Origin of the sequence: Thalassospira lucentensis, assembly GCF_050516545.1 — a bacterium.
GTDB lineage: Bacteria > Pseudomonadota > Alphaproteobacteria > Rhodospirillales > Thalassospiraceae > Thalassospira > Thalassospira lucentensis_C.
In genome coordinates this window covers 3,487,501-3,544,351 of sequence record NZ_CP191544.1, presented here as the reverse complement: position 1 = coordinate 3,544,351, position 56,851 = coordinate 3,487,501, and the positions used below count along the sequence as shown (strand labels likewise).

The window sequence follows — 56,851 nt, the reverse complement described above, 5'->3', positions numbered from 1 at the left end:
AGATATTTTGGGTTGGTTGGTTCGCCGACAAGGCAACAGTCAAATTTCTCACCTTCTTGATCGCACCATTCAACCAGTTTGACCGTACCATTGATTGCATCGGCTTCTTCATCGCCGGTAATCAGGAACGAAATGCTTTCATCAAAATCCGGATGTGCTGCCAAAAACGCATCAACCCCACCCACAAAGCAGGCAATACCGGTTTTCATATCAACCGCACCACGGCCAAACAGACGACCATCAATGATTTCGCCACCAAATGGATCGACGGTCCATGCCGCACTGTCACCGGCCGGGACAACATCGGTATGTCCGGCAAAACAGAAATTGCGGCCTTTGGTTCCAAGGCGGGCATAAAGGTTGTCGATGGCGTCGCTGTCATCGCTCTCAAAGACCTTGCGCTTACATTCAAATCCACGGGCTTCCAGTGCCTTTTGCAAGACATCAAGCGCACCTGCATCTGCTGGTGTGACAGACGGGCAACGGATCAGGGATTGGGCAAGTTCAAGGGCGGCAGACATCGGCAATCTCTTGTTTGGTTGGCGGATGGGCACGGTGCCCTTCCGCACAAAGAATGTATGGAAAAGGGCAAAACAGCCATGCCGTTTTGCCCTTTATAAATCAGGATCAACTTTGGTGACAGAAATCAGTCACGCAGCAATTCGTTGATCGAAGTTTTCGAACGGGTGCGTTCATCAACACGTTTGATGATGACAGCGCAATACAGGCTTGGTCCCGGCGTCCCATTCGGAAGCGGTTTGCCCGGAATGCTGCCCGGAACGACAACCGAATATGCCGGAACGCGACCCATAAAGGTCTCGCCGGTGGTGCGGTCAATGATCTTGGTCGATGCGCCAATGAAGACACCCATCGAAATGACGGCACCTTCTTCGACGATGACACCTTCGACGATTTCCGAACGTGCGCCGATGAACGCATTGTCTTCAATGATGACCGGACCGGCCTGAAGCGGTTCAAGAACACCACCGATGCCCGCACCACCTGAAAGGTGAACGTTCTTGCCGATCTGTGCGCAGGAGCCAACAGTTGCCCAAGTATCAACCATCACGCCGGTGTCAACATAAGCGCCAAGGTTCACAAAGCTTGGCATCAAAACGGTGCCCGGTGCGACATATGCCGAACGGCGCACGATGCTGCCCGGAACGGCACGGAAACCGGCAGTTTTAAACTCGGCTTCACCCCAACCTTCGAATTTTGACGGGACTTTATCCCACCAGTTGGTGTTTTCGCCCGGACCGCCTGCAATGGTGGTCATGTCATTGAGGCGGAAAGACAGCAGAACCGCCTTTTTGGCCCACTGATTGACAACCCATTTGCCATCAGTCTTTTCGGCAACACGCAACTCGCCGCGATCCATGGCGTTCAGCGTCTGGTCAACGGCCTTGCGGATTTCGCCCTGTGTGGTGGCGGCGCTGATTTCGTCGCGGTTTTCCCAAGCGACGTTAATCACGCCTTCAAGTTCAGTTTTGTTCATTTCGCAGGTCCTTGCGGTCAGCCTTAAATCTGTCGGGCGGAGAATGGTCAATGCAGCCCATGAAGTCAACTCCGCCAGTTTGCGTAGAAATGCCCATTTCAGGCAGTTCCCGTTCCTGATCCCTTAGCGGGCTAGACATAGCGGATCGGGCGGCAAAGCTCAATCGTGGAACCATGACAAATCAATCATGTGGGGGCATTACCCAATCGGCGGGGGCCAGCATTTTGCGGGCAGGGAAGTTCACGATGTCAGGATGCGGCAGCAAGACTGCGTAAAAAGGCAATGATATCATTGGTTTCATGATCGATGCGCGGGTCATCCCGGCCGTTCTGCGCCCATTCAAGATCGGTATTAATCCACACCGTGGTCATGCCCATATCCTTGGCCGGAAGCAGATTCTTGGCCATGTCTTCAAAATAAACCGCACGGGTTGGATCAATTCCATCACGGCGCAGCAGCAGGTCATAGGGTTGTTGCTGTGGCTTGGGAATATAATCGGCATCGACGATGTCAAAGATGGTTTCAAATCGATCGGCAATGCCAAGCTGATCCATAACCCGTTCTGCATGGCCACGCGACGCATTAGTGAAAATCAGTTTCCGTCCGGGCAGGTCATCAAGGGCCTGTGCCAAGTCAGGTGCCGGTGCGACCACCGAAACATCGATATCATGCACCTTGGCAAGATAATCGGCCGGGTCGATGTCATGTTCGGTCATCAAGCCGCGCAAGGTCGTGCCATAACGATGGAAGTAGTCTTTTTGGACCCGGTGGGCGGCATCGGCTTCAAGTTTCAGCATGTCGCGGACATATTGCCCGATCAGATCGGAAACCTGTGAAAACAGATCGCAGGTCGATGGATAAAGCGTGTTGTCGAGATCAAAGATCAGGACAGAATTCGGATCAATCAGGGGCAGCGCAGAACGCTTTATCGAAGACGTGGTCATGGTGATGGCCTTATCGCGTGAAACTTTGAGTAAATGGCTGCATTCAGTTGTAAGCGATCAGCACGTGCTTGCAAACATCTGAGCGTGGGTGAGGCGCGAATAGAGAAACAATCGCGCTCAGGGGTTTGAAAAACTTATCCACAACAAAGATATTATCCTAGGACCTGTACGAAAAACGCCGATTTTGATGAGGATAACCGGACAATTTCCTGTGAAATTTCCTGTCAGGGTACGCGTCATGCCGTGAAATGTTGGCGTTGTAAAAGTCTTGTTAAGCAAACAGAGCAGATTATGAAGAAAAGCAGAAACGACTAAGACGACAATTTTCTTGTTCGGGGGAAGTGAGAATTGTCGGGGATCATGGGCAGCTTGAGAGGGCGCTTTGAATAAACTTATAAAAGCTCGAACAACTGAATTGCGAAACGAACGTAACCGTTTTGCAGCACTGGCCTTCGTATGGGGGGACCTTCTTCTGGAGCTGGACGGCGATTTTCGGATCGTCTTTGCATCAGGTGCGTCAGATGGGGTCATTGGACGACGGCAACAGGATCTTACGGGTAAACCGTTTACAAGCTTTTTGGCCAAGCAATTCAGGCCATTAGTAACTGAAATGCTGCATGTCGCGCGCCGGCGCGGCCGAATGGACAATATTCAGGTCCGGTTTTCCCAGCAAGATGACCAGCTTAGTCCACCTGTTTCCATGAGTGGTTATTTCCTACCTGACCTTGGGGATCACTTTTTTGTCGCCCTTCGCGTTGCGATCAATGCCTTGCCGCCGGAAATTGTGGCATCCATCAGACGTGACAATGCCAGTGGGCTTCTTGATGAAGAAAGCCTGTCAAAGGTGGTGACCGAACGGCTGGTTGCACAACGTGAAACCGGGGTTGCGCACAAATTTACCCTGATGACGCTCAATGCCTTTGATCCATTGTGCAAGCGTATGGAACAGATCGAACGGGCTGAGTTGATGGCAAGTGTGGGGGCGTTCTTGCGCGCTCATTCGGTTGCTGGTGATACGGCAGGGCGTCTTGGTTCAGAACAATTTGGTATGCTGCACAAACCTGACATTCCGATTGGGGCGCTGGAAAAGCGGATCGAAGAATGTATTCGCGATGCCGACCCTAAGGGCATAGGGGTTGAAGTAAGCTCGACCGCGACCGATTTCACCGCCGAGGTTATTCCGCCAGGTGATTTGGCCCGTGGCGTACTGTATTCCATCCGTCGGTTTTGTGACCGGCAGGAGCACGGGTTTACGTTCTCGCGTTTGATGGGGCAGGCCAATAATCTGGTAAACAGCACCTTCTCGGCGATGCAGGATTTTGGAACACGGGTCGATGAATTGAAATTTGATGTGGTGTATCAGCCCATTGTCCGCCTGCCGACGGCGGAAATCCATCATTTTGAAGTTTTGGTGCGATTTAATGACGATGATGGAAAGCTGATCCCGACCCAGGAGCTGATTGCCTTTGCCGAGCAGGTCAATATGGTCCATCGGCTTGATTTGGCGATGTTGCGACGGACCCTTAAATGGATCAAATCGCAACTTGAAACCGGGATTACGGTGCGGGTGGCTGTGAATGTTTCCGGACATTCGCTTGAAAATCCGGATTTCTGCCGTTCAGCCATTGCATTGTTTGAACGCAATCGCGAAACCCTTGGTCAATTGATGCTTGAGGTCACCGAGACGTCCGAGATCAAGGATGTCGATACGGCGGCCAAATGGATCAGCCGGTTCCGGGAATTCGGGATCGAGATTTGTCTGGATGATTTTGGGACGGGGGCGTCGAACTTCCGATATCTGAGTGCGATGGAAGTCGATTATGTCAAGATCGACGGGATTTCCATTCGGCAATCCATGAAGACCGGCAAAGGCAAGGCCTTCATGCGATCTCTTGTTGATCTGTGCCATGAAATTGGTGTCGAGGTTGTTGGCGAAATGGTTGAGAACGATGCCATGCGCGATCTGATAACCAAGGCAGGGTTTGATTACGCACAAGGCTATCTGTTTGGTAAACCCGAAGCTGATATTACACTTTACTGGCGGGATGCCCCAACGCATCATTAGAGAAACAAACAGGGTGTTGAAGCGAATAGCCCTTTTTGAGATTACGGATATTTAGGTACGCAAAAGGCCGCCATTGAGCGGTCTTTTGTTATGAATCCCTGACACAAATTTGGGATGGGATTCAAAAAAACAAAAAAATCAGCGCCAGTTTTCTCTGCAGTAGCGCGTGTGCATCTGTAACGGCCCATCTTGGGGCGTTTTGGCAGGTAGGCCAAACAGGCATATCCATATAGGAGAGTTTAAAATGGCGAGTATTAACACAAACATGTCGGCCACCCTTGCGGTGTCGAACCTGAATAAGACCACCGATGAGATGACGTCGGTTCTGACCGCTATGTCGAGCGGCAAGTCGATCAATTCGGCATCGGATGATGCAGCGGGTCTTGCGGTTTATACGGCAATGTCGGTTGACTATGCCGCTTGGGAACAGGCTGGTGATAATGCCGAGGTTGCGACCGCAATCCTTGAGACTGCTGATGGTGGTCTATCGGAAATCGGTGACATTCTTGAACGTATGTATGAACTGGCGTCTCAGGCGGCATCCGGTTCGGTGACCGATACCGAGCGTGCATATCTTGATGACGAATACCAAGAATTGATTTTGCAGATCGATTCCATCGTTGATTCAACGACTTACTTTGATACGTCGTTGCTTGATGGCACGTATGACGAGTCCTTTACCGTTTCGGCAGATTCCAGTGTTGCTGCGATTGATGTCACGCTGGCGACAGCTTTTGATGCAGCAAGTCTTGGTCTTGCTGGTGATCTTACGAGCTCTACCAATTCCACCACAGAACTTACTGCGATTGAAGCCGCGGTTACGGATGTTTCATCGGGCCGGGCAACTGTGGGTGCGTTGATGTCACGTTTCGATTATGCCGCAGGCAACATCGAAACCGCGCAAACCAATCTTGAATCAGCAATGAGCGTCTATATGGATGCCGATATCGCGCAGCTTAGTGCGGATCAAACTGAACTGGGCGTGAAAATGGATTCAGCCATTCAGGCCTTGTCCGTTTCGAATGAGAATCTCGAGAAGCTTTCGCGTTTGCTGAGCTAACTCGTGACAGGGCCATCCGGTGTTTGAGAGCCCCCGGATGGCCCTGAATTTTTAACGGATGAGAAAAGGAGAAGAAGATGACGACGATTAATTCATCGACGACGTCAAGCTATGCTTCTTCATCCTATGTTTCGGGCCTGACAGACCTTGATACTGCTGAGCTGGTGCAGGATGCGTATGACGCAAAAATTGCGGTCGCCGACACTGTCGAAGCAGAAGTCGATGAAGTCGAACTCGAAATAGCCGCCTTTGAAGACCTTCAGACCTTGCTTGAGACATTAGAAGATGCGGCAGAGGCCCTTACCGCACAAACCGAACTTGAAAGTTCGCGTGATGATGTCTGGGTCAGCAAGTCTGCCTATTTGTCATCATCAGATGCCAATACGGATGCCTCCGATGTGGTTGGTGTCCTGATCGAGGATACCGCCGCAACAGGCAGTTACACCCTTGAAATTACGCAATTGGCAACCGCGCATAAACTGGGTGGTGATGTTTATGAGGATAGCACCGCAGAATTGGGGCTGACTGGTACTCTCAATTTACTCGCAGGTGACGATTACACGGCAGTTGATGTCGAAGTCACAGCCGATATGTCGCTTGATGATGTTGCCGATGCCATTAATGATCAGTCCGAAACATCCGGCGTTAAGGCAAGTGTCCTACAGATTTCTGATGACGAATATATGCTGGTCCTGTCTGCGGTCGATACCGGTCAGGAAATTACATTCGACACGGATGGCGCGGATACAACTCTGGCCCAGTCACTGGGGTTTGTTGATGGTACGGGTGCCTATAGCAACGAACTGGTTACTGCCGATCAGGCGATCTTTTCGATTGACGGTGTTGAAGTCACACGCAGCAGCAATACGGTTGATGACGTGATTGATGGGGTGACCCTGTATCTTTATGCAGAAGAAGCTGGCACAGAGATCACACTTGAAGTCGAAGAAGATGCCAGTACGGCCTATAGCGCGATTGAGGCATTTGTTGATGCCTATAACGAATTGCGCAGTTTCATCATTACCAATCAGGCCTATGAAGCCGGTGAAGGTGCGGATGAAGACGCCGTTTTGTTTGGCGACAGCCTTTTAAGTTCGGTGTCCTCGACGGTCTACAGTGCTCTATCATTTTCGACAGATGGCGACACGTATTCGTCACTGGCATCTATCGGCATTACCCTTGATGACAGCAACTATCTTGTCATTGACGAAGAGGTGCTTGAAGAAGCGTTGGTGTCAAATTTCGACAATGTTGCAAACCTGTTTTCCTATTCCGGTGACACGGATTCGGATGATCTTTTGGTGTCCAAAGCAGACGGATCTTATACCGGGACTTTCACTGTTGATATTGTGACGGATGCAGATGGCAATATCACATTGGCGAGTGTGGGTGGGGATAGCAGCGTCTTTACCATCACTGACAACAAGTTGGTCGGTGCGGTGGGTAGTGATTACGAAGGTGTCACGCTTTTCTTTGGTGGCGAGACGTCCCAAAGCGTTGAAGTCACGATTTCCAGTGGTCTTGCATATGATCTTAATAACGCACTTGATCGTTATACCGACAGTTCTGATGGATTGATTGCCACCCGTCTTGAGCGCCTTGAAGAGCAGGTCGGTGATCTTGAAGACGAAGTCGATGACATTACGACGGGTGCTGAAGAATACGCTGCCAAATTGACCGAGCGATATTCCGCGATTGAAACCAAGCTTTATCAGTTACAGCTGTTGCGTGAACAACTTGAAGCCTTGTGGGGTGATGATGACTAATTACACAGCGACTGCCGTGCAGGCCCATCGTTACGCGGGGGCCAGTGGGCACTATAACAACGCGCTGCGCACGACTTCACCAGTGGCAATGATGGTAATTGCGATTACGAAAACCCGTCATCATTTGCGCAATGCCTTACAGCACCGTGAGAATAAAAAGTTTGATCTTGAAAGCCAGGAAAAGGCGTTGGTGGTCAAACGGTTAAAGGCGTTGCAGGCCTGCGTCGCCCCCGAAAATGCGCCAGAATTATCACGAGATCTCTTTGCCTTTTATGCCAGAATGATTAAATTGCTTGCACGTAATCGCAGGGACGCTTCCATGGAGGAACGTTACGCAGTCATTGACCGCAACCTGCAAGAGCTTGCGCGCGAATGGGAAAAATTCTCGAAAGTCGATCCAGGTAGGACTGTTCACGCCCAATCAGGGCATTCGGTGATCGGAACAGTGTTGTGAGGGACATTTGAGTGTAGGTCTTCGCCAAGCAGTGTCGGCAAGCTCTGATACGTCGGACATGACATCAGCTAAAGAAGTTCTCAGTGAACTCGATGATAACGCTCTTGTTGCACACATGGTGGACGGCAATAAGGGTGCCTATCGTGTGATTGTTGAACGTTATTATCGCGGGATTGTCGGGATCGCCCGAAGAATGGGACTGGTTAGCGGTGATGCCGAAGATGTCGCACAGGATGTATTCGTGCGTGTTTGGCTACATCGCGAGAAATGGCGTGCAGATGGGGGAGCGACTTTCAAGACCTGGCTTTATCGTGTGGCGGTGAACCGAGTTATTGACCTTAAGCGCAAACCGCAATTTGTCGGCGGCACGGAACTTGACGAGGTTCCTGATGAAGCTATGTCAGCTGTCGACAGGCTTGCCCAACATCAGGAATTCAAGCGATTGCGTATCGCGATTAAAAAATTGTCAGACCAACAACAAATTGCCATCAATCTGTTTTATGATCGCGAGTTGTCTAATCAAGAAGCTTCTACGATTATGGGTGTATCGGTCAATGCAATGGAATCACTGTTGAAACGTGCCCGTAAGCGTTTACGTGAAGAGTTGAAAACAATCTGATATACGACTAGTTTTAAGTCCTGTTCGAACAGGTAAGTTCGTCCTATGAAAAAGCGGTGTGCTGTGAGAATCGAACAATTCGAAGAATTACTGGATCAGTATGGCTGGGACTTGATGTCCTGGCCTGAAGTGTTACGTCGAGAAGCAAACGTTTTGATCGCGCAGGATGCAAATGCTGCAGAGTTGCTGCGTTCATTGCGCTCGGTCGAAGACATTCTTGCAGACGATCCGTTGCCGATGAGCAAGCATAAAGCAATCGACGATATCTTTGCTGCGATTGAGGTCGAAGAAACCCAAATTGCCAAAATGGATCAAACGGTTGCTCATGATCCGAATGACCATTTCAAACCGATTGATGGCCGACCGAAATCGCGTGCTCATTTGACTGTGACAAATGCGACCCCGGTTGGGGGGGCGCCTACGCGGAAAACCTATCCGACGAAATCATCTGTTTCCCCGGTCAATTCGGCAATTTCCAATGATGCTGCGCATTTTGGTGGTCGCACCAAGGGCATGTTGGGCCTGTTGGGCAAGAGCATGTTTTCGGGTGTGGGTATGGTGGTTTGCATTTTGGCGGGATTTGCATTTGGCGTTACCATGACAGTGCAACAAGGTCGTCAAGTCACGGCACAGGCAGATGAAGTTGAGATGGTTGATCTTTTTTATGCCCTTGAGCCGGCCCCGACGGATCAAGGTGCACAACAACCCGAAAAAAGTGGCGACTTGTCTGAGCAGGGAGGGAAGGCAGAATGAGCTTTGCATTCCGTCGTGTGTCATCAATGCGCAAATTGATGTGGGCATCGCTGGCCGTGAACCTGTTCTTGATTGGTGCGCTTGCCGGTAGTGTGGCTACGGGGCTTCCGCTGTTTCACAGTTTCAAGCGCCCGCCCTCACCACCCGGTTTTGACGGCGGTGGAGGTGATCCACCCGGTGTACGGATGTTAAATAATGTGCGCAGCCGCCTGAGCGATGAAGGCAAAATGATCTTCGATGCCGAGTTCCGCGACTTAATCGAAGATATGCGAAACCACCCTGACCCGCGTATGCTGATCGATCAACTGCGCGAAACGCTTGAACAATCAAATGTATCGGATGCAGAAATTCGTGCGGCGTATGAAGTTCTGAAAAGGGCGATTGGCGATGATGTGGGCAACATGCTTGATAGTATGGCCAATGTTGCTGTCAAACTTTCGTCGGAAGACCGGTTGCAAATGACTTTGATTGGTCCGGGCGGAATGCCACCACCAAGACGGGATTAGGGGCAGAACCCAAATCATGTTGTTGAATATCAAGGGATGCGAAAGCATCCCTTTTTTTATTTCAGAAAGTTGAGAACTTTTTGCGCCAGTTTTCGCTGAACCCACCGTGCAATGAACATAGACGCCTTAAATCGTTTTTGTCCGGAGTTGGTGATGAGTTTTCTCAGCAGTCTTACATTAGATAGTCTGACGTCCTCGACCACAACGTCGAGCAGTGCCACAACGTCTTCGACGACGAGCGATGACTCGACGTACGAAACATATATGACGTTGTTGCTGACCACGTTGGAAAATCAAGATCCGACTGATCCGGAAGATGTTTCGGAAATTACCACCCAGTTGGCGACGTTCGAGCAGCTTGAACTGGCCGAACAAAATAACACCCTGTTGTCCAATCTGTCTGAGTCGCTTTCAGCCCTTCAGGGGGTTGTCGATGACAGTGCAGCACAGGCTTATCTCGGGACCGATATCGTTGCTGTCGGCGATACGGCCCCACTCGAAGATGGTGAAGCCGAATGGTATTACGTCCTGGATGATGACGCCTCAAGTGTCACGGTGACGGTGACCGATGAAGACGGAAATACCGTCTATGAGACAACCGAGACCGGTTCTGAAGGCACGAATAATTTCATCTGGGATGGCACCACCGATGCGGGTGGAACGGCAAGTTCGGGGATTTACACCCTGTCTGTCAGTGCTGTTGATTCCGATGGAAATTCCATTGATTCCGAAATTTTGATGACTGGTGTTGTGTCGGCACTCGATCTCACTGGCGATGAAGCTGTTCTGTATGTGAACGGGGTCGATGTTTCGATCTCTGACGTACAGGGCACGCAAACGGCTTCCTGAAACAAAGGATCGAACCCATGAGCCTCAGTAGCGCCCTGAATTCCGCCGTTTTAGGTCTGAATGCACAATCGACATCGCTTGGCATCATTTCCGGGAACATCGCCAACAGTGAAACTGTCGGCTATAAAGATAGCACAGCTGCTTTTTCATCATTGGTGACAACGCCCGGATCAACCACCCAAGGTTATTCGAATGGTGTAACGACCTCGACCCTGACCAATGTAACGTCACAGGGTTTGATCGAGTCAGACAACACCGCGACCAGTCTTGCGATTTCAGGCGATGGTTACTTTGTTGTCACCGATGGGAATGGCGATACCTATTATACCCGTGCGGGTGATTTTTCGACCGATTCTGACGGCGATCTTGTCAATAGCTCTGGCTATTACCTGATGGGTTACGCGCTGAATTCCGATGGAGATTCGGCGTCGGGTACGGTGCCAACCAGCACCTCGGCTCTTTCGACCATCAACCTTGATGAACTGACAGGTACAGCCGAAGCAACCAGCGAAGCGTCAATTGTTGCCAACTTGCCCGCTGATGCAGATATCGGTGACAGCTTTGCGATTGATGTCGAGATTTTTGACAGTCTGGGCACGAGTCACACGGTTACGTACAATTTCAGCAAGACGGCTGCAAATGAATGGGAACTGGATTATTCCGATCCGGTTTTGACATCAGACGGGACGACCGTTACCGGAACGTCTGCTGGTGGGCCGCTTACCATTTCCTTTGATTCAGACGGGCAGCTTGACTCTATCGTCGATGGTGGCGGTACGGATGTGACCGATAGTGCAACGCTGACCGTGACCGGTTGGACGACCGGGGCATCTGATAGCACGGTTGTCACGGACATGGGAACGGCTGGCGACAATGATGGACTAGTGCAATATGCATCGGACGATGAAGATGGCGACATGACGCTGTATTCGGTGGACCAGAACGGATCGAACTTTAGTGAGATTTCGGAAATCGCGATCTCTGGTGACGGTGTTGTTTCTGTGACCTACGAAAACGGCGAAAGCGAGCCAGTCTATCAGATCGTGTTGGCCGATTTTGCCAATGCCGATGGCCTGACGGGCTATAGCGATACGGTGTTTAAGGAAAGCAACACGTCAGGGTCATACGTTCTGAAAACGCCCGGCGATGGCGGAACCGGTACGATTTCGGACTATTCGCTTGAAAGTTCGACCGTGGATACGACCACGCAGTTTTCAAAAATGATTGTCGCACAGCAGGCCTATTCGGCCGCCGCCCAGGTGATTTCAACCACCAGCGATATGTATGACACCCTGATTTCATCTGTGAATTAAGGCGAGGCTGACATGACCGCAATCACCGCAACCGTTCAAACCGTTCCAGAAGATGATGACAAAATCAAAAGCATCATGACCCGCCTTACCCGTCTTCTTGACGTCGAATGGCGGATACTTGAACAGGCACAGTACGATCTTCTGCCCGACATCACGGCTGAAAAGAACCTTCTGGAAGAAGAACTGCATTCCGAACTGGCCATGCAGCGCAAGGCTAAGTCCGGTAACCCGCATGCCGGTTTGATCGTTGATTTTGAGATGGTCAAAACCCTGCGGGCGAAGCTTGATCGCAATAATGTTCGGCTTAAGGCCAAGCGTGACGCATGCCTGAAGCGTATTCGCGCCGGTTGGGCCGCGACGGCAGGAGACGGTTCTACTTCCTATGATCAGCAGGGTGATCTGCGCGCTAAATCCAACCAGAAAATCTTCAATCTCAAGATGTGAAATCTGAAAATATGACCGGTATTTTCTAGCCGGTTTCATCCATCTCACACCATTTGGTCAGGTTCCGATAGGTCCCGTCATGTCAATCCGTGCTGCACAATCATCTGCTCTAAGCGCCTTGCAGTCGAGTCAGGCCGGGATCAGTGTGTCTTCGGAAAATATCGCCAACGCGTCGGTCGAAGGCTACACCGCAAAATCGCTTAGTCTGGCAAGCAGTGTTACCACTGGATCAGCAACCGGTGTGACGGTGACTTCGGTTGGATCAACGGTTGATAGTTATCTTTTAAAATCGATTAGCGAAGCGGCATCTGAAAGTGGCTATGCATCCGTGTTTGAAAGCCCACTTGAAATGGTGGCGACCGGGTTTGGCGATGTTGGGGATGATGGGGCGATTTCGACCCAGATTGCCGATCTTGAAACAGCGCTTGCCGCCCTTGCAGTTAGTTCCGATAGCCAATCTGAAAAATCAACAGCACTTAGTCAGGCAAATGCGATTGCAGACGAGCTGAACAACCTGTCGAGCACCGTACAGGCGCAGCGCGCAAGTGCAGATCAGTCGATTGAAGATACGGTGGATCAGATCAATGATCTTTTGAATGAAATTCAATCCTATAACAATCAGTTGAACGGATCGGACACCACGACCCTTGCGACCAGTGAACTTGAAGATGCCCGAACACAGGCGATCAATGATCTGTCTGAACTGATTGATATTAGCTACTACACCAATGATTCCAATTCGACACAGATTTATGTCGGGGGAACATTGGTGGTCGGAAGTCAGGTGCAGCAACTGTCCTATAACGCGGTTGGGGCAGTCAATGACGAGACAACGTTTTCCGATATCACGGTCAACGGCAATTCGATCATGGACGACATCTCGGGCGGTAGCTTGGGCGGTTTGATTGAACTGCGCGATGAAACGTTGCCCGACATCCAAGCAGAACTGGATAATCTTGCCACCACCCTGATGGACAGCATCAATGCGGTGACCAATCTTGGAACGGCATTTCCTGCGCCCAGTGAGTTGGTGGGAACAGAAGAAACAGACGTCACGGATGCTTTTAGCGGGACCGGGACAGTGCGCCTTGCTGCGACCGATGACGATGGCAATGCTGTCGAGGTTCTTGAGATTGATCTGAGCACGATTGCGACCGTGCAAGATCTTGTTGATGCGATAAACGGGTCAACCTATTTGAGCGCATCGGTAGGCAGTGACGGCACATTGGAAATTGCCACATCGGATGATGATTACGGTGTTTCGATCATGAATATGGATGCCAGTGTCGGTGCGGATGGGCAGGGTTTATCCGATTATTTCGGCCTGAACGACATGTTTACCGGTGATGATGCCAGCGATATTTCGGTTAATTCCGTGTGGCTTGATGACACCAGCAATCTTCCGGTTGGGTCGGGGGCGGATGACGCGACCCTTGCGGTGGGCGACAGTGTTATTTCATCAGGCAGTTCCGATATTGCCGAGGCGCTTGCAAACCTGTTTGACGAAAATATCAGTTTTGATACGGCTGGGAATCTTGGGTCCACCAAAACGACCTTGTCTGATTACGCTGCCGAGATTTTATCAGATGTCGCACAACAGGCTTCGACTGCTGAAACAGAAGCGAGTGTTGCGACAAGCGCATATGAAGAGTTGGTCGAAAGTTTTTCAAACCAGTACGGTGTTAATACCGATGAAGAAGCCCTGACACTGAGCAATCTTGAAAGTGCCTATGAAGCCGCCGCCGCGATTTTGGAAATCACCCAGTCGTTGATGGACACATTGCTTGAAGCAGTCAGGTAAGGGGTCAAAATATGAGAGTTTCCACAGCCGCAATGCAGCAGAATATGCTTAGTCAAATTCGTTCGGTACAGACACAGCTTGCCGAAGCCACCGAACAATCAAGTTCGGGAGTAAAGGCAGATTCCTATTCCGGGGTGGCAGATAATTCTTATGTTATTGCCACGTTAAGTGCCGAAATATCAGAAGCATCGGCTTATGCCGATATTGCCGAAGAAATCCAGACCAGGGTCGAGGTATATTATTCCACCTTGAATGACATGGTTGATATTCTTACCGACATGACGTCAGATTTATCGGGTGCCTTAAGCACCGGGACCGATCAGGCATTTGGGATAAATGAATCGGCGGCTGCTGCGCTTGAAACCTTCGCATCTCTTTTAAATACTCAGTATGAAGGTCGGTATATCTATGCCGGATCGGCGTCTGATAGTGCGCCGGTTTCTGTTGACACGGCTGATTACGCAGTCATCACCAGCCCATCTACGACGGATCTTAGTTACTATTCAGGCAATGACGACATTTCCTCGGCCAAGGTGGCAGATGGCACAACAATTGAATATGGCATTACCGCCCAAGAAGACGCGTTTGAACAGGCCTTGCGTGCGCTAAACCTTGCGGGGAATGCAAGTTCAGATCCGGTTGACGAAGATGCCCTAAGCGAAGCAATGGAACTGGTTGAAATGGCGGTGGCAGGCCTGTCCGAGCTGCAAAATCAGGTGTCTTATACCCAGGATCAACTTGAATCTGTGGTCGATATGCATACCGATTTTCAATTGGCCGCCGAAAGCACAGTCACAAATCTAAGTGATGTTGACCTAGCGGAAGCCGTGGTGACCTTGGAAACTTTATCGATACAGCTTGAGGCGTCTTATTCAGTAACCTCTCAGATTACCAAGATGTCGCTGTTTGAATATTTGCGCTGATTTGGTGAGGATCAACTTTGGGTTACTGAATTTGATCCGGTGACAGGGTGTCAGCTTCGGGCGTAGTTCCGTATTTTGCAAGAATCTTTTCATATAGGCCATTCTCGCGGATTGTCTGTAAACCAAGATTAAATTGCGCCATCAATGCCTCTGAACCATCAATATTCTTGGTGATGCAGGAGTAATACGGATTATTGGCAGCAATTTTGGTTTTGACCGATGACATGTCCGGTGTGGTGTCGTCGCTATGTTTAATCAGGTAATCGATCGGCGACTTGAATGACAGTACCGCATCCAATCGCCGTGATAGCAGCAAGTTAATCAAGGTGGCCTCGCTATTGGCCGTGATAACGTCAAGACCGGCATCTCGGGCGATGGCTTCAAGGCTATAGCCATTGACGATGCCAATCGTCATGTTGCGGGCATCTTCAACCGTGTTAACGGCATCAAGTATTTCTTGTTGGGTTGCATAAACGGCGATCCGGACACGGCCAAGCAGATCGGAAAATAGAAAGTCTTTTTCACGTTCCGGCAAATAGCTGCACGAACATAAGCCATCGACTTGCCCTGTCTTGGCAAGGAAGTAGGCCCGTTTCCATGGATAGAACGGGGTGATCAGGGTGATGTTTCGTGTGGCAAATGCAGCTCTTAGAATCTCAACATCATAGCCTGGTTCAGAAGCCATCTCGGAGATCTTTGACGGGGGGAACGGGTTGCAGGCAAGTGTCACGGTTGTGTGCTTGCCTGCCGGTGATATCAGAGAGTTTTGGGCATGTCCTGGGGAGGGCATTGCGACGAGTATTGCAAAACACAGGCAACAGAGCGCAATGACCCATTCTCGGGGATGTTTCTCGCCCAGAGGGTATCCTTTGTCTATCACGCCTTTTGCGGATAGGCGCAAAGATGCACTTGGAAAATGAGCCGTTACGGGCATTGACTTTCCCAGATTAAAGGGTCGTTGTTTTTCAACAAGATCAGCATGCTATCACGATGTTCGGAGTTGTGTATTCAATCTATCGTATAAGGATCACCACCCGCACCCGCCCGTACTTGGGGCAGGATCACGCGATATTTGGGTATGATGATGTGTAATATGGGGAACGATCAGGACATAAAAAAGGCCGGTGCAATGCACCGGCCTTCTCGGATCGTTTGGGGAACAGATTACTCTGCTGCTTTGACTTCTGCGCTGCTGCGGATCGCTGATTCGCGCACATCGTCGGTGACATGTTCTTCGAACTTCGTGAAATTCTTTTCAAACAGGCCGGTCAGGTTGGCAGCCGCCTTGTCATAGGCTGCTTTGTCTTTCCAGCTATCACGCGGGTTCAGAACTTCTGCCGGAATGTCACCACATGCGGTCGGGTATGCCAGACCGAAATACGGATCGGTTGCAAATTCGGTATTTTCAAGTTCACCGTTCAGGGCTGCATTCAGCAGACCACGGGTGTAACCGATCTTCATCCGTGAACCCGTACCATAGCCGCCACCGGACCAGCCGGTATTGACCAGCCAGCAATTGGCCTGATGTTTTTCCATCAATTCACCAAGAAGCTTGGCATAGACGGATGGGTGACGCGGCATGAACGGGGCACCAAAGCAGGCAGAAAATGCTGCGGTTGGTTCTTTAACACCCTTCTCGGTGCCAGCAACTTTCGCAGTGTAACCCGACAGGAAGTGATACATAGCCTGTGCCGAGGTCAGTTTGGCAATCGGCGGCAAAACACCAAACGCATCACAGGTCAGCATGATGATGTTTTTTGGATGCGCACCACGGCCATCGGCCGATGCATTCGGAATGAATTCGATCGGATAGGAAGAGCGGGTATTTTCGGTGTGACGGGCATCGTCGAGATCAAGCTCGCGCGATTGTTTGTTCATCACAACGTTTTCAAGAACGGTGCCGAAACGCTCGGTGGTCGCGTAAATTTCCGGTTCGGCTTCTTTGGAAAGTTTGATGACTTTCGCGTAGCAGCCGCCTTCAAAGTTAAACACGCCATCTTCGCCCCAGCCATGCTCATCATCACCGATCAGGGTGCGTGATGCGTCAGCAGACAAGGTGGTTTTACCGGTGCCCGACAGGCCAAAGAACACGGCGGTGTCGCCGTCTTTGCCCATGTTAGCCGAGCAATGCATCGGCATGACGCCTTTGGCCGGAAGGATATGGTTGAGAACCGAGAAGATCGATTTCTTCATTTCGCCGGCATACCAGGTGCCGCCGATGATGACCATTTTACGTTCGAAGCTGACCATCACGAAAACTTCGGAACGGGTGCCATCGACTTCCGGGTCTGCCTGAAGGCCCGGTGCGTGCAGAATGGTGAATTCCGGTGCGAAATCACGAAGTTCTTCTTTTTGCGGCTGAATAAACATGTTGCGCGCAAAAAGGTTATGCCATGCATTTTCGTTGATCACGCGCACCGGCAGGCGGAAGCGCGGGTCAGAACCGGCAAAGCAATCTTGAACGAAAAGTTCGGTGCCCTGGAAATATGCGCGCACTTTTTGATACAGGCGCTCAAACACTTCCGGGCTGACCGGGCGATTTACGTCGCCCCAATCAATGTCTGCCTTGGTGCTGTCTTCTTCGACAACAAAACGGTCCAACGGGGAACGGCCGGTATGTTCGCCGGTCAGTGCGACGAAGGCACCACCTTTGGCGATTTTGCCTTCGTTGCGACGGATCGCGTGTTCGTAAAGGCCGGCAGCGTCAAGGTTCCAGTGAACGGCGCCAAGGTTTTTGAGGCCATGAGTTTCAAGGCCTACACGGCTGACAACGGGTCCTGATTGCAGCACGAATCTCTCCTGGTGGGAATTAAAAGTTGGGGGTTAAATCTTAATTCTACACAACAAGTTGTGGGAAACTTACTGCGTTGAGACATATTGTTACAAAGGTGTCTTAAAAGCAACTGGTCCTTTTGCCTAATACCAAGGAAAACGTAGGGTATTTTGCGATTGTGAAAATTCTATGTTCATGGTTGAGGATTAAATTTTCATAATACAAATAGTGTGATTTATGCGCGCGAAATTTTGCTCATTTTGACCAAAATTCGACGTGTGTCAGATGGATTTAGCACCGTTTGTGGAAACTCGATTCTGATGGTCGAAGAGTCAGGCAAATCGGTCCCTAAAACCATGCCGTCGCAATCAATTGAAATCATCTTCCAGCCCGGCTGTTTCGGGTGGCCTGTTTGGTGGGCGACAATGTCGGCAATAGCGTCAAGATGGTCTGCATTCATATGACCCACAATATGATCGTGACTTTCGCGGAGTGATTGACAGTCATCAACAATGAATTGCGCGCCAGACAGACGACGCTGTTTGCCAAATCCACCAACCCAATAGGCGGCCTCGACTGCAACACGGTAAAAACCGAAATCGCCAAAGTCGACATATTGTGCCGCATCAGGATTGGTCAGAAGATAGCGTTTCCGTATGTCGGCGGACGTGGTCGGCATGGCGCGCCCAAACAGGGTAAGGCGGGGATGATCCGTTTCGATCCGTGATGCATCATTGCTTGCAGGATCAGATCCCGTGAAAAGCATCGAAAGTCTGGCATCTGCCTTTAAATGACGGGTGTGATCAGCCAGATCGGAAATCAACAGGATCGGTGCGCCATCAAGATCGATTGCCGGAACAACCATGGATGCGACCGGCCACCCGTCGTCGACCTGCTTATGCCCGATGGCCGTTGTGGCAAGGACTGCACTACGCGATGTCCGGCACAATCGGCGAAGGTCGCTCGCGGCAGCAACAGGGGTTTCGGGGGACATGGTGCATTCCCTTTTTAGGAGGCATTTATCTTGCCGGATATGGCAGGATCGGTCAGTTACGTATGGTGTCGGTTGTGAAGATTGAGGCAAAAAAAACTGATCGATTGAATATAAATATATCTGACCAAAGAGACGTTTTTAGGAAACGTTGATGGCTGATTTTTCGGTCGTGCCTTTCATCTGGCCTCGGCGTTGTTTGACCTTGCCAAGAACGCGCTTTTTAGCCCCGTCACTTAATCCCATCCACGCACCGATTTCCTCGCCTGTGCGAAAACAGCCGACACAGTAACCGGCTTTCGGATCAAGGACACAGGTGCCGATGCAAGGTGATTTGACTGTCATTTTAAATCTTGAAACCGTTTAGGCTGCTCTTTCGTCATAAAAAACAGGTTTACCCCGCCGGATCAAGAGATGTGCTGTGCGCGTGACGGTGCGGCCACTGTTTACTGGCCGGTTACTTGCCATATTATTCCCATAAGGGTATAGCCCGTTCCACGTTTTGTTCATGGAGTTGATATCGCACGTGTTGAGCACTGGCGACAACGTGCGGCACGGAGGAAGATATGCGCGGCTATTTCGGGATTGGAATTGAAGGGGCAAGCAAGCCTTTGAATGTGGGCACCCTGTTTCGTTCTGCCCATGCTTTTGGCGCAAGTTTTGCGTTTACGGTTGATGCGGATTTCCGAGAGGAACGTTCAAATATCACCGATACGTCAAAGTCTGCCGAACAAATGCCGTACTATCATTTCCCCAATCACGATAATTTTTTCCTGCCGTCGGGATGCCGGATGGTCGGGATTGAATTAACGCCCGATGCGATTGAACTGCCCAGTTTCAAACATCCATCGCAAGCGGCCTATATCCTTGGCCCGGAACGTGGAAACCTGTCACAGGGCATGCAGGATAAATGTGATTTCATCATCAAAATCCCCATGAGCTTTTGCGTCAATGTCGCGATTGCCGCCAATATTGTGATGTATGATCGTTTGATCAGTCTGGGCCGGTTTGCCCCGCGCCCGGTGCGTGCCGGTGCCCCGACCGAACCGAAACCCGAAGGCCAATATGGCGGCTGGATTTCGCGCACCCGCGAAAAACGCATCAGCAATCCGGAAAAGTTCCGCAAGGCCCCACCACCTGACTATAGCGTGATTGATGGCGATCTGGATGACGAAGACGCTTAAGGCATTGGTCGGATAAGTATCTTTCCAGAACTGAAAGATCGCAAAAAAAAGCAACGGCCGCGAGGGAGGAGAGCGGCCGCTGCTGTGTATGATCTGTGCTTTGTTGCGCCATTCACAGGGGGCCTTGGCACAGCACAGATCAGGTGCAAATGTAATCGTCAGGCTGCCTTTGCGTCAGTTGGCTGCGATTTATCGGGGTCTTTATCGTCTTCCTCGTCTGGCAGTCGTCCATGCGGATTGCGGAGCAAATTCGCGATCATGCGCATTCCAACATCGCCTTGCAGGGTTAACAGGCTTTCCGGATGGAATTGTACCGCACTGATCGGAAGACTGCTGTGACGAATGCCCATGATCACGCCATCATCACTACGTGCGGTGACGGTCAAATCGGCGGGCAGTTCGGCGGCCTTGGCAAACAGTGAATGATAACGCCCGACAACAATGTCTTCAGGCAGACCTTCAAATAGGGGGTCGTTTGTATCGAGTTTCACCTTTGACGGTTTGCCATGCATCGGTGTGACAAGTTGTCCAAGGGTGCCGCCGAAAAATTCGACAATCCCCTGCAAGCCAAGGCACACCCCAAACACCGGTAAACCAGCGGCCAGCGCACGTTCAATACTGTCGCGCAGATGATAATCATCTGGCCGTCCGGGACCGGGCGACAGAAACACAAGATCAGGTTTGAAATCATCAAAGGCTTCATCCGGGAAGCCCGGACGTAGGGTCAGAGTTTCAGCACCCGTCGCACGGATATAGCTTGCCAGATTCTGAACAAAGCTGTCTTCGTGATCGATTAGAAGCACGCGTTTTCCGAGCCCCGAACTTGCCGGATCAATAGTGATTTCATCCTTGGCATCACGGGTGACAGCGTCAATCATTGCGGATGCTTTGAGCACGGTTTCGGCTTCTTCGGCCTCAGACACGCTGTCATAAAGCAATGTTGCACCAGCACGGACTTCGGCGACGCCCTGTTTTAACCGCACTGTGCGCAGTGTCAGTCCGGTGTTGAGGTCCCCATTGCAGAGAACCGCGCCAATCGCCCCGCCATACCATGCGCGTGAACTGCGTTCGACGGCTTCGATATGTTTCATGGCCGCCCGTTTTGGCGCACCAGTGACGGTTACAGCCCAGCAATGGGTCAGGAAGGCATCAAGCGCGTCAAACCCATCGCGCAGGCGACCTTCGACGTGATCGACGGTGTGGATCAGGCGGGAATACATTTCGATCTGACGACGACCCAGAATGCGGATGCTGCCGGGTTTGCAGACGCGTGCCTTGTCGTTGCGATCAACATCGGTGCACATGGTCAGTTCCGACTCATCTTTGGTCGAATTCAGCAATGTGCGAATGTTTTCAGCATCCTCGATCGCATCACGCCCGCGCGCAATCGTGCCCGAAATCGGGCAGGTTTCGATGCGCTGTCCTTTGACACGGACATACATTTCCGGTGATGCACCAATCAGATGTTCACCGTCGCCTAGGTTGATCAGAAAACCATACGGGGCAGGGTTGCGGCGTTTAAGGCGGCGGAAAATTTCTGAGGGTGCGGTGGCACAAGGGGTTCGGAAAACGCGGCTGGGGACGACTTCAAATAATTCACCACGGGCAAAGCGCGGTTTGGTTTCATCGACGATGGCGGCGTATTCGCCGGTTTCCATATCGTTTTCAACCACAGCATTGTTGCCACGCGATGGCGGGTGGGGTTGCGAGATCCGTTCACACCCAACCGTGCTGCGTCCGTCGGGGGCGATGAATTCATATTCGATTTTGGTTGCAACCCGGGATGCATGATCGACCGTGATCAACTGATCGGGCATGAACAGATGGATGTCTTTGTGGTCCGATGGGCGGTCTTGGGTCAGATTGATCTGTTCGAAATGAAGCGCGATGTCATAGCCAAATGCCCCATACAGACCAAGGCGTTCATCGCCCTTATGGCCAAACAGATCACGGAGTGCACGGACGACTGAAAACAGACTTGGTTGTTGGCTGCGTTCTTCTTCGGGGAACCAGGAAGCCGGGGTTTTAACCACGCCATAAAGACCATTTTCGCCGTTGGTGAGGCTATCGATATGCGGGTGATTGCCCAGAGTATCGGCGATGATATCAAGCAAGATCTGCCCGCGATCATTTAAGGCCCGGACGGTAAAGCCGCGTTCGCGTCCGACAATTTCAAGCGGAGGTGCATCAAACCCCATATCCCAGCGTGAATAGCGACCCGGAAACTCGTAACTTGATGACAGCAAAACACCCTTGGTCTGATCAAGGGCGTCAATCAGGCCTTCGGTTGCGTTTTCATAGGTGACGGTCGTCATGTGGCGAATGACCGAAACACCGCCATCGGTGGTGTAGCGATATTCGCTACTTTCATTGGCGTCTTTGGAAATGCCGGTTTCCTGATGTGGGGTCGTCACGTCTGTTACTCCTGTGTGCGCCGTGCAGCAGGAGGATTGTGATCATCAGAAAGAAAAGAAGGTCTGAAAACACAAAGCCGCCTGCAAGAATGAGGCGGCCGGTATGATTAGGGCATGTGTTTTGGCCGCCCGCTTATGCGAGCCACCACCAACGATTGGAAATGCGAATTGGGTTCATGCCGTGTGTTTTCATGCCCAAACCATGGCCGTAAAAAAATCGGGCGTCAAGGCTTTTACCATGGGGCTCAGGTTTCCGCGTCTTTTAGCGCAAGATGAAGAGGCTGATGGCAATGCGGGCAGCTTAGCGCATCTTCGCTTTCGGATTTGTGGACATCACGGATATCGGCGACGATGGACAGGGCCTGTTCATCGCTCAGACCGAGTTCTTCCTGATGGGATTTCAGTTTGTTGCGGACGCGTTCCGTCAATCTTTTACCTGCCAGTTGGTGGCTGACTTGGTGACGGTAAGCGGTTTCGCGTCGGCGCAATTCACTGTTAAAGGCCGAGGCCAGAATACCGGCGGGAACGGCCACAATCCCGATGCCGGTTAACGAAATGACGCTGGCAAGGAATTTACCAAATGGTGTGACCGGGACAACGTCGCCATAGCCAACAGTTGCGAGTGTAATGACGCTCCAGTACAGCGCATCAAGCAGATTGGCGAATTTATCAGGTTGGGCTTCGTGTTCGGCCATGTAAATGGCCCCGGCACTAAAGACCAGCATGCAGGCAAGGGCGGCTGATGCGGCACCAAAAATGCCCAGCTGCTGGCGAAACACCATCAGCATTAATTCAAGCCCGGTAGAATATCGGGTGAATTTCAACAGTCGCAGCAGTCGGACAATCCGGACGAACCGAAGATCGATGGATGTAAAGAGCCACAAAATGATCGGCAAAATCGCCAGAAGGTCGATCAAGGCCATCGGGGTTGCCATATAGCGCAACCGCGACCAACGCCCGGCAAAGCGCGGGTTGTCTGGTGCGGACCAGACACGCAGCAGATATTCGATGGTGAAAATCAGCGTGCAGACAATTTCAATTGTCGCAAACAGGATGTAATGGCGCTCGGCAAGAACCGCGACCGAGTCAAAAACAACCGCGACCACATTGATAATGATCGCACTGGCCAGAACCAGATGCACGATCAGTGACAGGCGCGATTTCCTGTCCACGCCATGAAGCAAGGCCTGAGTTTTTGATCGTAACGTGAGCGTCATCGGCGCGTGTCCATCGGGCAACTTTCAATCCTTGTGCCGGTGATCTTCGCGCCAATCGTTTCAGAAAAGGTTAAACTGCAAACCGAACAGGTTAATAGCCCTTGGCCGCATGGATGAAATGGGCAATTTTGCGTGCATCTTTTACGCCCTTGGCTTTTTCAACACCAGATGACACATCGACCCAAGGTGCCTGAGAAATTCTGACGGCTCCGGCAACATTGTCAGGATCAAGCCCGCCTGCGAGCATCCAGTCACTTTTGAAATGCTGCCCAGTCAAAAGAGTCCAGTCAAAGGAAACGGCATTGCCACCCGGAAGGATGCTGTCTTTTGGTGGTTTGGCATCAAATAGCAGATAGTCTGCAACGCTATCATAATTGGCTTTGGCGTTTTCGATGTCATCGGCCGTGCTTACAGAAATCGCCTTCATGACTTTCAGGCCAAACCGGTCTTTGACTTCCTTCACGCGTTCCGGGCTTTCTTTACCATGGAGTTGGATGACATCAAGGTTTCCTGCCGTGATCGCATTATCAAGCGCCTCGTCGCCAGCTTCGACAAACAGGCCTACCTTTAGAATACTGTTGGGAACCCGTTGGGTGAGTGTCTTGGCACCCTTAAGCGAAATGTGGCGCGGACTTGGTGGGAAAAACACATAACCCAATGCATCTGCCCCGGCACTCATGGCCGCAATAAGGGCATCTTCGCTGTTGATTCCACAGATTTTCACCATGCAGCTCATTGGGGCATCCTGTCTTGTCGTCACGTCATTGATTACGGCAGATCATTACCAGCTAACCATTGCCTTATCAGAAACTACTTCGATCCAACAGGATATTTGCGATTTTACGTGGCTTTCCACTGGCAGGATAACCATTGCTGCGCTATTTTCCCGACCATGAGCAAGAATACAGACCCTGCCGCGGGCGAAAACGGCGAAAACACAACCCACTTCGGGTTTCGGGATGTTCCTGAAAGTCAGAAGGCATCTATGGTGCGCGAGGTTTTCGACACTGTCGCGTCCAAATATGACTTGATGAATGACCTGATGAGCGGTGGCGTTCACCGCTTGTGGAAAGATAGTTTTATCAATGAGCTAAAGCCGCGGCCGGGCATGAAGCTTCTCGACGTTGCTGGTGGCACGGGCGATATTGCTTTCCGATTTTTGAAGAATGGCGGTGGGTCAGTCACGGTTTGTGACATCAATTATGAAATGTTGCATGTCGGTCGTGACCGTGCAGCAGATCATGGGTTGCTTAAAAATATCAATTGGATGGTCGGGGATGCGCAGAAATTGCCGCTGCCTGATCAGTCGGTGGATGCTTATACCATTGCCTTTGGTATCCGTAATGTGACCCGCATTGACGAAGCACTTTCCGAAGCGTTTCGTGTTTTGCGTCCGGGCGGGAAATTTCAGTGTCTGGAATTTTCCAAGGTGATCGTTCCAGGCTTTGATAAGATTTACGATACCTATTCGTTCAAGTTGTTGCCGGAAATCGGCCGGATGATCGCAGGTAACCGCGAAGCGTATCAGTACCTTGCCGAAAGCATTCGCCAGTTCCCTGATCAGGAAACGTTTGCATCGATGATCCGGGCAGCCGGGTTTGAACGGGTGAAATACCGAAATCTGTCGGGCGGAATTGCCGCTATTCATTCCGGCTGGCGAGTTTGAGGGGCTTGGACGAATGATCCGTTTTGTTCGCAACAGCTTTCGCCTGCTTGCCATGGCGCGGACCCTTGCGCGCCATGATGCGCTGTTTCCGTTGGCATTGGTGCCGGGCGGTAAGCTGCTTGCCTTTTTCGCACGCCTGACCGCCCCGTTTTCGCGCCGTTCGGATTTGCCGCCGGGGCGACGTTTGGCACGCGCACTTGAAGAACTTGGCCCTGCCTTCATCAAACTTGGTCAGACACTGGCAACACGGTCGGATTTGATCGGTGACGATGTTGCGGCCGATCTTTCGACATTGCAGGATCGCTTGCCGCCGTTTTCGGCCAAGATTGCCAAACGCATCATTACCGAACAGCTGGCAGAACCGTTTGACGTTTTGTTTGCCGATTTCGATGAAGAACCGGTTGCGGCGGCCTCTATCGCGCAGGTGCATTTTGCCACCACACCAGACGGGCGTGAAGTTGCGGTCAAGGTGCTGCGGCCTGATATCCGCTATCGTTTTGCCCGTGATCTTGATCTGTTTTACTGGGTTGCCGAGATTGTCCAACTGACCCAGCCGCGCCTGCGTCGGCTTAAGCCAATTGAAACCGTCAAGGCCCTTGAAGACAGCGTCCATCTTGAAATGGATTTGCGGTTTGAAGCGGCTGCGGCGTCGGAATTCCGCGATAATTTCGAAAGTGATCCGACCTATTACATTCCCCAAATTGATTGGGAACGCACCGCCGAACATGTGATGACCATGGAACGGGTCAAAGGGGTTCGGATTGATAATGTCGAGGCACTTGAACGTATGGGCGTTGATCGCTCAGCCCTGCTTGCCAAGGCGGCCGGTGCGTTTTTCCAACAGGTGTTCCGCGACGGGTTTTTCCATGCCGATATGCATCCGGGCAACCTGTTTGTCGATGAAACCGGTCGGGTAAGCCTTGTAGATTTTGGCATTATGGGACGTGTGGATAAACAGACCCGTCTTTATCTGGCCGAGATGCTGTTGGGCTTTTTGACCCGGGATTATCACCGGGTTGCCGAAATCCATTTCGAAGCGGGTTACGTGCCCCGCAACCAGTCGCTTGAAAACTTCCAGCAGGCCTGCCGTTCAATCGGCGAGCCGATCCTTGGGAAGGAACTGGCAGATATTTCGGTCGGGCGTTTGTTGGGGCAGTTGTTCCAGATTACAGAACAGTTCGGAATGGAAACCCAGCCACAGCTTTTAATGTTACAGAAAACCATGATCGTTGCCGAAGGGCTTTCGCGGATTCTAAGCCCGAACGAAAATATGTGGGAATTGTCGCGGCCATTGATCGAAGACTGGATGCGTGAAACGCTTGGGCCGGAAGCCAAAATCAAGGAAGCCACCCTGCAGGCGGGAACCATGTTGCGCCGGTTGCCACGTGTTCTTGAGGCTGCCGAACAGGCATCATCGGTTTTCACCGATCAGGGCTTGCGTCTTCATCCCGATACGGTTGCGGCCATGCGCGGCAAATCGTCAAATGGATCACGCACGTCAGGGGGCGTTTCGCGCCAGACGCTGGTTCTTTGGGTGGCGATTGTCGCACTGGCCGTTGCGGTTTACCTGAAATAGAACGCGGGTCTGAGGGGCGGGAATTTCATAATGGGTGATGGTGCGAAAACAGTTGAAATCAGCACGGATCGCGACCGTCTTGATTTGTCGTACTGTTATGACTTTATCGCCAATTCCTATTGGGCGGCGGGTCGCACACGCGGCGAGTTTGACAGATCGGTAGAGCTGTCCTTTCCGGTTGGTGCCTATTGCGATGGCAGACAGGTTGGCTTTGCCCGCGTGGTCAGCGACCAGATCGCGATTGCCTATGTGGCGGATGTGTTTGTTGATCCCGATTTCCGTCGGCTTGGCATAGCGTCAAAGTTAATCGATGGGTTGCATGCTCATCCGAATTTGGCACGTGTCAAACGCTGGATGCTGGCGACCCATGACATGCAGCCGCTTTATCGTTTGCATGGCTATGACGATCTTAATGATCTGATGATGATGCGGGTCGATGACCAAGCACAAAATCGCGACCCGCTGCGTTAATCTGGCGGAAATTCAGATATAAAAAACGCCGCCACGGATCACCGGGCGGCGTTTTTGTTTAAGTTGCGTGGCCCTTAGCTTGCGCGGACTTCATCAAGGAAGTTGCCGACTTCGCTTCGCAAGGTGCCAGATTGGCTGTTGAGCTTTTCAGAAGCCCCAAGAACCTGATGGGCTGCTTCGCCGGTTTGGCGGGCGGCTTCATTCATTTCGTGGATATGGTTGGTGACTTCCTGCGTGCTTTGAACAGCCTGCTGGACTGAATTGGAAATCTCGGAGGTGGCTTGTCCCTGTTCTTCGACAGCGGCTGCAACCTCGGCTGCGATTTCGTTCAGGTTGGTAATAATTCCGGTAATACCGTCAATTGCCCCAACAGCTTCCTGTGTTGACCCCTGAATGCCAGAAATCTGTGCCGAGATATCTTCGGTCGCGCGGGCAGTTTGATTGGCAAGGTTTTTGACCTCGTTGGCAACCACGGCAAAGCCTTTGCCGGCATCACCGGCGCGGGCGGCCTCGATCGTTGCGTTCAGGGCCAGAAGATTGGTCTGTTCGGCAATCGCCTGAATGATCTGTACGACTTCACCGACTTTCTGTGCCGATACATCAAGCCCCTGAACCATCTCGTTGACACGGGTGGCTTCGGTGGTGGCATTGGCGGTGATGTTTGATGTTTCATTCACACGTGCGCTGATGTCGCGGATCGAAACGGCGAGTTGTTCGGCCGCACTGGCAACAGTTTCGACGCTATGATTTGCTTGTTCAACAGCGGCAACCACGGCCTGTGATCCAGCTTCGTTTTGCTGAACGGCGGCAACCATGGTTTGGGCAACTTCCTGCATTTCGCCAGAAGCACCCGATACACCATCAACAACCCCCATCACGGTTTGTTCAAACCGACCGGCAAGACCGTGCATGGCTTCGCGGCGATTGGCGTCAGCCCGTTCGCGTTCCTGTTCGCGTTCACGATCAAGCTGGCCGACGCGTTTGGCGTTTTCCTTAAAGATTTCGACTGACGATGCCATTTCACCGATTTCGTCATTCCGGTTCAGGCCGGGAATGTCGACATCAAGATTGCCATCCACAAGGGCACGCATTGCGGCGTTGATCTTAACCATCGGTGTCAGGATCTGCTGGCGCAGCAAAACCCAGGTCGTTCCAAGCAGAACCACAAGAATGGCCGCGGCAAGTGCGACCTGCACAATGACGGCTTGCTTCACTTCGGAATGGACACGGTCAAGCGACCAGGCCGTAACCAGCATGCCACGGTACTGATCTTCATCGCGACGTTTGGAATATTTTGTGATCGGTGCGGCAACGATTACAGCGTCATCTGAGATGAAACTGACGACTTCCTTGTTTTCAAGCTGCGCGAGATAGGGCTCAATCAATGCAGCAAGATCATGTTTCGTGAGTGTTTCTGACTGATAGGTCCCGATGGCATCGCCACCCGGATTGGCTGCGACCAGAGTTGCGAGCTGGGAGCCGTCTTTATCTGTGATTTTGCGGAATTCTTTTTCGACGGATGCACCGTCCATCGCAATAAAACCGGGCTGTACGGCAGTTGACAGCATTTCCGTTTTTTCGACCGATTCATTATACATGATCTCGATCATGGCATTGCGCTGTGAAACGGTTTGAATGGTCATCATCGCACCAAATCCGACAACCAGAAGTGCAACGATAACAAAGATAACTTTACGTCCGACAGAGGCGCCGGATCTTTTTGGTTCGGCCATTTACGGTCTCCCACTCCTTTAAAGGCTTTTTACCAAATTCCCTAGAGCGTCCACCAAACCATTCACGTTTGAATGTGAAAATGGTCGGGCAGCCTGTGGCAGATTGTTTTCCTGATTTTTGGCCATCAGGACCAATCGGCGCATTTAATTTTTATCCACTTTTGGCGGTCATAATCGCCGCAGTTGAAGTGGGTGTGTTTCTCACCATCAACGAAGCTACTCCATGCGGTGGGATTATCGAAATAAGAAACGACCCTGTTGCCGAATATTCTGATTCAGTGAAATCAAATGATAAATCTGCCTATTCGTGAGGTAATTTTTGGCAAATTATACTACTGTGCTTATCTAAAGATGGGCGGGTGACTTGAATTAAATGATAGATGCGCTGTGAAATGAGTCTTGCCGTTGACGGGACGGTAGCCCCCATTCAGTCAAGTTTGGGGGCGCGGGGGGATAAAGATGGCTAAATCTGCAACAACGACAAAAAAGCGACCGGCAAAAAAGGCGTCTACGTCTTCTCGGGCCAAGAAAACGGCGAAGTTGGACAAGACTGAAAAACCGAACTTAGCAGAACACACTGAAATGGCGGCAGATGACGCATCGACTGATGCGGCGAAAGCGATGCTAGAAACTGTGGAACGGGAAACTGTCGATGCGACGGCTGAAAAAATTGCAGAATTGGAGGCTGAGGGCGCGGCAACGCGCGTTGCCCAGAAGCGCCGCGTGACCAATGACCTTTTTCAACGTGGTCTGGCTGCCCATCAGGCAGGTCAGATTGACGAAGCCATCCGTCTTTACGGCACTGCTCTTCGCCAAAATCCGCAACAGCCAGATGTCTGGAACAATCTTGGTGTGGCGTTACGGCGCAGCAAAAAGTTTGAAGCAGCCCTGATTGCTTATCGCAGGGCGGCGGATCTGCGCCCGGAAAATGCCGGGCTATGGTCGAATATGGGCAACTGCCTGCGCGAAATGATGCGCTTTGACGAGGCCTTGATTGCCCATAAAAAAGCGCTTGAACTTGATGATACGATCAAGTCGCATACGTTTAATGCCGGGCTTGTTTATCGCGATATGAATCGCTTTGACGATGCACTTGAATATTTCGACCGCGCATTGGCGATTGATCCTGATTATATCGATGCCAATTGGGACAAGGCATTGGCACATCTGGCATTGGGGAATTATGCCGATGGCTGGGCCGGATATGAGACGCGCCGCAAACTGGCCGACAACCCTATCCGTCCGCTTGATGCCGCCCCGGAATGGGATGGCAAAGCCAGTCTGCGCGGCAAACGCATTTTACTCCGTGCCGAGCAGGGCTTTGGCGACATGATCCAGTTTGCCCGCTTTGTCCCGTTGGTGGCAAAGAAGGCCGGGCACGTCATCTTGGAATGCCGCAAGGAACTGATCCCTATTATGCGAACGGTTGCGGGTGTTGGAACATTGGTGGAAAAAGGCCGTCCTTTGCCAGAGTTCGATCTGCATGTTCCGTTGTTAAGTTTGCCGCATGTCTTGGGGGTTGGGGAAAGTGACCTTCAAAAAATATCGGCTGATCCTTATATAACGCCGCCTGTGGGCAAAAGTGTCCGTCTGGCACCACCACCGGGAACGGTGCTTAAGGTCGGATTGATTTGGGCAGGAAAATTGAACCCGCGTGATCGGTCTTGCGCGCTTGAAAGCCTGCTTCCGATTTTATCGGCCAAAGGGGCAGCATTTTATAGTTTCCAGATTGATGAGCGACGGTCTGATCTTGATAAACTTGGTCTGAATGCTTTTGTCACGGACCTTGGCGATCATATTCATGATTTTGGCGACAGTGCCGCCTTGATGCAGGCGATGGATCTGGTGATTTCAATCGACAGCTCACCCGCCCATCTGGCCGGGGCGTTGGGCGTTCCGGTCTGGATGTTGCAGCTTTATACAACGGATTGGCGTTGGTTGGTCGATCGGTCGGATAGCCCGTGGTACCCAACCATGCGCATCTATCGCCAACAAAAACCGGCAGACTGGTCCGTTCCAATCAGTAAACTGGCAGGTGACTTTTCAACCTTCCTTCAGGCAAGGATAAAGGCGTCAAAAGGTGGCGAATGAGCGAAACCTTGCCATTGCTGTAAACAAGGCGTAGTTAAGCGCCTTAATTTTGTAGATAACGGACCTTGACGGTGCGTCATCGGTTACGATGTGACAACAACCCGTTTTGGCCAATTGATCTGGCGCAGGAGAATTCTTGTGAGCGAAGCTGCTTATAACAAAGGTTTCCCGGTTTCATGGGAACAGATGCATCGCGACGCACGCGCATTGGCGTGGCGTCTTTTGGAACTGGGGCCATATAAGGGTATTATCGCAATTACCCGTGGCGGCCTCGTCCCGGCGGCGATTATTGCGCGTGAACTTGATATTCGTTTGATCGATACCGTTTGTATCCGCAGTTATTCGGACAAAAGCCGTGGTGATCTGGAATGGCTTAAGGGCATCGAAGGCGACGGTACGGACATGCTGATCATTGATGATCTTGTTGATACCGGTAAAACTGCCAAGGCCGTTCGTGAAAAACTTCCGCATGCCCATTTTGCGACCGTGTATGCCAAGCCGCTTGGTCGCGAGATTGTCGATAGCTTTGTGACCGAAGTATCCCAGGATACGTGGATTTACTTCCCGTGGGATATGGAACTGTCGGTTAACGCGCCGATTTCCGAACGCGCCCGTTAATCCGCAAGGGAATTGTATCCGTATCCCTTGTAAGGCCGATCCGCCAGACAAGGAGACTGAGATGCGCACAGATTTTCGCCCGGACTTCCATCGTACACCGCAAGCTGCGCGCCGATGGGCCGGGCGTTTGTGTTTTTCCGTTCTGACAGCGGCGATGGCTGCGCTGATAAGCGCGCCTGCGGTTGCCCAAAACGTGTCAGAGCGTGTTGCCAAAACCCAGTCGCTGCTCAGCACTGAGACAGGCTATCGGCTTTCGGTCTTTGCCGAGGTGCGCAATGCCCGGACCATGGCGGTGGCGCCAGAACTCGGCGGCGTGTTTGTTGGCACACGTGGACCAAACCTTTATTTTGTACGCGATGAAAATGGCGATGGCGTTGCCGAGGACGTCAATCTGATCGCGGATGATTTCAAACTGGCCAACGGGATAGCCTATAAACCCGGAACGCTTTTTGTTGCAGATCAGCACCGTATTGTTTCCTATGACCTCAGCAATTTTGACGGCGAAAGCCTCGGCCATCCGCGTATCTTGTTTACCAACCTGCCCGATAAGCGCCATCATGGTTGGCGGTATGCAACTCTGTCGCCTGATGGAAACCGGCTATTTGTTGCGGTTGGGGCACCTTGTAACATCTGCAAGGTGAGTGGCCTTGAAGGCACGGTCATCTCGATCCCGGTTAATGGCGGCGCGCCCAAGATTTACGCCAGCGGCATTCGCAATTCTGTCGGATTGACCTTCCATCCCGAAACCGACGAGCTGTGGTTTACCGATAACGGTGGGGATAGTTTAGGTGATGACATCCCGCGCGAAGAATTTAACCGTGCCAGCACGCCTGATCAGTTCTTTGGCTATCCATGGTATGCGGGGAGCGATACACGAAGCCCGCAATTTTCCGATGAAGAAGTTCCCGATCAGGTAACCTTCCCGGAATTTACCTTTAACGCCCATAATGCACCGCTTGGTTTTACCTTTGACGGTGAGGATGCGTTGGTTGCGCTGCATGGGTCGTGGAACCGAACAATTCCTGATGGTTATGAGGTTGTTCGGGTTGAATTCATCAATGGCAAGCCGATCACATCCAATCCATTCTTAAGTGGATTTTTGCGCAGCAACGGCGAGGTGATTGGACGCCCGGTTGATGTGAAACATTATATCGATGGGTCGATCCTGATTTCCGATGACAATGCCAGCGCGATCTGGCGCATGTTGCCCGACGACTAATTTTTTGGGGTAAAAGCCGGTCGAATTAATTGATAAGGCTTGGTGTGATCTGCTTGCGCTGCACCCAAAAGCGGGCTATAAAACGCGCGCTTCGCGGGTGTAGTTCAATGGTAGAACGGCAGCTTCCCAAGCTGCATACGAGGGTTCGATTCCCTTCACCCGCTCCAGCTTTTCCAACATCTCCCTTTTTGCACTTTTGATATCAGTTTGTTGTGCAGGACGCAGTGCTTTGGCATGTGTCGCCGCAGCCATCTGACGTTCCATCGGGACAGCACGCGATCAGTCGATTTCTTAATCGTTTGCGGGCGCGTTGAACGCGCGATTTAACCGATGGAAGGCCGATATTGTGACGTGCGGCAAACTCTGTTTGCCTGGTTTGTTTCAGGTCAATCTCGGTCAGAATGTTTTGATCATTCTCTTCCATACCGGAAATAAGATCTGACAGGCAGGCACTTAGCCCGGCTGCTTCGGACTGTATGTCGTTTGATGTCATTTTAGAAAATTCGTGAACTGTCGGATCGTTTTGAAGGTCGTTGGTTGTGTCGCGTGCGCGGCTTTGGCGGCGATAAAAATCAACGATTTTACTGCGCGCAACCGCATATATCCAAGCCGACGGATTACTTGCAGTGCCAAGGGCTGATTGGTTGCGAATGATCGCTTCAAGAATGTCGGAAACGATATCTTCGACCTCACTGATGGGGGCACGCGTTTTCACAAACCGGTGCAGGCCCTTTTGAAGGGCCTGCCAGTCGGCGGAACTATGGTGTGAGGATGCGAATGTCATTGGTCTTTACGCACAGCATGCCTGATCAGGGTTCGAAGATTTGTCCGGCTGTTGGCCACAACAACCAGCTTTTGATGGATCGGTGTTACCTGTTTCGTCTTTGGGGGCATTATCAAGGATACGATACCATTCCCACGCCAATCCGTCTGGTTCTGTTGTCCAGAATTTATCCTGCTTGGCATGACAGCATCCGGTTTGTGCGACGTCGCTTGTCGTAAGGTCGCTGATGCTCAGACGCGTTGCTGCCTGATCAAATTCATCTGCTGTCGTGCATTCGACCCCGATGTGGTTGAGGTCTTCGGATGCTTTGGGGTTTTCAAACAAAACAAGTTTTAGCGGCGGTTGGTTGATTTCGAAATTCGCATAACCGTCACGTTGTTTGTGGACGGGGGTTGCGAACATCTTGCTGTAAAACGCGATTGCACGATCAAGATTATTGACGTTCAGGGCAAGTTGTAAGCGCATTTTGTGTCTCCTGTGACATCGATGTGATGTTTAGGAAGACGCAGGTGCCAGCAAAAGGATGCAGGCGACGGTCAAATTTGCCCGGAAAATTTGAAATGATGCAATTTGAAGACATAGCACCCTTGAAACTCAAGTTATGAGAAAAGGTGCCGCTTATGGAGCCGGTGCCAGATAGACAAGCTTCTTGTCACGGGCTTCTTCATCACTGCAAATTTTGGTGCTGCCGTCTGTGGCGGTGTCAGCAAAGCGTGGGTCAAGGGTGCCTATATAGTGGCGGGTCCCGGCAGTCCGAAAAAGACAGCCCCCGGTTTCACCATCAAGGCGCTTTCCGTTGCGCCATTCGGCGGGGTTAATCATATCGCCACCATGAATGCCGATGGAGGCGTTGTTCGCCTCGGTCGAAAGGCTGTCATAGCGATGTGAATACCCGGCAATCGGAAGAGCTTCGCCATCCGTGATCATGGCCGCAGCCACATCGCGTTCGCCAATGCCGCATTCAACAATCGGAAAATCATCGGCCTTGCCGGATCGTTCCTGATCACCTGCCCAGCAGCGGACAGCAAACGGTGCCATGGCGAAATATTTGCGGAGCTGCATGGCCGATGACATGCCGCAATCGCCAAAACTGTCATTATGCAGGCATTGCTGACCAAGTTCGGGGGCGTCCATTCCAGCAAGATCAACAACTTCCCCATTGATCATGATGGTATCGCCATCAATGACGAAAATGTCGCGACCCTGTGATTCAAACAATGGTGTTCCAGCGCCAGTCATGGCACCACTGGCGGCGTGAACCGGATCGTCTTGCAAATAGATGGTGGCGGAAAACAGGGTGGCAACCGCAAGGACCAGTATCAGACGGGTTGCGTGTTTCAATTGGACCTCGTCTATTTGTTATTGGAGACGGATCAAAGATCCCATCGGATTGAGTCTGAGAACAAGCGAAAAGAACGGCAAAATAATGACGTAGATCGATAGGCTGCGGGTAAACCGTAAATCTTGTGTCAGGAGGCATGCACAATAACCGGATGCATTGAGTGTCAATTGGCGCTAAAAGCTGATTTGTCATTGTGCTGTCAGGGACGCGTTTTTGTTTCGTCTGCAACCCATCTTTTTCGTTGTCGGGGTTATGGTCATTATCATCGGAATTGCGATGATGGTGCCGTCTGCCGTGGATTTGTATTACGGCAATCCGGATTGGAAAATTTTTGCTCAGGCCTCGGTCACAACGATCGGGCTTGGCGGGATGGCGTGTCTTGCCTGTCGCTCAGACATAGGACCGCGAGTCACCGCCCGTCAGGGTTATGTTCTGACTGTCGTGTCCTGGATCGCCGTAAGTGTCACGGGGGCCTTGCCGCTTTGGTATTCATCGCTTGATATCAGTTTTTGTGATGCGGTGTTTGAAACGGTATCAGGCCTGACTACCACTGGGTCTACCGTTTTGTCAGGGCTTGATCAGATGCCGCCGGGGTTGCTGGTTTGGCGTTCGATCACGCAGTGGCTGGGAGGGATCGGAATCATCGTAACGGCCTTGGCATTGTTGCCGATGATGCGGGTTGGCGGCATGCAGCTTTTCCAGATGGAAAGTTCGGATCGGTCGGAAAAGCTCAGCGGGCGCATGCGCGATATGTGCCTGCAGATCGTGATCATCTATAGCGGCCTTACCTTGATCTGTATTGTGCTGTATCGGGTGTGCGGCATGCGGTGGTTTGATGCCATCAATTACGGTATGACCACACTTTCTACTGGTGGTTATGCGACGTCTGATTTGTCCTTTGCCAAATTTGATAGCAGCCTGTCGCTGCACTGGGTTGCGATCCTGTTTATGTTTGCCGGCGGGTTGCCGTTTACCGCCTATGCCCTGTTGCTGCGGAAACAAAGTTTGAAGGCGATTACCGGTAATCAGCAGATCAAACTTTTCTGTATGATTATTGCGGGTTTCACCCTGCTATTGACCTGGCGATTGGTGCATATTTCAGATGACAGTATTCTCCGGTCGCTGACCATGGCAGCGTTTAACCTTGTTTCGGTGATTACGACCACGGGCTTTGCGTCGGGGGATTATTTGTTGTGGGGACCAGCAGCAATCATGCTGTTCTTCTTTGCGACATTCATCGGCGGGTGTTCAGGATCGACATCCGGTGGTTTCAAGATGTTCCGTTTCTATGTTGTCTTTACCGGATTACGGGCGCATTTCATGCGGCTGCGCAGCCCGTCTGCTGTGGTGGTCAGCCGCATTGACCGGCACGAGATCACATCGGATATTTATAACGCGGTCACGGTGTATGTGTTCTTGCTGGCGATCAGTTATATCGCAGTGACCGTTGCGCTTGGGCTGACGGGGCTTGATCTGATTACGTCAATGAGTGCCGCTGCAACATCGCTTGCCAATGTCGGCCCGGGCCTTGGTAATATCATTGGTCCGGCCGGTAATTTCCAGTCCCTGCCGGATTCGGCCAAGTGGATTTTGGATGTAGCAATGGTTCTGGGACGGCTTGAATTTGAAACCTTGCTTGTCCTTTTGATGCCCTCATTCTGGCGTGACTAAATAATCCTGTAATTGCGGTGTATGTTTGATCTGGCTGTGACGAGTACCACAGACCGGGCCGTTGTAATGCGCGAAGATCAGCCAAATTCAAAAGTCTGGGTGACCCAGAAAAACAATCAAAATTTGGACACGGATAGGGCAATGCAGAAAAAGATCATGCGCAAGGCAGTTGGCATCTTTTCGGTTCTGATGATGACCACAATTGTTTCGGCCTGTTCACCTGAAGTGGGCAGTGAAGAATGGTGTGCGGATCTGAAAGAAAAGCCGAAAGGCGACTGGACCGCAAACGAGGCGGCTGATTTCACCAAACATTGCATTTTCTGATCATGTGTTTGTGCGATCCCAGTCTTACTGCGGGATCGATTCTTCTTGATGTTTTGAGAATGCCGTCCTTGTGGCGGTTGAATCCGTCCTTCGACACCTGCTTGGCGGTGGTATTGTCGAAGGGCGGATTTTTGCGTTTTTTGCTTAAAAAACGCCATGGAACAATCCATTGATGGGGGCGTTCTATTCACAACATTGCCGCGCATAAGTGCGATGCAGCAAGGTACATTTGCGTTAGCTTGATAAATCCCTATAATGCGCGGCCCGCGAAAGATCGCGGTAGTCGAATATGACCATAATTTTTATACGAGGTTAGACAATTATTATGAGTGCCGAAAATCTCCATGTCGGTGTAATTGGCGCAACCGGTGCGGTTGGCGTCGAGCTGATCAACGTGATGTTTGATCGTAACTTCCCTGTAGGTGAACTCACCCTGTTCGCATCCGAGCGTTCCGCAGGCAAGACCGTGGAGACTAAATTCGGCACTAAGACCGTCGCGCTGTTTTCTGTTGAAGAAGCCAAGCAGTGCGACATTGTCTTCCTTGCTGTTTCTGGGGACTTTGCCAAGGAATATGGTCCGAAGATCGCCGAAGGCGCTTTGGTCATTGATAACTCCTCGGCATTCCGCCTGAATGACGATGTTCCGCTGATCGTGCCGGAAATCAATGGCGACCTTGCCAAGACCGCTAAGCTGATCGCGAACCCGAATTGCACTACGGCGATTGCTGCGGTAGCACTTTGGCCGCTGCATCAGGCGTTTGGCCTGAAGAAAGTCATTGTGTCGACCTATCAGGCGGCATCTGGTGCGGGTCAACCGGGCATGAACGAGCTGCGTGAAGGTCTTGCTGCGGGTCTTGCAGGCAAGCCGGTTCCGGCTGAGGTTTTCTCGGCTCCGCTTGCGTTTAACGTCATTCCGCATATCGATAGTTTCCAGGACAATGGCTATACACGTGAAGAAATGAAGGTGACCTGGGAAACCCGGAAAATCTTCGGCGCACCGGATCTGGCGATTTCGTGTACTGCGGTGCGTATCCCGACTGAACGTACCCATTCGGAATCCATCGTGATTGAAACCGAAAAGGCTGTGACCCCGGATGCCGCACGTGCAGTTCTGGCCAAAGCCAAGGGTGTGAAACTTGTCGATGATCCGGCAAACAACAAATACCCGATGCCGTTGACCGCAACCGAACAATATGACGTCGAAGTTGGCCGTATTCGTACCAACCTGATCTTTGGTGATCATGGTCTAGAGCTTTTTGTTGCGGGTGATCAGTTGCTTAAAGGGGCTGCATTGAACGCAGTCCAGATCGCAGAAGCATCGATTGCCGACTAATTCCTGTTGGAACTAGTAACACCGCATAATAAACGGCCCCGTCAGTTGATTTGACGGGGCCGTTTTATTTTGAGCTTTGCGGAGCTGCGGGCAATCACGCCAGCGAGATATGGTTGCGGCCTGCTGCCTTGGCGGTATAAAGCGCGTTATCAACTCGTGACATCAATGTATCAAGGTCTTCCGCGTCACGATATTCGGTGACGCCGGCGCTGATCGTGATCGGAATTTCATCGCGCCCGAACCTTACCGGTGTTTCACGGATTTGATCGGCAAGCTGCCGGGCTTTGACCATGGCTTCTTGACGATTGGTTTCAGGGAACATCACAACAAATTCGTCCCCGCCCCAACGGCAGATCAAATCAGATTCCCGAACATTCATCTTAATGGCCATTAGGGCTTCGCGTAGAACAGCATCGCCGCCGGGATGGCCGTAAGTATCGTTGATGGTCTTAAATCCATCCAAATCGAAACACATCACCGAAAGCGGCATTTTTTGGCGCTTGGCAGTTTTGGTTGCCTGATCAAACAGCATGTCAAACACTTGCCGGTTAAAGCTTCCGGTCAGTTTGTCCCTTGATGCCAGTTCTTCAAGGCGGTTTTGGTAATTTCGGACGGTCAGATAGGCCACGAATCCGACAATCACCGTAATCAGAAGCGAGATGGCGATATTGATGAACAACGTATTCTGAATGCGGTTGTTTGATGAAAAGTCGCTTTGCTCAACAATCAGGAGCCAGCCGAATTCCGGCACCAGCCGACTGTTGACGAAATAGGTATGGCCATCTTCTTCATACGTCGTTGAAGATCCCGGTGATGTCAGGATTTGGGTTGCATGATGACGCATGCCCGGACGTTCATGCAGGCTGTGGGCCGAACCAAAGCCACTTCCGCGCAGGGTGACGTGTCCCTGAGTGTCAACAAAGTAAATTGTTCGACCATAGCGGTTCTGATAGGTTTCGATCAGGTTGGTCACTGAACTTACCGACAGACCGACACCGGTGACGCCAATGACATTGCCGTCATAGTCGCGGACCTGATAATTGACGAAAATTGACATCCGCGAACGATCGACCGTGTCGTGATCGATATTGATCTCGTAACTCTTCTTGGCATCACGCGCGTTGAAGTACCATTTGTCGGCGGTGTCATCTTCGCTGATCTGTTTGATCACGCCGGACGGGTGATAATAATTGCGGGTCTTTTCCGAGATGAAATAGGACGTGATCGTGTCGTAGCGCGATTGGATTTCGCTGAGATATTTAATGATCTGTTGCTGATTATTTTCGCCAGCCAAAGCCCAGTCGCGGACAAAAGTGTCATGCGCCATCAAGGATGAAATGAAAATCGGCTGCAAAAGGTCGCGCTGTATTTCTGAATATATATTGTCGCTGGTAAGCGGCAGGGTCGTCTCAGAAATCTGTTCTTCAAGCGAGTCACGTGCGACGTAAAAGCTGACAAAACTGGTGGTTAGAAAACCAACCGCTAGAAGAATACATAAAACGACAGCGAAGTATAACTTCTTCCCCTGCACGGAAAACTCCCCAAAAACAAAGTCTTAAATCGCTGAAGATGCATCTATCCAGCGTTTCTGACGTCTGTAATCTACGGGAAAGGGAGAGCAATTGCACAGACCAAAATTGTCATGGGGCTGGTTTGTTCTATTTAGGTTTATTGTGGGTCGATAAAAGAAATCGCCAATTATTAAATGGCTGGTTTTTGCCTATATAAAACCTGCCAGATTGAAAAAGCAGGGTCGATAAAGGTCTGGACATTATTGCGGCTTGTGCCAAGAATTCCGCTGCTTGTCATGAAGGGGCTACATGTCGGCTGTGAATTCGGTTATGCAATGCCCTGAGAAACTAGAACAGCAAATAGCATACGACTGCATTGCCCGGGGATTGTGCGGGACATATGCCAAGAGGCGTTTCATTGATCGATTTCCGTCCCATTCTTTTCATTGTCGGCATTCTGCTGTGCACCTTGTCCGTGGGCATGTTTGTTCCGGCACTGGTTGACCTTTATTATGATCAATCAGACTGGATTGTGTTTTCAGCAGCGTCATGCGTCTCACTGTTTGTTGGCGGTGCATTGATCATGATGAACCGCATGGACAATCTGAAAATCAATTCGCGGCAGGCCTTTATCCTGACGACGCTGAGCTGGTTGGTTTTGACCGCTGCATCTGCCTTGCCATTTGCCTTTTCCGATCTTGATATGTCCTATACTGACGCGTTCTTTGAGGCGATGTCTGGTATCTCGACAACTGGATCAACCGTGATTGTCGGGCTTGATAGTGCCCCGCAGGGCATTTTGCTGTGGCGAGCATTGTTGCAATGGCTTGGCGGTATCGGGATCATTGTGATGGCGATTGCTGTCATGCCGATGCTGCGCGTCGGTGGGATGCAGCTTTTCCGCATGGAAAATTCCGATAAATCGGACAAGGCTTTTCCACGTGCGACCCAGATCGCGATGGGCATTGCCGTGCTGTATCTGAGTTTCACGGCCTTTTGGGCAATGATGTTGTGGTGGGCGGGCATGACTCCGTTTGATGCAATTGCCCATGCCATGACAACAATTGCGACCGGCGGTTTTTCGACCAAGGATGCCTCGATCGGGCATTATGACAGTGCAACGATTGACCTCATCATCACGTTGGGCATGGCGACCGGTGCATTGCCGTTTATTCTCTATTTGCAGATGCTGCGCGGGCAAGGGCGTGCCCTGGTTCGCGACAGTCAGGTCCGCTGGTTCCTAACCATTGCCATATCAATCATTGTTGGGTTGGCATATTGGCATTCGGAAACCAACAATGTCGCCTTTCTGCATGCGCTTCGCTATTCGTCGTTCAATATTATGTCTGTGATGACCGGTACGGGCTATGCCACAACCGATTATGGTCTTTGGGGACCATTTGCCGTCACTGTCTTTTTCTTTGTGATGTTTATTGGTGGCTGTGCCGGATCGACGACCTGTGGGGTGAAGATTTTCCGTCTTCAGGTGCTTTATGAAATTGCCAAGATTCAGCTTTCGCACATGTTGCGCCCGCACGGTGTTTTCATTGCCTATTATAACCGGAAACCGCTGTCAGAAGACGTTACCGAATCGGTTTTGAGCTTCTTCTTTCTGTTTGTGTTCTGCTTTATTGTTCTGGCTGCCGGGCTTGGCGCGATGGGGCTTGATTTCATTACCGCAGTTTCAAGTGCCGGTACGGCGATTGCCAATGTCGGGCCGGGACTTGGCCCGATTGTTGGGCCATCGGGCAATTTCGCGACCTTACCTGACGGGGCGAAATGGCTGATGTCAATTGGCATGCTGATTGGCCGGCTTGAGGTCTTTACCGTGCTGGTTCTTCTGTTCCCGGCGTTCTGGCGCGACTAAAACGCCCGATCAAAGCTGTCTGATTATTTTAAACACCCGCTGGCGGACCGCTTGGCGGGTGTTTTGATTCCGGGTCGTTGACAAAATAGGACGATTGACCTAATTGTTGAGTAGGACAATCATCCTAACTTCGGATCGGCAGAGACAGAAAATGGCAGCTTCAACACGTGAGCGAATTATCGAAACAGCAGATTTGTTGTTTTATCAGCAAGGGTATGAAGCAACATCCTTTGCCGACATCGCGACGTCGGTCGGGATTTCGCGGGGCAATTTCTATCACCATTTCAAAACAAAGGATGACATCCTTGACGGTGTGATTAACCGCCGTCTGGCCAATACCGAACAGATGCTTGATCGTTGGGAGATTGACGGCAATGACCCGGCTGAGCGCATTCGAAGCTTCATCTATATCCTGATCGTCAATGGCGAGAAAATCCGCAAATTTGGCTGCCCGGTCGGAACATTGTCATCGGAACTGGCTAAGCTTAACCATTCAGCACAAAGCGATGCGGCAGGGCTTTTCACATTGTTTCGAAGCTGGCTGTGCCGCCAGTTCGAGCGCCTTGGTTTTGGCGAAAAGTCAGACAGCCTTGCCATGCATATTCTTGGCCGAAGCCAAGGTGTCGCAACACTTGCCAATGCCTTTGATGATGACGGGTTTCTAAAGCGCGAAGTTGATGTGATGTGTGATTGGCTTGATGCGCAGATGGCATCCTTGGGCGATCCTTCTGATGAGATAGCAAAAAGAGTCTAAGCACTTAAAACAGGGAGAAAACCATGTTCACCGTCTTATTGAAATTTGCGGAAAACCGCGCAAACGCACCAGATTTCATGGAGGGGCACAAAGCATGGATCAAACAGGGGTTTGACGATGGTGTGTTCCTTATGGTCGGCAGTTTGCAGCCCAATATGGGCGGTGCAATTTTGGCCCATGGGCTAACCCGGGATGCGTTGGAAACATTCGTGAATGCGGACCCGTTCGTGGTCGAGGGGATTGTGGATACAGAAATTCTTGAAATTACGCCTGCCCGTGTTAACCCGCAGCTTGAATTTCTGATGGCCTGATCCATGAGCAAAACAACAATCAGCCAAGATGGCAAATGTCGGTGTTCATGGTGTGATTCTGCACCGGAATTTAACGCCTATCACGACACGGAATGGGGTTTCCCGGTTTCGGATGATCAGCGATTGTTTGAAAAGGTTTGCCTGGAAGGTTTCCAATCAGGGCTAAGCTGGCGGACCATTTTGGCGAAACGTGAGAACTTCCGGGCGGCATTTAAGGGATTTGATTTCTATAAGGTTGCCGCATTTGCTGAGGCAGATGTCGAACGCCTTGTGAGTGATGCCGGGATCATCCGCCATCGCGGCAAGATTGAAGCGGCGATTAACAATGCCAAACGGGCCTGCGAAATGGTCGAACGCGAAGGATCTCTGGCAGCTTATTTCTGGGGATTTGAACCCGACCCGTCAGAAGTTAAAACACCACAATCCATGTCGACGTCACCGACATCTGTTGCCTTGTCCAAAGACCTTAAGAAACGGGGTTGGAAATTTGTCGGACCGACCACGGTGTTTGCCTTTATGCAGGCGATGGGATTGATCAATGATCACGCAGAAGGCTGTTTCCTGCGCCCAAAGATCGATGAAATCCGCAGATCGTTTGTACGGCCACAATGATTAACTAGAACCGGAAAAAAGACACCCCTTGCCCGAAGCCAAGGGGTTGAGGGTCGGGGGCCATTTGCAGCCCCCTCGATGATAATACGGCAAGGATTATGAGCGTTGCTTTCGATCATGCATCAACCATAAGGCATGCCACCTTTGTTCATCTCGGGGCGCGGGTGTTGATATTTCTGATCATGATTAGAAGGTAAATCAGTTTGGCGATGCCGAACCTTGGGTCAGGAGCGGATCGGGGATCGGGATTTGGCCCGGCATCGCCTTGACTTCAAGTTGCCAAAACTTAGGGAAAAGATAAAATCGAATATTAAATAAAAATCGATAGATAAAAACTATCAATTAGGGGCGTTGCGGTAAATCTTGGCCCGGAATCAGGCGAGATACGGCAGTTTCACGCAGAAAACAGCACCGTTCGGCCCGGTTGAGACGAGGCTTAGGTCGCCATTATGTGTGCTTATCAACTCCCGCGCGATGGCAAGGCCAAGCCCGGTTCCCCCTATGCGACCGCTTCCGGCGAACGGTACAAACAGGTTCTTGATCGCCTTTTCGGGCAATCCGGGACCGTTATCATTGATGAAAACATCAATCAAATTGGCCTGTTTGTCCGATTCGTCCATCGGGCATTTTGATGCGACTAGTTTGTAGGTGATGATCACTTCATCAGCGCCGGCTTCTAGCGGGTTGCGCATCAGGTTGCTGAACGCGCGAAACAGCATGTCATAATCGGCTTCAAGCATGACGTCTTCGGGCAGGTCGATTTGAATGCGTGCACTGCAGGGATGTGCATCTTTGACCGCTTCTGGCGTATGACCATCCAGAAGGGGTTCGGATTTTTGCAGCAATATCTGATCGCGGACTTCTTCAATCAACTCGATCAGGGTGAACTTTGCCAAATCCCGTGGCGGTGGCGTGTCACGGGCAAAGGACAGGGTTTGCTCGCTGATGTAAACCGCACGCTCCATCGACGATAAAAGACGCGGGACGACAGCACGGACTTCGTCATCTTCACTTTTGGCAAGCTGTTCGGTCATCAGCATCGATGTTGCCAAGGCATTGCGCAGATCGTGGCTGATCTTGGTTGCGGCTGTGCCAAGGGCGGCAAGACGACGGCGCTGATTTAGCATTGCCTGAATATCTTGCTGCATGATTGCCAGTTCCTGACGTGCGACGCCAATTTCATCATCGCGCAGACCCGGCGTAATCACCGATGCCTTATCCTGCGGGTTCTCGCGGAACCGGATCATGTCACGGGTGAGAGTGCGCATCGGACGGACCATCAGGCGATTCAGTGCGAAGTAAACCAGCCCGGCGGTAAAGAAGGAAATCATCAAAGACAGGCCAAAAACACGCCAGCCGAAATTGCGCATCGCATCGGTCAGAGTCTTTTCATGCACCAGTACCTCAATCTCAAAGTCCGGCGCCATGGAGGGCATGCCGACCACACGCAACATGCGGTCCTCGCTTTGAGACAGGGTAGATAAGCCTTCCATTAAGGCCATGATGATGGAAAACTCGGTCAGGTCGACATCCTTGTCGACCTTGGCGGGCATATCGTCGCGTTGCAGCAGCAATTTACGATCTTCACGGCGCAGGATTACGGCCTCAAGCCCGGCGTTTGAAAGAAGTTCCTTTTCAAGATCATCCGGGATCATTTGATCAGGCGTGGCTTCAAGCGCAAGCGCGGCAAGATAGCCGGAATCGAGATGCGCCTTAAGCCAATCAATCCGAAAACGTGCGACAGAGGGCGCAAAGACAAATATCTCTGCAAGCATGATAAAGCTTACCGTAAGCACCAAAAGGCGTGCGGAAAGCGATTTGGCCCATGGGGGCAATTTCAGATGCGGACGTTCCATCGGTAATGTTAGTCAGAGACCACAAAAAAGTACAGCTTCACAGATGCTTGATTGCTTACGGGAATGGGGTGCACGGTTTATGCGAATTTTAACAGGAACCGGACAAGTTTGCGGGTCTTGTCGCTAAACAGGCTGGGTGTATACCACGCCCCGGCGGCACGTTTGGAAATCTCGCCCAAGGTTGGATAGGGCATGATCATTTCGGCAATTGCGCCGATTTTCATTTTCTTGGAAATGGCCAAGGCCCAGACACCGATCAATTCACCCGCCTGCCGCCCGACTATCCCGGCACCCAGAATGCGGCCCTTTTTGGTTGTGATGACCTTGATGAAGCCCGTTGTATCACCCTCTGCACGGGCACGGTCGTTTTCGGCGTAATCCCATTTCACAACACGGATGTCGTCGCCAATTTCACGGCGGGCGGTGGCTTCGTTCATGCCGACCTGTGCCAGTTCCGGATTGGTATATGTCACCCATGGAACGGAAGTATGATTAACCTTGGAAGGCAAGCGGAACAGCGCATTGCGAATAACGATACCCGCGTCATAACCTGCCATATGGGTAAATTGCAGGCCGCCTGTGACATCACCAATGGCAAAGATTTTAGGGGTTGATGTGCGTAAGCGCGGATCGACGGCAATCCCGCTGCGGTCATACTTCACACCGGCTTTATCAAGGCCAAGATTTTCAATATTGGCTTTGCGCCCGGTGGCCAGCAAAAGGTGGCTGCCTTCAAGGGTGATTTCGATGCCATTATGGTCGACCACGACCTGAACTTGATCGCCAGCTTTACGGACTTCTTTGGTTTTGGTTTGTTCGTAAAGTGTTATGCCGCCAGCCGTTATGTTTTCGCGTACGACTGCGACCATGTCGGGGTCATCTTTGGGAAGGATGCTCATCATCTCAATCACGGTGACTTTTGCACCGAGTTTCTGATGCGCTTGCGCCATTTCAAGGCCAATCGGACCGCCACCAATGATGATCAAATGATCCGGGCAGGTACGGTTTTCAAAGATGGTTTCATTGGTGAAATAACCAACATTTTCCAGCCCCGGAATCGGCGGAACTGCCGCACGTGATCCCGTGGCAATGACGAACCGTTTGGCGTGAATGATGGTGTCCCCGGCAATAACTTCTGTTGGGGATGTAAACTGCGCTTCTGCCTGAATGACGGTGCAGCCAAGTTCTTCGAAACGTTCAACCGAATCATGGGGGGCAATGCCGTTGATCACGGAATGAACGTAGTCGATTGCCTTGGCGAAATCGACTTCGACCGGGTTTGTGAAAACACCAAATCGTTCTGCTGTGCGGGCGTTTTCGGCCGCATGCCCGGCTGCCAGCAATGCCTTGGATGGAACGCAACCGGTATTAAGGCAATCGCCACCCATTTTGCCCTTTTCGATCAGGACAACATCAGCCCCCATTTGGACAGCCCCGGCAGCAACGGAAAGACCGCCCGATCCTGCGCCAATGACGCAAATATCTGTCTTGATGGTTTTATTCATCAAACGATCCCCCGTTTTTTGCCTTGCGCAGTTTTTTATAGGCAACCGGCAGAAGTGCCAATACGGCAAGCCCGATGATCGGGGTCAGAATACGGGGTTCGAAAATGATGCCAAGATCGGGTGTCTTTCCCTGATCAAACAGGGCACCCAAGCCATCTCCGATAGAGGCAAAGACAAATGTTCCGGGAATGATGCCAAACATGGTGCCAAAGATAAAAGAACGAAGCTTAACACCCAGCAATGCCGGAACGAGATTAACCAGCCAGAACGGGAAAATCGGGATCAAACGCAAAACCATCAGATAGCTAAAGGCATTTTCAGCAAAGCCTTCCTCCATCTTGCGAATGGCATTTCCTGCCTTGGCATGCATCAGATCATAAAAGGCATAGCGGGCTGCAAGATAAATGATCACAGCACCAAATGTTGCTGCGATGACGACATAGGCTGTCCCGAACCATGCGCCAAACATAAAGCCGCCCGATATGGTCAGAATCGCACCAATCGGCAGCGATAAGGCGACGGAAAACATATAAATCGCGCTAAAGACCAGAACGCTTATTGCTGGATTCTCGGCGACATAGCTTTGCAAGACGTCGCGGTTTTCGCGCAACGTGTCAAAAGACAACAGATCAAGAACCCCACTTGCCCACGCAATGACCAACCCAAGAACCAGCACCACCAACGGTAATAGTCTGCGCCAAAGTGGTTTTGTCGTGGTCGGGGATTTTGGATTAATCTCTGGGTCCTGATTGGGCACGTCTGACGCCATTGAACTGGTCTTTGTCATTGATTTTACGCTTTTACATAGGCCGTTAGATGGAACGAAGAGCAGATCCCGATAAACAGGATTGCATTAATTGCCCGAAGATTAGAGCGAAATTGCCAAAGATGCTTATGAACTGCTTTCACCATTGCGTGAGGATGTGAAATCAGACGAAGGGTATATTCAGTATGACAGGAGCCAAATTCCTGATTGGGAGATGCTTGACGTCACAGAAAACTGGACGTATCGTCTGCCAATCGTGGGATTTGTCGACCGGCTTGCGGCCACGTAAAAAATCGCTAAAGAGGGGAAAGAAGGCTTCGGCCCTGACCCAATTCATGCCGGTCAGGGTTTTTTTGTGCCCGGAACACACCATATGCGGGCATGTAGGAGCAAGAAGACGATGACGACCGAAAAAAAGGCTTCCGATAATTGGCGCGCCGCCACCCGTTCCGTACGCGGTGGGACAGTTCGCAGCGGATTTTGTGAGACATCCGAAGCCATCTTTATGAATTCCGGATATGTGTATGACACCGCAGCCGAGGCAGAAGCCTCCTTTGATGGCAGCGGCCCGGAACGTTATGTCTATTCGCGTTTTGCCAATCCGACGGTCGGCATGTTTGAAGAACGCCTTGCTTTGCTTGAAGGTGCCAAATATTGCCGTGCGACAGCATCGGGAATGTCAGCTGTTTGGAATGCGTTGGCCGCCTGTACCAAGGCTGGTGGTCGTGTTGTTGGTTCACGCGCCTTGTTTGGGTCGTGCGAGTTTATTCTGACGACACTTCTGCCGCGTTTCGGCGTTGAAACCGAACTGGTTGACGGAACCGATAAGGCTGCATGGGAAAAGGCACTTTCCAAGCCGGCCGATGCCGTTTTCCTTGAAACCCCGTCGAACCCGACACTTGAAGTCCTTGACATCGCGTTTATTTCCGAGCTGGCGCATAAGGCCGGTGCAAAGGTTGTTGTTGATAACGTTTTTGCGACCCCGATCCTGCAAAAACCGATGGAACTGGGGGCCGATATTGTTGTCTATTCCGCGACCAAACATATCGATGGTCAGGGACGTTGTTTGGGGGGTGCGATCCTGTTTAACGACAAGGAATGGCACGACGATCATTTGACCACGTTCTTGCGCCATACCGGGCCAAGCATGAGCCCGTTCAACGCATGGGTTCTGCTCAAAGGTCTTGAAACGCTGAGCCTGCGTTTGGATCAACATATTCGTAACGCAACTGCCTTGGCGGAATTCCTGTCGGAACAGCCACAGGTGTCGCGCGTTATATATCCAGGGCTAAAAAGTCACCCGCAGCATGATTTGGCAATGAAACAGATGTCTGGCCGTGGTGGTGGATTGATTGCGATTGAGCTTGCCGGTGGTAAGAAAGCAGCCTTCTCGCTGCTTGATAACCTTAAGCTGATCGATATTTCCAATAACCTTGGCGATGCAAAAAGCCTGGCAACCCATCCTTGGACCACGACCCACCAGCGTGTCCCGGGTGAAGACAAAATCACGATGGGCATTACCGAAGGCATGCTGCGTCTTTCTGTCGGTCTGGAAGACATTGATGATCTTAAGGAAGATCTGTTGGCAGCCCTTGCCGTTTAACGGTTTGGAAAACAGTAATCCTGATCTTGATACGGCCCGTACAAAGTGCGGGCCGTTTGATTAGGCGGCATCGGCAAACGGAAGGTCCGTTAATGATGAGACATTGTTTCAAAGCAATTGTCACAGGCCACTGGTACTTCGGCTGCGGACTGTCTACATATGGGCCATCAATCGTAGTCTTGGCTGATGCAAAATGATTGGAACACACTTGGCCTGGAGACGTGCATGTATTCGAGCGTAACCAACGACATCAAGGTTTCGGTGCAACCCGTATTCCTTGAAGACGAATCTGATCCTGATACCCATCGCTATGTTTGGGCCTATCGGATCGAGATCGAGAATCTTGGGTCAAAAACCGTTCAGTTGCTGAACCGTTATTGGCGCATAACCGATTCACGCGGTGAAACTCAGGAAGTTAAAGGTGCCGGTGTTATTGGCGAGCAACCTGTATTGGCAGGCGGCGAGAGTTTCAATTACACCAGTGGTGCACCACTGGCGACACCAAGTGGCTTTATGGTCGGGACTTATGAGATGACGGATATGGATGGAAATCATTTTGATATCGCCATTCCGGCATTTTCTTTGGATAGTCCCCATGGGCAACATACAGTGAATTGAGATAAAAGCGGGTCAGGAGCCCCACCAAGCCGGGACATAATCTCGCAAAGGACATGATAAAGGATTGAGTATGTGCAGCGAACATAGTGCGGTAAAACGTCCGACACGTGAGGAAGCCGAAGAAGCTGTTCGAACCCTTCTTCGTTGGGCCGGTGATGATCCCGACCGCGAAGGTTTACGCGGAACGCCTGACCGTGTCGCGCGTTCGTATGGCGAATTCTTTGCCGGTTATCAGCAGGACCCGGCAGAAATTCTGCGCCGTACGTTCGAAGAAACCGACGGGTATGATGAAATGGTCGTTCTGCGCGATATTCGCGTTGAATCCTATTGCGAACATCATATGGTGCCGATCATTGGCGTCGCCCATGTAGCCTATTTGCCGCGCAAACGCGTTGTGGGCATTTCCAAACTTGCCCGCGTCGTCGAAGTCTATTCCAAGCGCCTGCAAATTCAGGAAAAAATGACCTCACAGGTTGCCAACACCATTCAGGAAGAATTGGATCCGCTTGGTGTTGCGGTGGTGATTGATGCCAATCATCAGTGCATGAGCACCCGTGGTGTGCATCAAACCGGTGTTTCGATGGTAACCAGCCGTATGCTCGGTGCCTTCCGCGATGACCCGATTACACGGCGCGAATTCTTTGCCATGATTGGTCGCTAGGCCGAACGGATAGCAGACTGAAATGATCAAGGCCGCAGCATAAAGCTGCGGCCTTTTGCATGTTTAGAACCCGGTATCGGGTTGGCAGCCTATTCGCGGAAATTGCTGTGGCAGGATTTGCAGGTTTGCAGCATGTTGCCAAGCGCACCTTTGAAATCACCCTCTGATCCGCCATTTGCCGCAACTGTTTTCAAGGCATTGGCACGTGATTGAAGGTCCGATGCAATATCATTGAATTCTGACCAATCATCCCAGATTGCCGGCAGGGCTTCGGACGGGTGCCCGTCGCTGTCCTCAGGAAAAAGCTTGGTAAAGTTTTCGCCCGCGTGGCTTTCAATGATGCCTGCTGATTCTGCGACCTTTGCCGGGTCATAGGGCAAAGTTCCTTTAAGCATTGGCACCATGATCTTGACCTGTTGGCCAATGGATTTCATGCCGTCCATGCGTTCCTTAACCACACCGGTTGCACCTTCATGGGCGATGGCGGAAATGCTCACAGACATGGCAAGTGCGACAGCTGCACCAACGATAAATTTCAAATCTCTTGTCCCCTGATTTTTTAAAAGCGGCTTTGTGTTGGCCTGTTTGGGTGGTCTTAATGACCAAACCGCGAAAGGATTTGATCAACAGAACCGATATAGGACCGGCCAAACAGGCGAACATGGACCAATAACGGGTATAGATTATACAAATATCGGCGTTCTTCAAAGAATCCCGGTGCAATCGGTATAATTTCACGATATCGACTGAAAAAATCCGGAGTCAGATCGCCAAACAGCGTCCCAAAGGCCAGTTCGATCTCGTGATCTCCGTAGTAAAGTGCCGGATCGATGAGTGCAGCGAGTTTGCCATCCTGACACAGGATGTTTCCACCCCATAAATCCCCATGCAACAAGGATGCGTTTGGCGTATCGCCAATCAGATCACCAAGGCGGTCGATCAGATGATCTATCCGTCTGGTCATGGATGGCGAAAGTTTTCCGTCACGGAGACCCGCATGGGCCATATGGCGCAATCTGTGCTCGCCAAAGAACGTCACCCAACTGGATGTTTGATTGTTTGGTTGGTGTAACCCGCCGATCAATGTATCGAAATTCAGTCCATAGGCATCAGCCGTGACGTTGTGCTGGGCGGCAAGTTGTTCGGCCAGATCACGTTGAACGGCATTGCCCATGCGATTGTCATTGGCAATGAAATCCATAATCAGGCAATCGGGATCGGCATACAGAACGTCGGGGCAGGTAATGGGTGAATGTTGGGCAAAATGGCGCAACATATTGGCTTCGATTTCAAGACCGCCCTTGGTATCGCCGTCCGTGCTGTGCTTAACGACAAGCGCCCGACCGCTATCAAGAACAATCTGGAAAACACTGGCGACTGAACCACCCCCAAGTGGGGACCTGGCGGAAATAACCGAACCGGTCAATTCTTTGACCAAATTGTTCAGGGATATGGTGTTCATGCCGCTTATCCCGGATCATAGGTTAGATGCCGTGCTTCTGGCGAATGTGATCAAGTAATTTGTTGGACGTTTGTTCAATCATATCAAACACGTGGGAAAAGCCGTTTTCACCACCGTAATAGGGATCAGGCACGCTTTGCCCGGCTATGTCGGGGTGATAATCCAAAAACAGTTCGATCTTGTTTTGAGTTGCGGCCGGGGCCTGTCGGCGCATATCGCGCAAATGCCCGTCATCCATGGCAAGGATGTAATCAAACTGGACATAGTCGCCGGGTTTGATCTTACGGGATCGAATATCGTCTAAATCATATCCGCGGCTTTGGGCCATTTCGCGGGATCGCGGATCTGCAAGCTCGCCAACGTGATAGGCCGATAACCCGCAACTATCGACACTGATCTGATCAGAAAGACCGGCAGCATCAACAATTTTACGAAACACGCCATCAGCGGTGGGGGACCGACAAATATTGCCGGTACAGACAAAAAGAACCTTGATCACTTTGATTATCCGCGTTGGGTTTTGAACCGGGATGTCAGACTGCCATGGTGATGTAATTCGGGCAATGACCGGTATCTTCGCCCATCATCTTGATGACTGTTTTACCGCTTGATATCGGTTCATTGTAACAGCTTCGTGACATTTTGAAACGTCCACTGACAGTCTGGTTAATAATTTGTATGATCGCGCCACGATTTGATTTTTGGCGGGTATTGATGCAGGAATTTGTCTCTTTTGGATTGCATGTTGCCCTGATCCGGCAGCTGGCTTGGCTGCCGCGGGGCTATGACCTTGTGCCGGCAGGGACAGTTGTGACCTCTGCCAAGTTACGCAGCATCATGCTTGCCCTTGAAAAGGTCAACGGCCCGGCCGTTCTGGTGCGCCTTGGACGACATCTTGCAGCCAAGGAACAGGAACCGATCCTGACCATGTTGCGCCATTCGGCAACGCCGGAAATGATCGCGGATCGCTGGCGCCGGTTAGAAGGCTATTCCCATGCCCGTGCACGCAGTGAATTTACGGTGACGGGAAAATCCATGACCATCCATCGCGGTGTTGTGCGTGGACAGCCGCCCGCACGTGTGGAAAACCTGTTGTTGCAGGGGTTCCTGATTGGCTTGCTCGAAGCCGTCGGTGCAGAAAATATTGATGGCACGATTTTGCCAAGCCACGGTCCATCGGTTCGGGTCGTGCGCAAAGATCGCATCAATAACAAACTGGACTTTGCCGGGCGTGGTTTGCGTTTTCGGATAAACTGGACCAGCTTTGAACCGGTTTCCTCGTCCTATCCGTTCTTGGCCAATATGCCCGGAACAGCGCCGCCGATCGGGGCGCAACGACCGATTGTTCAGCAGCTTTGCACGATCCTTGAACAGGATGTCGGGCGCAGCTGGACCATTGACGAAGTCGCCAATGCGCTTGAGACATCTGGCCGGACATTGCAGCGCCGTCTGCAACAGGCCAATACCCGTTTTTCCGATTTGCTGCGCCTTGTCCGCGTACGTGAAGCATGCCGTTTGTTACACGGCACCGGATTGTCGGTTGGTGAAATCGGCTTTTGGTGCGGCTTTACCGACAATGCCCATTTCTCCCGCGATTTCAGACGGTTGATTTCCATGCCGCCATCGGTTTACCGCGAAGCCAGCATTGGTCATGCCGGACTGACCCGGGTCTAAACCGGGCCTTTAGATGCCGGAACTTGGCATCCATCATGGATTTGCATTCATCCGGTGTGATTGACCTGATCGGAAACCTTGTTTATCAGCAGGCCGCAGATCCTGCACCTTACGTGCTCCATTTGCTAAGACGAGGCTGCCATGACCGACAATTCCAATGCTTCCGGCCAGTATTCTGGGTTCCTGCCGCCACGTTTCAAGGATCGGCACGATGCCGATGACGTGATGGTCAAAACCTGGCTGGTTGGGGATGCCTTGGCCGACCATACGGTTCCGGAAATGCCAGCTCCTTTGTCTTTGTTCTTTGATCTGGTTGCGCCATCGGCACAACGTGCCGGCGCATCGGGATTTGCCATGTTATGGCTTGATCACCATCCGCATGAACAACCGGGCTGGCGCCTTTCGGTCGGACATCTGGGAACGATCGATGATCTTGAACGTGCGGTGGCAAAGCCGCTTGCCCGTCTGGTTGATGCGATGGCTTTGGCCGAGTTTGAAACAGAAAACTGGCACATGACCCGACCGCTTTGGCGCAAACGGGCAGAACCGGTAAAGCTTGTTTTCTGGGGGGCGTTTGCAAAACATGCCCGTGCGATTTTTGATCATGGCGATGGGGCATCTTTCTATCAGCCGTTGGGGGCGGGGCTTCGCGCCGATCACGTTGCCGCATCGCTACCCTTGCTCGAAGACATGCTGGGGGATCCGTTCCTGTTGGGGGGGATGGGATTTGAAGATGCCATGCGTCTTGGCATGTCACTGGGCCGTGCGCATTTGATCGAAAGCTGGATCGAAGCAGGCGGTTCCGAAAAAGAACCTTATTTCCGGCCAATACGCATTTGGCATCAGGCGTGGCTTTCCAATGCGCTGATCGATCCGGCGGTGGCAAGCCTTGCGATGTCGGGCAAACCGGCAATGCCGGCCCTTGATTTCGCACCCGACAGCACCCCCGAAACCCGGCGCAAATCGCTTGATGATCTTTCTGCTTGGCTGACAACTGTGTTTTTTACCGATGAACAGCCCGCCTTGCGCAATGCCTTTGTTGTCGGTGTGCAAAATGCCGTCTGGCTTGATAGCGACCTTCAGCAATATTTGCAGCCGCAACAACGCGGCGAAATTCTTCAGGGCCTGATGCCGTATTGTCGCTGGTTCCTTGCCATGGCGCTTTATAATCATTTGGGAAATCTGGCCTCTGGTACGGCCCGCGATGATCAGATTGAATTTTACGCAACACTGGTTGACGCGCTGCCGGAACTTACCCCGCTTGGGGATTTGGCAACCCAGCGTGATATCGAACAGCACATTATTCGTATTGATGCCGCCCGGGCGGCATCTGCTTTTGACACATTGGTTCTGCCATTCTGTGATTTGCTGATGCCGCGTCGTCAGTTTGATGCCACGCGCTCCTGATTCAGTTGATCAAGGTCGAAAAACATAAAAGGTCCGCCGGATTATTCTGGCGGACCTTTTTGATTTCAAGCGGTGGCTTGGTTCAGGTGTGTCTGACGTATGCCGGAATTTCTCGGCCAGAGACAATTTTAAATCGGATCGCAAGGCCACAAACGGCGACAAGGCTTGCAATCACGATGCCCCAAAACAATCCGGGCACGCCCATTTCCATAACGAAGGTCAGGTAATAGCCCGCCGGGATCATCACAAAGATATATGACACCAGATGCAAGATTGTCGGCGCCCATTTATCCCCGGCACCGCGAAGCGCACTGATCGCGGCATTTTGCCCGCCATCGGTCGGGAAAATGATCGGCATCAGAACAAGGACTGAAACCGTTGTGGCAATGACGCTCAGATCCTGGGTGAACAGATGCGATACCGCACTTGGGAATAGATAAATCGGAATGCTTAAACACAGCATCACCGCCATGGTTGTCAAAAGCCCGATCCACCCGGCCAAAGCCATATCAGGTCGATCGCGACGGCCATAGGCAATACCGACCCGAACCGATGTTGCCGATGCCAAACCAAGGGCGACCATAAACATCAGGGCCAGCATCGTCATGGCAATGCCATAGCTTGCGGCGGCAACAACACCCAGCCGACCGGCAAAAAGCTGCATGGCGGCAAAGGCACTTGTTTCCATGCCTTGGCTGGCACCTGCGGCATAGCCTAGATGGCGTGCCTCACGCGATCCACGCCACCAGCCGGAAAACCCGTTGCGAATGCCATAAAGATGATGGTTTTTCATCAACAGGACATAGCCCAAAAGGCTCAGCGCCATGAACCAGCGAATGACACTTGATGTCCATGCTGCGCCCTCGGCGCCCAGTTCTGGCAATCCAAACGCCCCATAGACAAGACCGTAATCAAGAACAAGATTGATCAGATTGGCACCGATCATCATCACCATGCCGGGCAAGGGGCGCTGTAATCCTTCAAGGAAAAACGCACAGGTAATATAGATCATGGCGGCAGGCATCCCGATCGACAGGATCACCGCAAGTTCCCCGGCATTTTTGGTAATCTCGGCTGGTTGGCCGGTCGCTGCAAACAACCAGTCTGACTGCCAAGTCAGGATGGTAAATAAGATGCCGATCAAAAGGCAATACGGCATGGCATTGCGCCACACGGCCCCTGCAGCCATAAGGTCACCACGCCCTTTGGCGTGCGACGTTATGATCATGACCCCGGTAAGCAAACCGATGCCCGTCACCATAAGGGACGTAAACGGCGCATGCGCGACATTTAAATATGCCAGTCCCGCACTGTCATAGTTGCCAACAACGATCGTATCGACAACCGACATGATTAACATGCCAAGTCTTGCGATGGTGACCGGCAGCGCAAGGCGAAACAGTTCGCTTAAATGACGCTTGAACCGGTTATTGGGATAAAGCGGTGTTGGCGAAACGGGTGGATCGGGCAGTGGCGGGGCCACGGTCCCATCCTGTGGGGCGATTGTCATTGGAACGTTCCCTGTATTCTTATTTATCGGCAACATGTTCGAACGATGATGGTGGCACTGCCGAACTGTTGCGTTTTGTCCCCGGTATGGGGCCTTATCTGTTGGCGGCGAACGGGCGGCGTGGAATAGACATCAGTAATTTGGCCGGATCATCGGTAATTACGGATGTCACCCCCCACGAAAACAGCTCTTTCGCCCGGTCAACATCATTGATGGTATAGCAAACCAACGGCACCCCGGCATCGACAATCTCAGCCGCACTCACCGGGGTCAATGCCGCATGGTCGATATGGATGGCCAATGCGCCAAGCCGGTCATATTCCGATTTCCAGTCT

General features: G+C 51.5%; 55 protein-coding genes, 1 tRNA gene and 1 riboswitch (2 of these 57 running past the window's edge). Of the genes, 33 read left to right on the top strand and 23 right to left on the bottom strand.

From position 1 onward, the window contains the following. The 3 genes from dapE to ACQ0MK_RS16165 all read right to left on the bottom strand — a co-directional run. Positions 1-521: the 5' end (the start) of a succinyl-diaminopimelate desuccinylase gene (gene dapE, locus ACQ0MK_RS16175; protein WP_430473474.1), read on the bottom strand. It extends 619 nt beyond the left edge of the window; the window shows 521 of its 1,140 coding nt (coding positions 1-521); the start codon lies at positions 519-521; its stop codon lies off the left edge, out of view. Positions 522-646: 125 nt separating this feature from the next. Next, entirely contained in the window at positions 647-1,495 is an 849-nt protein-coding gene (dapD, locus tag ACQ0MK_RS16170) for a 2,3,4,5-tetrahydropyridine-2,6-dicarboxylate N-succinyltransferase (RefSeq protein WP_430473473.1), read from the bottom strand. Between the two features lie 248 nt (positions 1,496-1,743). Next, on the bottom strand, positions 1,744-2,439 hold the full coding sequence (locus ACQ0MK_RS16165; protein ID WP_430473472.1) for a pyrimidine 5'-nucleotidase: 696 nt from the start codon (positions 2,437-2,439) through the stop codon (positions 1,744-1,746). A gap of 640 nt (positions 2,440-3,079) precedes the next feature. Between ACQ0MK_RS16165 and ACQ0MK_RS16160 the strand changes: the two genes are divergently transcribed. The 12 genes from ACQ0MK_RS16160 (at position 3,080) to ACQ0MK_RS16105 (ending at position 14,992) form a co-directional block, all read left to right on the top strand. Then, complete coding sequence (locus ACQ0MK_RS16160; RefSeq protein WP_430473471.1) at positions 3,080-4,504, top strand: EAL domain-containing protein; 1,425 nt, start codon at positions 3,080-3,082, stop codon at positions 4,502-4,504. A gap of 244 nt (positions 4,505-4,748) precedes the next feature. Then, on the top strand, positions 4,749-5,564 hold the full coding sequence (locus ACQ0MK_RS16155; RefSeq protein WP_430473470.1) for a flagellin: 816 nt from the start codon (positions 4,749-4,751) through the stop codon (positions 5,562-5,564). A gap of 77 nt (positions 5,565-5,641) precedes the next feature. Then, a complete protein-coding gene (gene fliD, locus ACQ0MK_RS16150) occupies positions 5,642-7,330 on the top strand; it encodes a flagellar filament capping protein FliD (protein WP_430473469.1) in 1,689 nt (562 codons plus the stop codon). After that, entirely contained in the window at positions 7,320-7,784 is a 465-nt protein-coding gene (locus ACQ0MK_RS16145) for a flagellar protein FliS (RefSeq protein WP_430473468.1), read from the top strand. The genes fliD and ACQ0MK_RS16145 overlap by 11 nt, the downstream gene beginning before the upstream one ends. A 58-nt stretch (positions 7,785-7,842) precedes the next feature. Next, complete coding sequence (locus ACQ0MK_RS16140) at positions 7,843-8,403, top strand: sigma-70 family RNA polymerase sigma factor (protein WP_430473467.1); 561 nt, start codon at positions 7,843-7,845, stop codon at positions 8,401-8,403. A 63-nt stretch (positions 8,404-8,466) separates the two neighbouring features. Next, positions 8,467-9,156 carry a hypothetical protein gene (locus ACQ0MK_RS16135; RefSeq protein WP_430473466.1) on the top strand — a complete coding sequence of 230 codons (690 nt, stop codon included), beginning with the start codon at positions 8,467-8,469 and terminating at the stop codon, positions 9,154-9,156. Beyond that, positions 9,153-9,662: a hypothetical protein gene (locus ACQ0MK_RS16130; RefSeq protein WP_430473465.1), complete on the top strand. Its 510-nt coding sequence runs from the start codon at positions 9,153-9,155 to the stop codon at positions 9,660-9,662. The genes ACQ0MK_RS16135 and ACQ0MK_RS16130 overlap by 4 nt, the downstream gene beginning before the upstream one ends. A 111-nt stretch (positions 9,663-9,773) precedes the next feature. Further along, positions 9,774-10,511 (top strand): flagellar hook assembly protein FlgD, encoded by a 738-nt coding sequence (locus ACQ0MK_RS16125; RefSeq protein ID WP_430473464.1) that lies wholly within the window; start codon positions 9,774-9,776, stop codon positions 10,509-10,511. A 17-nt stretch (positions 10,512-10,528) separates the two neighbouring features. Then, positions 10,529-11,824 carry a flagellar hook protein FlgE gene (flgE, locus tag ACQ0MK_RS16120; protein WP_430473463.1) on the top strand — a complete coding sequence of 432 codons (1,296 nt, stop codon included), beginning with the start codon at positions 10,529-10,531 and terminating at the stop codon, positions 11,822-11,824. Positions 11,825-11,836: 12 nt separating this feature from the next. Then, on the top strand, positions 11,837-12,268 hold the full coding sequence (locus ACQ0MK_RS16115; RefSeq protein WP_430473462.1) for a hypothetical protein: 432 nt from the start codon (positions 11,837-11,839) through the stop codon (positions 12,266-12,268). A 79-nt stretch (positions 12,269-12,347) separates the two neighbouring features. Beyond that, positions 12,348-14,069 (top strand): flagellar hook-associated protein FlgK, encoded by a 1,722-nt coding sequence (gene flgK, locus ACQ0MK_RS16110; RefSeq protein ID WP_430473461.1) that lies wholly within the window; start codon positions 12,348-12,350, stop codon positions 14,067-14,069. Between the two features lie 11 nt (positions 14,070-14,080). Further along, positions 14,081-14,992 (top strand): flagellin, encoded by a 912-nt coding sequence (locus tag ACQ0MK_RS16105; protein ID WP_430473460.1) that lies wholly within the window; start codon positions 14,081-14,083, stop codon positions 14,990-14,992. Between the two features lie 22 nt (positions 14,993-15,014). Here ACQ0MK_RS16105 and ACQ0MK_RS16100 read toward each other — a convergent pair whose 3' ends face one another. From ACQ0MK_RS16100 to ACQ0MK_RS16085, 4 genes are all read right to left on the bottom strand, one after another. Continuing rightward, complete coding sequence (locus ACQ0MK_RS16100) at positions 15,015-15,782, bottom strand: substrate-binding periplasmic protein (RefSeq protein ID WP_430473459.1); 768 nt, start codon at positions 15,780-15,782, stop codon at positions 15,015-15,017. Between the two features lie 374 nt (positions 15,783-16,156). Beyond that, entirely contained in the window at positions 16,157-17,782 is a 1,626-nt protein-coding gene (locus ACQ0MK_RS16095; RefSeq protein WP_350045301.1) for a phosphoenolpyruvate carboxykinase, read from the bottom strand. Between the two features lie 218 nt (positions 17,783-18,000). Beyond that, positions 18,001-18,759 carry a HugZ family protein gene (locus ACQ0MK_RS16090; RefSeq protein ID WP_430473458.1) on the bottom strand — a complete coding sequence of 253 codons (759 nt, stop codon included), beginning with the start codon at positions 18,757-18,759 and terminating at the stop codon, positions 18,001-18,003. A 138-nt stretch (positions 18,760-18,897) separates the two neighbouring features. Further along, positions 18,898-19,101 (bottom strand): DUF1289 domain-containing protein, encoded by a 204-nt coding sequence (locus tag ACQ0MK_RS16085; RefSeq protein WP_430473457.1) that lies wholly within the window; start codon positions 19,099-19,101, stop codon positions 18,898-18,900. A 221-nt stretch (positions 19,102-19,322) separates the two neighbouring features. On the opposite strand from ACQ0MK_RS16085, the gene ACQ0MK_RS16080 reads away from it, so the two are divergent. Continuing rightward, positions 19,323-19,940 (top strand): RNA methyltransferase, encoded by a 618-nt coding sequence (locus ACQ0MK_RS16080; protein ID WP_430473456.1) that lies wholly within the window; start codon positions 19,323-19,325, stop codon positions 19,938-19,940. A 158-nt stretch (positions 19,941-20,098) separates the two neighbouring features. Here ACQ0MK_RS16080 and ACQ0MK_RS16075 read toward each other — a convergent pair whose 3' ends face one another. The 3 genes from ACQ0MK_RS16075 to ACQ0MK_RS16065 form a co-directional block, all read right to left on the bottom strand. Continuing rightward, positions 20,099-22,354 carry an anthranilate synthase component I gene (locus tag ACQ0MK_RS16075; RefSeq protein WP_430473455.1) on the bottom strand — a complete coding sequence of 752 codons (2,256 nt, stop codon included), beginning with the start codon at positions 22,352-22,354 and terminating at the stop codon, positions 20,099-20,101. 245 nt (positions 22,355-22,599) lie between these two features. Further along, positions 22,600-23,571 (bottom strand): ion transporter, encoded by a 972-nt coding sequence (locus ACQ0MK_RS16070; RefSeq protein WP_430473454.1) that lies wholly within the window; start codon positions 23,569-23,571, stop codon positions 22,600-22,602. A gap of 91 nt (positions 23,572-23,662) precedes the next feature. Then, the gene (locus tag ACQ0MK_RS16065) at positions 23,663-24,307 is read right to left on the bottom strand and encodes a phosphoribosylanthranilate isomerase (protein ID WP_430473453.1); all 645 of its coding nucleotides are present in this window, start codon (positions 24,305-24,307) and stop codon (positions 23,663-23,665) included. A gap of 156 nt (positions 24,308-24,463) precedes the next feature. Here ACQ0MK_RS16065 and ubiE point away from each other — a divergent pair, with 156 nt between their 5' ends. From ubiE to ACQ0MK_RS16050, 3 genes are read left to right on the top strand one after another with little or no spacing between them, the layout of a single operon-like run. Beyond that, positions 24,464-25,237, top strand: coding sequence for a bifunctional demethylmenaquinone methyltransferase/2-methoxy-6-polyprenyl-1,4-benzoquinol methylase UbiE (gene ubiE / locus ACQ0MK_RS16060; protein WP_430473452.1), 774 nt, complete (start codon positions 24,464-24,466; stop codon positions 25,235-25,237). 13 nt (positions 25,238-25,250) lie between these two features. Next, positions 25,251-26,813: a 2-polyprenylphenol 6-hydroxylase gene (gene ubiB / locus ACQ0MK_RS16055; RefSeq protein ID WP_430473451.1), complete on the top strand. Its 1,563-nt coding sequence runs from the start codon at positions 25,251-25,253 to the stop codon at positions 26,811-26,813. A 30-nt stretch (positions 26,814-26,843) separates the two neighbouring features. Further along, positions 26,844-27,284 carry a GNAT family N-acetyltransferase gene (locus tag ACQ0MK_RS16050; protein ID WP_430473450.1) on the top strand — a complete coding sequence of 147 codons (441 nt, stop codon included), beginning with the start codon at positions 26,844-26,846 and terminating at the stop codon, positions 27,282-27,284. A gap of 74 nt (positions 27,285-27,358) precedes the next feature. Here ACQ0MK_RS16050 and ACQ0MK_RS16045 read toward each other — a convergent pair whose 3' ends face one another. Continuing rightward, entirely contained in the window at positions 27,359-29,017 is a 1,659-nt protein-coding gene (locus ACQ0MK_RS16045) for a methyl-accepting chemotaxis protein (protein ID WP_430473449.1), read from the bottom strand. An 80-nt stretch (positions 29,018-29,097) separates the two neighbouring features. Here ACQ0MK_RS16045 and ACQ0MK_RS16040 point away from each other — a divergent pair, with 80 nt between their 5' ends. The 5 genes from ACQ0MK_RS16040 to ACQ0MK_RS16020 all read left to right on the top strand — a co-directional run bounded on the left by ACQ0MK_RS16040 (position 29,098) and on the right by ACQ0MK_RS16020 (position 33,112). After that, positions 29,098-29,328: a hypothetical protein gene (locus ACQ0MK_RS16040; RefSeq protein ID WP_430473448.1), complete on the top strand. Its 231-nt coding sequence runs from the start codon at positions 29,098-29,100 to the stop codon at positions 29,326-29,328. A 229-nt stretch (positions 29,329-29,557) separates the two neighbouring features. After that, positions 29,558-31,108, top strand: a complete 1,551-nt coding sequence (locus ACQ0MK_RS16035; RefSeq protein WP_430473447.1) for a tetratricopeptide repeat protein — start codon at positions 29,558-29,560, stop codon at positions 31,106-31,108. 138 nt (positions 31,109-31,246) lie between these two features. Beyond that, complete coding sequence (gene gpt, locus ACQ0MK_RS16030; protein ID WP_350043390.1) at positions 31,247-31,726, top strand: xanthine phosphoribosyltransferase; 480 nt, start codon at positions 31,247-31,249, stop codon at positions 31,724-31,726. 61 nt (positions 31,727-31,787) lie between these two features. After that, positions 31,788-32,945, top strand: a complete 1,158-nt coding sequence (locus ACQ0MK_RS16025; protein ID WP_430473446.1) for a PQQ-dependent sugar dehydrogenase — start codon at positions 31,788-31,790, stop codon at positions 32,943-32,945. 93 nt (positions 32,946-33,038) lie between these two features. Then, a tRNA-Gly gene (locus ACQ0MK_RS16020) sits at positions 33,039-33,112 on the top strand. Positions 33,113-33,147: 35 nt separating this feature from the next. Here the strand turns inward: ACQ0MK_RS16020 and ACQ0MK_RS16015 are convergent. From ACQ0MK_RS16015 to ACQ0MK_RS16005, 3 genes are all read right to left on the bottom strand, one after another. Further along, positions 33,148-33,729, bottom strand: coding sequence for a sigma-70 family RNA polymerase sigma factor (locus ACQ0MK_RS16015; RefSeq protein WP_430473445.1), 582 nt, complete (start codon positions 33,727-33,729; stop codon positions 33,148-33,150). Positions 33,730-33,735: 6 nt separating this feature from the next. Next, positions 33,736-34,194: an ArsI/CadI family heavy metal resistance metalloenzyme gene (locus tag ACQ0MK_RS16010; protein ID WP_430473444.1), complete on the bottom strand. Its 459-nt coding sequence runs from the start codon at positions 34,192-34,194 to the stop codon at positions 33,736-33,738. 153 nt (positions 34,195-34,347) lie between these two features. Next, positions 34,348-35,070, bottom strand: a complete 723-nt coding sequence (locus ACQ0MK_RS16005; protein ID WP_430473443.1) for a thermonuclease family protein — start codon at positions 35,068-35,070, stop codon at positions 34,348-34,350. 214 nt (positions 35,071-35,284) lie between these two features. On the opposite strand from ACQ0MK_RS16005, the gene ACQ0MK_RS16000 reads away from it, so the two are divergent. The 3 genes from ACQ0MK_RS16000 to ACQ0MK_RS15990 all read left to right on the top strand — a co-directional run bounded on the left by ACQ0MK_RS16000 (position 35,285) and on the right by ACQ0MK_RS15990 (position 38,399). Next, on the top strand, positions 35,285-36,742 hold the full coding sequence (locus ACQ0MK_RS16000) for a TrkH family potassium uptake protein (protein WP_430473442.1): 1,458 nt from the start codon (positions 35,285-35,287) through the stop codon (positions 36,740-36,742). A 141-nt stretch (positions 36,743-36,883) separates the two neighbouring features. Then, the gene (locus tag ACQ0MK_RS15995; RefSeq protein ID WP_430473441.1) at positions 36,884-37,066 is read left to right on the top strand and encodes a DUF3012 domain-containing protein; all 183 of its coding nucleotides are present in this window, start codon (positions 36,884-36,886) and stop codon (positions 37,064-37,066) included. Positions 37,067-37,391: 325 nt separating this feature from the next. Next, complete coding sequence (locus tag ACQ0MK_RS15990; protein ID WP_430473440.1) at positions 37,392-38,399, top strand: aspartate-semialdehyde dehydrogenase; 1,008 nt, start codon at positions 37,392-37,394, stop codon at positions 38,397-38,399. Between the two features lie 94 nt (positions 38,400-38,493). Here the strand turns inward: ACQ0MK_RS15990 and ACQ0MK_RS15985 are convergent, their stop codons facing one another. After that, positions 38,494-39,930 (bottom strand): sensor domain-containing diguanylate cyclase, encoded by a 1,437-nt coding sequence (locus ACQ0MK_RS15985; RefSeq protein ID WP_430473439.1) that lies wholly within the window; start codon positions 39,928-39,930, stop codon positions 38,494-38,496. A gap of 398 nt (positions 39,931-40,328) precedes the next feature. Between ACQ0MK_RS15985 and ACQ0MK_RS15980 the strand changes: the two genes are divergently transcribed. The 4 genes from ACQ0MK_RS15980 (at position 40,329) to ACQ0MK_RS15965 (ending at position 43,454) form a co-directional block, all read left to right on the top strand. Beyond that, positions 40,329-41,777, top strand: a complete 1,449-nt coding sequence (locus ACQ0MK_RS15980) for a TrkH family potassium uptake protein (protein ID WP_430473438.1) — start codon at positions 40,329-40,331, stop codon at positions 41,775-41,777. Positions 41,778-41,928: 151 nt separating this feature from the next. Beyond that, on the top strand, positions 41,929-42,531 hold the full coding sequence (locus tag ACQ0MK_RS15975) for a TetR/AcrR family transcriptional regulator (RefSeq protein ID WP_430473437.1): 603 nt from the start codon (positions 41,929-41,931) through the stop codon (positions 42,529-42,531). A 23-nt stretch (positions 42,532-42,554) separates the two neighbouring features. Next, positions 42,555-42,842, top strand: coding sequence for a YciI family protein (locus ACQ0MK_RS15970; RefSeq protein WP_430473436.1), 288 nt, complete (start codon positions 42,555-42,557; stop codon positions 42,840-42,842). A gap of 3 nt (positions 42,843-42,845) precedes the next feature. Further along, entirely contained in the window at positions 42,846-43,454 is a 609-nt protein-coding gene (locus ACQ0MK_RS15965; RefSeq protein ID WP_430473435.1) for a DNA-3-methyladenine glycosylase I, read from the top strand. 374 nt (positions 43,455-43,828) lie between these two features. Here the strand turns inward: ACQ0MK_RS15965 and ACQ0MK_RS15960 are convergent, their stop codons facing one another. The 3 genes from ACQ0MK_RS15960 to ACQ0MK_RS15950 all read right to left on the bottom strand — a co-directional run bounded on the left by ACQ0MK_RS15960 (position 43,829) and on the right by ACQ0MK_RS15950 (position 47,602). After that, a complete protein-coding gene (locus ACQ0MK_RS15960; protein ID WP_430473434.1) occupies positions 43,829-45,310 on the bottom strand; it encodes an ATP-binding protein in 1,482 nt (493 codons plus the stop codon). A gap of 77 nt (positions 45,311-45,387) precedes the next feature. Further along, complete coding sequence (locus ACQ0MK_RS15955; protein ID WP_430473433.1) at positions 45,388-46,815, bottom strand: dihydrolipoyl dehydrogenase family protein; 1,428 nt, start codon at positions 46,813-46,815, stop codon at positions 45,388-45,390. Beyond that, positions 46,808-47,602, bottom strand: a complete 795-nt coding sequence (locus ACQ0MK_RS15950; RefSeq protein ID WP_430473432.1) for a TVP38/TMEM64 family protein — start codon at positions 47,600-47,602, stop codon at positions 46,808-46,810. The genes ACQ0MK_RS15955 and ACQ0MK_RS15950 overlap by 8 nt, the downstream gene beginning before the upstream one ends. Before the next feature lie 225 nt (positions 47,603-47,827). Next, positions 47,828-47,902: riboswitch (SAM riboswitch) on the top strand. 79 nt (positions 47,903-47,981) lie between these two features. On the opposite strand from ACQ0MK_RS15950, the gene metZ reads away from it, so the two are divergent. The 3 genes from metZ (at position 47,982) to folE (ending at position 50,463) form a co-directional block, all read left to right on the top strand. Then, on the top strand, positions 47,982-49,184 hold the full coding sequence (gene metZ / locus ACQ0MK_RS15945) for an O-succinylhomoserine sulfhydrylase (RefSeq protein WP_430473431.1): 1,203 nt from the start codon (positions 47,982-47,984) through the stop codon (positions 49,182-49,184). A gap of 225 nt (positions 49,185-49,409) precedes the next feature. Next, a complete protein-coding gene (apaG, locus tag ACQ0MK_RS15940; protein ID WP_350043373.1) occupies positions 49,410-49,802 on the top strand; it encodes a Co2+/Mg2+ efflux protein ApaG in 393 nt (130 codons plus the stop codon). A 70-nt stretch (positions 49,803-49,872) separates the two neighbouring features. Further along, positions 49,873-50,463: a GTP cyclohydrolase I FolE gene (gene folE / locus ACQ0MK_RS15935; protein WP_350043372.1), complete on the top strand. Its 591-nt coding sequence runs from the start codon at positions 49,873-49,875 to the stop codon at positions 50,461-50,463. A gap of 89 nt (positions 50,464-50,552) precedes the next feature. On the opposite strand, the gene ACQ0MK_RS15930 is transcribed toward folE, so the two are convergent. Genes ACQ0MK_RS15930 through ACQ0MK_RS15920 form a run of 3 tightly spaced genes read right to left on the bottom strand, consistent with a single transcriptional unit; the run spans position 50,553 to position 52,424 of the window. Next, positions 50,553-51,002, bottom strand: a complete 450-nt coding sequence (locus ACQ0MK_RS15930) for a c-type cytochrome (RefSeq protein WP_430473430.1) — start codon at positions 51,000-51,002, stop codon at positions 50,553-50,555. Between the two features lie 56 nt (positions 51,003-51,058). Next, a complete protein-coding gene (locus ACQ0MK_RS15925; RefSeq protein WP_430473429.1) occupies positions 51,059-51,925 on the bottom strand; it encodes a fructosamine kinase family protein in 867 nt (288 codons plus the stop codon). Positions 51,926-51,947: 22 nt separating this feature from the next. Then, on the bottom strand, positions 51,948-52,424 hold the full coding sequence (locus ACQ0MK_RS15920; protein ID WP_430473428.1) for a low molecular weight protein-tyrosine-phosphatase: 477 nt from the start codon (positions 52,422-52,424) through the stop codon (positions 51,948-51,950). A gap of 215 nt (positions 52,425-52,639) precedes the next feature. Between ACQ0MK_RS15920 and ACQ0MK_RS15915 the strand changes: the two genes are divergently transcribed. Both ACQ0MK_RS15915 and ACQ0MK_RS15910 read left to right on the top strand, forming a co-directional pair. Continuing rightward, positions 52,640-53,599 carry a helix-turn-helix transcriptional regulator gene (locus tag ACQ0MK_RS15915; RefSeq protein WP_430473427.1) on the top strand — a complete coding sequence of 320 codons (960 nt, stop codon included), beginning with the start codon at positions 52,640-52,642 and terminating at the stop codon, positions 53,597-53,599. Between the two features lie 141 nt (positions 53,600-53,740). Next, on the top strand, positions 53,741-55,006 hold the full coding sequence (locus tag ACQ0MK_RS15910; protein WP_430473426.1) for a hypothetical protein: 1,266 nt from the start codon (positions 53,741-53,743) through the stop codon (positions 55,004-55,006). An 82-nt stretch (positions 55,007-55,088) separates the two neighbouring features. Here ACQ0MK_RS15910 and ACQ0MK_RS15905 read toward each other — a convergent pair whose 3' ends face one another. Next, the gene (locus ACQ0MK_RS15905; RefSeq protein ID WP_430473425.1) at positions 55,089-56,516 is read right to left on the bottom strand and encodes an MATE family efflux transporter; all 1,428 of its coding nucleotides are present in this window, start codon (positions 56,514-56,516) and stop codon (positions 55,089-55,091) included. Positions 56,517-56,610: 94 nt separating this feature from the next. Continuing rightward, positions 56,611-56,851, bottom strand: partial view of a glycerophosphodiester phosphodiesterase family protein gene (locus ACQ0MK_RS15900; RefSeq protein WP_430473424.1) — the 3' portion only. 509 nt of this gene lie beyond the right edge of the window; only the last 241 of its 750 coding nucleotides appear in the window; its start codon lies off the right edge, out of view; its stop codon occupies positions 56,611-56,613.

What these genes read in the sequence shown, in the direction of transcription:
- ACQ0MK_RS15905 (WP_430473425.1), bottom strand. Translation starts at nt 56,516, where the DNA reads ATGACAATCGCCCCACAGGATGGGACCGTGGCCCCGCCACTGCCCGAT.
- ACQ0MK_RS15955 (WP_430473433.1), bottom strand. Translation starts at nt 46,815, where the DNA reads ATGAATAAAACCATCAAGACAGATATTTGCGTCATTGGCGCAGGATCG.
- ACQ0MK_RS15915 (WP_430473427.1), top strand. Translation starts at nt 52,640, where the DNA reads ATGCAGGAATTTGTCTCTTTTGGATTGCATGTTGCCCTGATCCGGCAG.
- ACQ0MK_RS16050 (WP_430473450.1), top strand. Translation starts at nt 26,844, where the DNA reads ATGGGTGATGGTGCGAAAACAGTTGAAATCAGCACGGATCGCGACCGT.
- ACQ0MK_RS15910 (WP_430473426.1), top strand. Translation starts at nt 53,741, where the DNA reads ATGACCGACAATTCCAATGCTTCCGGCCAGTATTCTGGGTTCCTGCCG.
- ACQ0MK_RS15995 (WP_430473441.1), top strand. Translation starts at nt 36,884, where the DNA reads ATGCAGAAAAAGATCATGCGCAAGGCAGTTGGCATCTTTTCGGTTCTG.
- ACQ0MK_RS16010 (WP_430473444.1), bottom strand. Translation starts at nt 34,194, where the DNA reads ATGCGCTTACAACTTGCCCTGAACGTCAATAATCTTGATCGTGCAATC.
- ACQ0MK_RS15965 (WP_430473435.1), top strand. Translation starts at nt 42,846, where the DNA reads ATGAGCAAAACAACAATCAGCCAAGATGGCAAATGTCGGTGTTCATGG.
- ACQ0MK_RS16015 (WP_430473445.1), bottom strand. Translation starts at nt 33,729, where the DNA reads ATGACATTCGCATCCTCACACCATAGTTCCGCCGACTGGCAGGCCCTT.
- ubiE (WP_430473452.1), top strand. Translation starts at nt 24,464, where the DNA reads ATGAGCAAGAATACAGACCCTGCCGCGGGCGAAAACGGCGAAAACACA.
- ACQ0MK_RS16090 (WP_430473458.1), bottom strand. Translation starts at nt 18,759, where the DNA reads ATGTCCCCCGAAACCCCTGTTGCTGCCGCGAGCGACCTTCGCCGATTG.
- ACQ0MK_RS16125 (WP_430473464.1), top strand. Translation starts at nt 9,774, where the DNA reads ATGAACATAGACGCCTTAAATCGTTTTTGTCCGGAGTTGGTGATGAGT.
- dapD (WP_430473473.1), bottom strand. Translation starts at nt 1,495, where the DNA reads ATGAACAAAACTGAACTTGAAGGCGTGATTAACGTCGCTTGGGAAAAC.
- ACQ0MK_RS15975 (WP_430473437.1), top strand. Translation starts at nt 41,929, where the DNA reads ATGGCAGCTTCAACACGTGAGCGAATTATCGAAACAGCAGATTTGTTG.
- ACQ0MK_RS16165 (WP_430473472.1), bottom strand. Translation starts at nt 2,439, where the DNA reads ATGACCACGTCTTCGATAAAGCGTTCTGCGCTGCCCCTGATTGATCCG.
- ACQ0MK_RS16025 (WP_430473446.1), top strand. Translation starts at nt 31,788, where the DNA reads ATGCGCACAGATTTTCGCCCGGACTTCCATCGTACACCGCAAGCTGCG.
- ACQ0MK_RS16140 (WP_430473467.1), top strand. Translation starts at nt 7,843, where the DNA reads ATGACATCAGCTAAAGAAGTTCTCAGTGAACTCGATGATAACGCTCTT.
- ACQ0MK_RS16040 (WP_430473448.1), top strand. Translation starts at nt 29,098, where the DNA reads ATGGTCGGGCAGCCTGTGGCAGATTGTTTTCCTGATTTTTGGCCATCA.
- ACQ0MK_RS15925 (WP_430473429.1), bottom strand. Translation starts at nt 51,925, where the DNA reads ATGAACACCATATCCCTGAACAATTTGGTCAAAGAATTGACCGGTTCG.
- flgK (WP_430473461.1), top strand. Translation starts at nt 12,348, where the DNA reads ATGTCAATCCGTGCTGCACAATCATCTGCTCTAAGCGCCTTGCAGTCG.
- ACQ0MK_RS16115 (WP_430473462.1), top strand. Translation starts at nt 11,837, where the DNA reads ATGACCGCAATCACCGCAACCGTTCAAACCGTTCCAGAAGATGATGAC.
- ACQ0MK_RS16100 (WP_430473459.1), bottom strand. Translation starts at nt 15,782, where the DNA reads ATGCCCTCCCCAGGACATGCCCAAAACTCTCTGATATCACCGGCAGGC.
- ACQ0MK_RS16080 (WP_430473456.1), top strand. Translation starts at nt 19,323, where the DNA reads ATGCGCGGCTATTTCGGGATTGGAATTGAAGGGGCAAGCAAGCCTTTG.
- ACQ0MK_RS15960 (WP_430473434.1), bottom strand. Translation starts at nt 45,310, where the DNA reads ATGGAACGTCCGCATCTGAAATTGCCCCCATGGGCCAAATCGCTTTCC.
- folE (WP_350043372.1), top strand. Translation starts at nt 49,873, where the DNA reads ATGTGCAGCGAACATAGTGCGGTAAAACGTCCGACACGTGAGGAAGCC.
- apaG (WP_350043373.1), top strand. Translation starts at nt 49,410, where the DNA reads ATGTATTCGAGCGTAACCAACGACATCAAGGTTTCGGTGCAACCCGTA.
- ACQ0MK_RS16160 (WP_430473471.1), top strand. Translation starts at nt 3,080, where the DNA reads ATGGACAATATTCAGGTCCGGTTTTCCCAGCAAGATGACCAGCTTAGT.
- ACQ0MK_RS16155 (WP_430473470.1), top strand. Translation starts at nt 4,749, where the DNA reads ATGGCGAGTATTAACACAAACATGTCGGCCACCCTTGCGGTGTCGAAC.
- ACQ0MK_RS16130 (WP_430473465.1), top strand. Translation starts at nt 9,153, where the DNA reads ATGAGCTTTGCATTCCGTCGTGTGTCATCAATGCGCAAATTGATGTGG.
- ACQ0MK_RS16085 (WP_430473457.1), bottom strand. Translation starts at nt 19,101, where the DNA reads ATGACAGTCAAATCACCTTGCATCGGCACCTGTGTCCTTGATCCGAAA.
- ACQ0MK_RS16045 (WP_430473449.1), bottom strand. Translation starts at nt 29,017, where the DNA reads ATGGCCGAACCAAAAAGATCCGGCGCCTCTGTCGGACGTAAAGTTATC.
- metZ (WP_430473431.1), top strand. Translation starts at nt 47,982, where the DNA reads ATGACGACCGAAAAAAAGGCTTCCGATAATTGGCGCGCCGCCACCCGT.
- ACQ0MK_RS15950 (WP_430473432.1), bottom strand. Translation starts at nt 47,602, where the DNA reads ATGACAAAGACCAGTTCAATGGCGTCAGACGTGCCCAATCAGGACCCA.
- ACQ0MK_RS16105 (WP_430473460.1), top strand. Translation starts at nt 14,081, where the DNA reads ATGAGAGTTTCCACAGCCGCAATGCAGCAGAATATGCTTAGTCAAATT.
- ACQ0MK_RS16070 (WP_430473454.1), bottom strand. Translation starts at nt 23,571, where the DNA reads ATGACGCTCACGTTACGATCAAAAACTCAGGCCTTGCTTCATGGCGTG.
- fliD (WP_430473469.1), top strand. Translation starts at nt 5,642, where the DNA reads ATGACGACGATTAATTCATCGACGACGTCAAGCTATGCTTCTTCATCC.
- ubiB (WP_430473451.1), top strand. Translation starts at nt 25,251, where the DNA reads ATGATCCGTTTTGTTCGCAACAGCTTTCGCCTGCTTGCCATGGCGCGG.
- ACQ0MK_RS15990 (WP_430473440.1), top strand. Translation starts at nt 37,392, where the DNA reads ATGAGTGCCGAAAATCTCCATGTCGGTGTAATTGGCGCAACCGGTGCG.
- ACQ0MK_RS15970 (WP_430473436.1), top strand. Translation starts at nt 42,555, where the DNA reads ATGTTCACCGTCTTATTGAAATTTGCGGAAAACCGCGCAAACGCACCA.
- flgE (WP_430473463.1), top strand. Translation starts at nt 10,529, where the DNA reads ATGAGCCTCAGTAGCGCCCTGAATTCCGCCGTTTTAGGTCTGAATGCA.
- ACQ0MK_RS16145 (WP_430473468.1), top strand. Translation starts at nt 7,320, where the DNA reads ATGATGACTAATTACACAGCGACTGCCGTGCAGGCCCATCGTTACGCG.
- ACQ0MK_RS16065 (WP_430473453.1), bottom strand. Translation starts at nt 24,307, where the DNA reads ATGAGCTGCATGGTGAAAATCTGTGGAATCAACAGCGAAGATGCCCTT.